Below are 57,671 nucleotides of genomic sequence, written 5' to 3' on the forward strand. Positions count from 1 at the left end.
ACCGTGCGGGCCAGGTACTCAAGGTTCACCTGGTGCACAATGCCCATCCCCGGGGGCACCACCTTGAAATCATCAAACGCGGTCTGGCCCCAGCGCAGGAACTGATACCGCTCCCCATTACGCTGATACTCGATCTCCATGTTGCGCTCCAGCGCCCCGGCATTGCCGAACACATCGATCTGCACCGAATGATCAATCACCATCTCCGCCGGCGCCAACGGATTCACCTTCTTCGGATCCCCGCCAAGCTCGGCCACCGCCTCACGCATCGTGGCCAGGTCCACCACGCACGGCACCCCGGTGAAGTCCTGCATGATCACCCTCGCCGGAGTGAACTGGATCTCCGTATCCGGCTCCGCCTCAGGATTCCACCCGGCCAGGGCCCGCACATGATCGGCGGTGATATTGGCCCCGTCCTCGGTCCGCAGCAGATTCTCCAACAACACCTTCAGGCTGAACGGCAGCCGCTCCGCACCCTCCACCGCCCCCAACCGGAAAATCTCATACGACGTACCGGCGACATCGAGCACACCCCTTGAACCAAAGCTGTTGGCAACGCCCATGGCCGAGTCCTTCCACCGCTGGAGGAGTCCGGGGCGGGGTCCGCGTCCGGAACCGATGCCTCAGATTCTAGCCTCGGGTTCTCACGACGCACCCCGTGGCGGGGAAAGCAGTGCGAATGATTCCATGTGGTGCGTGTGGGGGTACAGGTCGAAGACCCGCAGCGTGTCGAGGGTCCACCCGCGGGCCTGGAAGAGGCCGAGGTCGCGGGCGAAGGAGGCGGGGTCGCAGGAAACGTACCCGACCCGCCGCGGGGCGGCGTCGAGGATCTGCCCGACGACCTTCTTGCCGGCGCCGGCCCGCGGCGGGTCGAGGAGCACGACGTCGAGCGGGCCGTCGTGGGAGGAAAGCACCTTGTCCACGCGGCCCTGGACGATGCTCACCTGGTCCTGGCCGTGAAGGTTGCGGCGGGCGTCCCGGCTGGTGCCGGCCGAGCCTTCGACGGACAGCACCGACCCTTTGGCGCCGACGGCGGAGGCGAGCGGCACGGTGAACAGCCCGGCCCCGGCGTAGAGGTCGGCGGCGTGCTCGCCCTCGGCGACCTGCAGCCCCTCCAGCACGGCGCCGGTCAGGACCTCGGGCCCCTTGCGGTGGATCTGCCAGAACCCGGCCCCGGTGACGCGGTAGGCGTGCGGACCGACCTGCTCCTGCAGCCAGGTCCGGCCCTTGAGGCGGTGCACGGTCCCGGTCGCGGCGTCGAGGACCGCCACCGACGCCCCTGAAATCTGGGCCGCGATGGCCCCGGCCCGGCGCGGCGCCGTGCCCTCCGCCGGGATGAGCAGCACGAGGGGATCCCCGCCGCCGGAGCCGACGGCGACGTCGACGCGCTGCATCCCCGAAAAGTCCAGGTCCCACAGCCGCAGGGCGTTCACCGCGTCGACGGCCAGCGGCATCTCCGTGACCGGAACCAGCGCGTCCGAGCGGTGCACGTGCATGGCAAGCCGCCCGTTGCCGGTGACGGCGAAGGCCGCCCGGGTGCGCCAGCCGAGCCCGTCGGGGGTTTCCCCGGGCGCGGCCTCGACGGTGACGTCCCGCTCGGTGCGGGCGATCCGGGTCAGCTGCTCGGCGAAAATCTGCGCCTTGACCCGGCGCTGCTCCTCGAGCCGGATGTGGCCGAACTCGGCTCCCCCAACCGGCGCGGTGCCCTGTGCGGCGGCGGCCAGCGCGTCGGCCTGCGGCCACGGGTGGGTCACCCGGTGGGGTGAGGCCTCGAGGACCTCCACCGTGTCACCGCGCCAGAAGCTCGCGTCCGGCTCCTGCTCGGTGAGGCGGACCCGCACCCTCTCCCCCTGAAGGGCGTGCCGCACGAACACGACCCGCCCTTCATGCCGGGCGACGGTGTGCCCGCCGTGGGCCGGGCGCTCGATGGTCAGCTCGACGACTGTCGATTCGTTTGTCACTTGCTCACTTCAGATCTTGGTTTCTTGGTCGGCCCTGGCGGATGCCAGCTGCCAGGGGACGCTGGCCACCATCACCCCGGGGACGAAGTGGAGGCGGGCCTTGATGCGCAGGGCTGTCTGGTTGTGCACGAGCTGCTCCCACCACTTCCCCACCACATACTCCGGGATGTACACCACGATCAGGTCTCGGGGCGATTCGCTGCGGATGGTGGCGATGTAGTCGAGGATCGGGGTGATGGTGTCCCGGTACGGTGCGGCGAGCACGGTGATCGGGACGGGCAGCTCCAGTCTTTCCCAGTCCTCAAGCGTACGCCGGGTCTGCTCGGCGTCCACATCGACAATGATGGCCTCGAGCCGTGAGGGCCGCGATGCGCGGGCGAAGGCCAGCGCCCGCAGCACCGGCTTGCGCACGTGCGAGACGAGCAGGACGGCGTGGACCCGGGCCGGCAGGGCGCGCAGGTTGTCGGCGTCGTCAATGGCCAGCTCCGACGCCACGCTGTCGTAGTGGCTCTTGATGCTGCGCATGATCGCGAAGAGCACGGCCATGGCGAGGACTGCGATCCAGGCGCCGTATTCGAACTTGGTCACGAGGATCACCACGAGCACCGCCGCGGTCAGGATGAATCCGGCGGTGTTGATCGCCCGGGACTTGCGCATGCGCCACCGGGCCTGCCGGTCGGCGGTGCTGCGCAGCTCGCGGGTCCAGTGGGTGATCAGCCCGAGCTGGCTGGCGGTGAAGGAGACGAACACCCCGACGATGTAGAGCTGGACGAGCTGGGTGACGTCGGCGCCGAAGAGCAGGATCAGGGCGGCCGCGCCGAGGCCCAGCGCGAGGATGCCGTTGCTGTAGGTGAGCCGGTCCCCGCGGGTCCTCAGCTGGCGCGGCAGGTAGCCGTCGCCGGCGAGCCGGGAGGCGAGCAGGGGGAACCCGTTGAAGGCGGCGTGCCCGGCCAGCAGGAGCACAAGCACCGTGGCGCCCACGACAAGGAAGAACGGAAGCGTCGCATCGTTGAAGACCGCCGCTGCCAGCTGGCTGAGCACCGGACTCTGGAGGTAGTTCTCCCCGACCGGGAGGCCGTCGATGAGCAGCTGGTTCGCGGGATCAAGCACCACGCGGACCTTCGCGGCGTTGGCCAGGTAGATCACCCCGGCCATCATCAGGGACGCCACGGCCGCCAGGACCACCAGGGTGGTGGCGGCGTTGCGTGCCCGCGGCGCCTCAAAGCTGGGCACGTTGGCGGCCGGGGCCTCGATGCCGGTCAGCGCCGCCGCGCCGGCGGAGAACGCGCGCAGGATCAGCAGCGCGCCCCCAAGCCCCACCAGCCCGGCGTCGAAGGCGGCGTCGGGCACAATTTCAAAGCCTGCGCTCGGGGCCTCGCGGAGGGTCCCGGCCGCGCTCTGGAACACGCCCACGGCGCACATTCCGAGAACCACCGCGGTGAACAGATAGGTGGGAATGCCGGTGAGGCGTGCCCCGCGCGTCACGCCGCGCAGGTTCAGCAGGACCAGCCCGGCCACCCCGGCGACGGCGAGGCCGGTGCGCATCGGCGCCGCGCCGGGTGCCAGTTCGACGGCGTACTGGGCTGCCGCGGACACCGACACCGCCACGGTCAGCACGTAATCGACCATTAGGGCCGAGGCGACCAGGGCGCCTGCCTGCCCGCCGAAGTTCCGGCGGGCGATTTCATAGTCCCCGCCACCGGTGGGATAGGCGCGCAGGGCCTGGCGGTAGGAGGCGATGACCACCAGCAGGACGGCGATCACGGCGAGGCCCACCCAGGGGGCGAGCACGACGGCGGCCACTCCGGCGAGGGCCAGCGTCAGGATGATCTCATCGGGAGCGTAGGCCACCGAGGACAACGCGTTGGCTGAAAAGGTGGGCATGGCCCAACGCTGGGGCAGGGTCTGGCGCCTGCGCCTGTCACTGCGGAAAGGCTTGCCCACCAGCACCCGCTTGGCGGCCCCGAAGAAAGTCAGCACGGCCCCCAGACTAGCGCGTTTGTGCGCCGCGGAAGCCATTAGGCTGGAGACCTACGGCAGCCGGCGCTGCGGTCTGCGGCTGCGCAAGCCGCCGCCTAAGCACCGGCCGCCGAGCGCCTCCGGACGACGACCGGACACCGACCGGATTGAGCCGGTAAGCAGCCCGGAATGCCGCCGGGCGCAGCAGGAGACAGGGGTGCCCTCGATGGCTCATTTTGTGATCATGGGATGCGGCAGGGTGGGGGTCAGCCTCGCCCACACACTCGACGAGTCGGGCCACAGCGTGGCGATTATCGATCAGGACGACCGGGCGTTCCGCCGCCTGCGGTCCTCCTTCGGCGGCCGGAAGGTCACCGGGGTCGGGTTCGACCGGGACACCCTCAAGCACGCCGACATCGAGAACGCCTACGCCTTCGCGGCCGTCTCCAGCGGAGACAACTCGAACATCCTGGCAACCCGGGTGGCCCGGGAAACCTTCCACGTCCGTCATGTGGTGGCCCGGATCTACGACCCGGGCCGGGCCGAGATCTACCAGCGGCTCGGCATCCCCACGGTGGCGGCCGTCCGCTGGAGCGCCGACCAGGTGCTGCGGCGGATCCTGCCGGAGCAGAGCATCGACGGGGACTACCGCGAGACCTCCGGGCGCCTGATCCTGGGTGAACTCTCACTCAATGACGCCTGGCTGGGCCGTCCGCTCAAGGACATCGAGGCCGCCGGCGGGGTGCGCATCGCCTACCTGACGCGGTTCGGGGAGGGAATGCTGCCCACGGATGAGACCAGCTACCAGCAGGGCGACATCGTGCACGCCATGATGAAGACAACCGCGACCGATGAAATAGGGCGGATTCTCGCAAGTCCACCCAAGGAGAATGCCGAATGAGAGTTGTCATTGCCGGAGCAGGGAGCGTCGGGTCCTCGATCGCGCGCGAACTGCTGTCGAACAACCATGAGATCCTCCTGATCGACGAAAAGCCCGAGGTGATCGGGCGCAGCGGGCTCAAGGGCGCCAAGTGGCTCATCGGGGACGCCTGCGAGCTGACGACCCTCAAGGACGCACGGCTCGACGAGGCCGACGTCGTCGTCTCTGCCACCGGGGACGACAAGGTCAACCTCGTGGTGTCGCTGCTGGCCAAGAGCGAATTCGGTGTGGGGCGCACCGTGGGCCGGGTGAACAACCCGAAGAACGATTGGATGTTCGACGATTCGTGGGGTGTCGACGTTGCGGTGAATACGCCGCGCCTGATGACCGCGCTCGTCGAGGAGGCGGTCGAGATCGGCGACCTGGTGCGCCTGCTCACGCTGCAGACCGGGGTCTCCTCAATCCTCGAGTTCACGGTGCCCCAGGATTCTCCATTGGTCGGTCAGCCTCTGAGCTCGGTCGAGCTCCCGCTCGACTGTGCAGTGGTGGCGATCCTGCGCGACGACGTGCCCGTCACGCCGAGCGCTGACGACACCGTGGAGGAGGGCGACGAACTGTTCTTCCTGGCGGCTGTGGCGGCGGAGAACGACCTGCGGAGCGCTCTGGCGGCGCGCAGCCGGCCGGAGGCGGACTCGACCCCGGCCTGACGGGCGGCGCCGGCTCCCGACGTCGGACCTCCGGACGTCCGCCTAGCGGGCGGGCCCGGGCTCCGGGGCGGGGGTTTCGGGTGCGGCGGGCCGCGACACCAGCCACGCCAGCCACAGGCCCAGCGCGTACAGCGGCAGCCCCATCGCGACGCGCAGCGTCCCGAGGGCGGCCACATTGCCGGCCAGGTAAAGCGGCAGCTGGACGGCCAGCCGCAGCGCGAGCACGGAGATGATGATCCACGTCGCCAGCGAGTAGGCCCTCACGCGCAGGGGGTCCTTCCGCCATTCGGTGCCCTCGGACCGGATGAAGCCGAACAGGACGCCTGCGATCGGCCAGCGCACGGCGATGGAGAGGGCCATGGCGGCGATGTACGCGGCGTTGATGTAGAAGCCGGGCAGGAAGAAGTCCTCGGCGTTGCCGGTCCGCAGTGCGACGATGGCGCAGAACGCCACGCCGATGAGCCCCGAGAGGGCCTGGGTGAGGGGCCGGCGGGAGACCAGCCGAACCACCGAGAAGGCCGCGGCGGCGGCGAGGGCGGCCACCAGGGACACCGTCAGGTCCCGCGTGATCGTGAACAGCACGGTGAACACAAGTCCCGGCACGATGCTCTCGGAGAGTCCCTGCACCCCGCCGACGGAGGAGAGGACGTCGATGCTACCGTGGGCCGTGCGCTTCACGCCCGCCCGCGCCGCGTACTGGGACGCAAGGTCCTCCGGCCGTGGCCGGTCCTGTGCGTCGCCGTGCTGGTTTTGGGCGTCGCCGTGCTGGTTCTGCTTCGGGTTCTGGTTCACTCAGGGCTCCTCGGGCCGTCCAATAATTTCATAGCGCGGGTTGTACACGGTCAGCATGCCCTCGACCCGGCTGGCCATGCCTTCGAAGGCGAGTTCGACGCCGGCTTCGATGCCACGCACTTCACGCTGGCCCATCCACACGAGGCGCACGCGGGTCCCGGGCAGGGGCCCGGCGTCGACCCTCACGATGGCGGAGAATCGCGGTGAGGCGTTCTTTGGCTGGTAGGTGACGGAGTCGATCAGCCCGCGACCGCGCAGCCGCCCCCGGGATCCGCGGGCCGCCCCGCCCGCCGGGGGCAGGGACCGGCCGGTGTCAGCCAATCTCGGTGATCTCGGGGCCGCGCTGGGGCGCGGTGAGCCCGGGCCGGACCGGCGTCGACGGGTTCGGGTTGGCGGATGCATCCTTGGGCAGGCGCAGCGGCAGGAGTTCGCGCGGGGGAAGCGGGTGGTCCCCGCGGACGACGACGACGTTGCGGAAGAGCGCCTCCACCGGCGCGGCCGCGGCCGCGTTGAGCGCCGCCGGTCCGCCGAAGACGCCGCGCAGGAACCAGCGCGGCCCGTCCACGCCGACAAACCGGGCCACGCGGACGCCGGAGGTTCCGTCGGGCAGCGGGGCGGGCAGCTGGGCGATCAGTTCGGTGCCGAAGGTGCCCTTCCGTTCCTGCACCGTGCCGCCCTGGGACCCCACCGAGAGGCCGATCTGCTGGCGGATTTCATCCCAGACGCCCTCGGAGCGGGGTGCGGCGAAGGCCTGGAGCTGCAGGGTTGAGCCGCCGAGGTCGAGGGTGACGGCGATGACCCGTTTGGTGCGCTCCTCCACCTCGAGGCGCAGCTGCAGTCCTTCGGCGGCACCGATCTTCAGCGCCCCGAGATCGATGTAGCCCTCGGTTGAGTCCTTCTCGGCCGAATCGAAGGGACCGGATTCACGCCGCTGTGCCTCGAGGGTCGCCTCCGCCGGCTCCGGGGTCTCGGCGGCTTCCGCCTCGGTTCCGCCGGTGTCCGCGGCGTCGGTGCCCTGGGGCTCCGGCGAGCCGTCGTCCTGCTTTTTCTTCTTCAGGCGCCCAAAAACCATTTGTGGGTTCCTCTCCTCGATCTGTCGACGTGGTGTTCGGTTCCGGACGGCGAAGCGCCCGGTCTGCTGTGGGGGCGGCTCAGCCGCCGGTGGCGGGGTTGTGCGCCTCCGGCACGGGGGTGAAGCCACCGGTGGAGCCGAAGCCGCCTGCGCCGCGTACCGATTCGGGCAGTTCCTGGACCTGCACGAAGGACGCCTGCTCGACCCGCTGGATCACGAGCTGCGCCACCCGGTCGCCGCGCGCCAGGTGCACTGTTTCGGAGCGGTCGGTGTTCAGCAGGATGACCTGGACCTCACCGCGGTAGCCGGCATCGATGGTGCCGGGGGCGTTGACGACAGACAGGCCGTGCCGGGCCGCCAGTCCGGAGCGGGGGTGGACGAAGCCTGCGTAGCCGGCGGGCAGGGCAACGGACACCCCGGTGGGCACCAGCCGGCGTTCCCCCGGCGCGAGCGATACGTCGATGCGGCTGCGCAGGTCCGCGCCGGCGTCCCCCGGCTGGGCGTACGCGGGCGGTTCGAGGGCGTCGTCGAGCATCACGATCTGCACCTGCAGGTCCTGCTGCGGGTCTGGCACGGGTTTCTCCAACCTCTGGTGTGCACCGGCGCCGGCAACGCCGGAACCGGTGGGACGTTCGGTGAACTTGGGTGTTCGGTGGTCCTGAACTGATGGTGTTTCTATCGCTGCGGTGGTCCTGGCGGGGGTGCCGCGGGTGGACTCCGCGGCGGGCAGGGCGGGCCGCCATCCCCGCGCTGATCTTCCACCGCTGCTGCTGCCCCAGCACACCACTTTAGCGCCTCGGGCGCGGGGCGAGGGCCCGCTGCCGGGATGAAACCTCAAGGCAAAAGGTGTAAATGTTAGAGCATGTCGAAAGCCGCAGAAGGGTCCGTGGAGGACACTGTCATCTATTCCGAGCGGCTGTGGCCATCAACCTGGGTCTGGCTGCTGGTGCTTGGTGCCGCCGCAGCGTCGATCGTGACCTTTGCCCCCATCGATGTGTTCATCGGATTCGCGGCGGCGGTGGTGATCGCACTGGTCCTGGTGACCCTGCTTGTCCTTTCCACCCCGCGGATCGTGGTCACGCCCACCACCCTCACGGTCGGCCGGGCGACCATCGAGCGCCGCTACCTGGGCGCGGTGTCGGCCTACACCGGCGACGACGCGACCGAGCAGCGCGGTACGGCCCTCAACGGCCTGGCGTACCTCTGCATCCGGGGCTGGATCTCGCCCGTGGTCCGCATCGAAGTCACCGACCCCGAGGACCGCACCCCGTACTGGCTCGCGTCCACCCGCAGGCCCAAGCAGTTCACCGCCGCCCTCGCACGCTGAGCCGGCTCAGCCCTCGCACTCGCTGCAGAACAGCAGACCGTTCTTCTCGCGGGCAATCTGCGAGCGGTGGCGGACCAGGAAGCATGAGGAACAGGTGAACTCGTCGGCCTGCGCGGGCAGGATCTGGACCGTGAGTTCCTCACCCGAGAGGTCGGCCCCGGGAAGCTCGAAGGAATCGGCGGCCTCAACCTCGTCCTCGTCGACCACCGGCGACTGCACGGCGGCGGCCGTGGTGCGCAGCTCCTCGATCGGCTCGGCGGCTGTTGCTTCATCGGTGGTGCTCGACGCGTCGTAGTCGGTCGCCATGGTGGTTCCTTCACGCTCCGGTCTTAGGGGGCAGCGGCCGGGCCCGTCCGGAAAGCCCGGCCCGGCCCCGGTGTGTGGGACTTTTACCAGTGCATTCTGCCCCATCGGGGCCGACCCGGGCCGCTGCCCGGCTCCCGCCGTGTCGACCCGGGTGGCCGCAGTGTCGGCCGGAGCGCCTGCCGGGCAGGGCGGCTGCCGTCCGGCTCGCCGGCCGCCGCCGCCCAAGAAACCGCGCCACACCACGGGGTGTAGTAGGAATGACGGGCATTCAGTGGCAGAGTTTCGACTAGTAATTACTGTCGGCTGGAGGATTTTAATGCAGGAGCTGCGCCTGGTTGGTGTGGATGGCGATCATCTGCTGTTAAGCGGCGACGGAGGAGCCACGTTTCGTCTGCCGATCGACGAAGCTCTTCGAGCGGCAGCGTCCCGGCAGTCGACGCGGGTCGCTCCTGCCGCCCCGCCCTCCCCGACCGCCCGGACCGGCCCATCGGTCCACCTGACACCGCGGGACATCCAGGCCCGCATCCGCAGCGGCGCGACCGCGCAGGGGATCGCCGAGGAATCGGGGCTCGAGCTCTCCCACATCCTGCGGTACGAGGGACCTGTGCGCGCCGAGCGCGACTACATGGCCTACCTCGCCCAGCGCGTCGAGGTGGCAGCCCCCCTTCCCTCCCACGACGGCTACCGCTCCGCCTTCGGCGACAACCCGGCCCAGCTCGGCGAAATGGTTGCGTTCCGGCTCGAGGCCTACGGGGTCGACGCCGCGAACATCGAATGGGATTCCTGGCGGCGCTCCGACGGTGCCTGGACAGTTGTGGCCCGCTTCGACCTTCCCGAAAGCTCGGCCGTGAACGTCGGCGAGGAGCCGCCCGCGCAGTGGACGTTCAACCCCTCCCGCAAGACCGTCGTGAACGCCAACCGGTGGGCGCAGCTGTTGAGCGAACTCGAGCCGCTCGACGGGCCGCTTCCCAACCGCCGGCTTAGCGCCGTCGCCGACCGGGTCTTCGACTTCGAGGCCGAAAAGGCCGAGGAGCCCCCCGTCGAGACGCACGACGACGCGGACGGCCTGCTCGATGTCCTGCGCTCGCGCCGCGGCCAGCGGCTCGGGGCCGATGAGGACAGCGATGACAACCTCGCCGAACTGCTGACCAAGGGAAGCATTCCCGCGGCGCATCCCCGCGACGGCTTTGAAGCCGAGGACGGCTCGCTGCCCCCGGGACTGAGCCTCGCTCCCCCGCCCCGGGAGGGCGGTGAGGACCCCGACCTCCACGCGGACGGCTCGCCCCGGCTTTACCACGGGGTCAGCACCGAGACCCGCGAAATCAGCATTTTCGCCGTGCCGGTCCGCGCCGCCGAGGACGGCGGAGCACCCGCGGACGGCTCCCGGGGCAAGGACCCCGACGCTTCCGGGACACCCGCAGAGGCCGGTCCGGGCGACCGCCGCGAGCAGTCCGGAGACAAGGGCAGGGACACCGGTGCCGAAGCCAAGACCGAGGAACCAGCAGACCGGCGCATCAAGCCCAAGCGCTCAAGCGTGCCCAGCTGGGACCAGATCGTCTTCGGCACCAAGGGCGACTAGCAGTACCCGGCCCGCCTACACCGGCGGGCCGCAAGGGTTAGAGGTTCCCTGGGAGCCCGGAACCACCGGTTCCCCGAGCCTGCGGTTCGCCCGGATCCCCTTGGCTCCTCGGGCCCGCGGTTTCGCAGGGTCCCCCGCTTCCAGAGCCGGCTGATGCGGAGATCCCGCCGGCCTCAGAGCGTCGCCGGCTCCGCCTCCGGGGCCGGCTCGAACGGCAGCGGCAGTTCGTTGCCCACCAGCGCGTTCGAGGCACGCGAAGTCTGCCGGCGCATATGGTGCCTGCGGCACAGCGTCTCGTACTCGGTGACCGGCTCCGCCGCACCGGCGGACCGGGGCGCCTCCCCGGCGCTATCTGGATCGGCCGCCGCCTCGACATCCCCAACCACCATCTGGTCCCCCTCGACGACCATGGTCCCGTCCACGATCCGGGCATTGTGGGTGGCGCGCTTGCCGCACCAGCACAGGGCCTCGACCTGGAGCACCTGGATGCGGTCCGCAAGCTCCACGAGCCGCTGGGAACCAGGAAAGAGCCTCGTGCGGAAATCCGAGGTGATGCCGAAGGCGAAGACGTCGATGTCCATGTCGTCGGCGATGCGTGCCAGCTGGTCAATCTGGCCCGCGGTGTAGAACTGCGCTTCGTCGCAGATGAGGTAGTCAACCCGGGCGCCCTGCGTGAGCCGGCCGGTCACCTCGCTCCAAAAATCGGTGTCGGGGTGCACCTCGACGGCGCGGGTCCGCAGCCCCAGGCGGCTTGAGATCATCGACTCGCCGGCCCGGTCATGGGAGCTGAACAGCACGCCCTTCCGGCCGCGGGCGCGGTGGTTGTGCTCCATTTGCAGGGCCAGTGTCGATTTTCCGGAGTCCATCGTGCCGCAGAAAAAGAGAAGTTCAGCCATGGTTCGGCCTTTCGGGGGTGGGCTTCGTCCCGCGCCGTGCGGGGACCTTCCGGGCGGGTTCGGGCCGGCGCAGCGTCAGCAGCGGCACCTCGCGCTCGACCCGCGTCATTGACCCGTGCTGGCCGATCACCTCGAGGGCGGAGGCGGAGGTGCGCCGGGTGTCGAAGAGGGCGATCGGCTCGCGGGCGGCCACCAGCAGGTCTCCGATCCGCGGCAGCACCGAGGGATCGACCGTGGGTCCGAACAGGCCGGCCTGCACGGCCTCCCCGCGGGTCAGGATCCAGGCCTGGCGCCCGAAGGCCTCCTGCCACGCCGACCGCAGCCGCTCCCGGCCGGCGGCGTCAAGCCCCGGTTCGAAGTAGAGGTGGACCATCCGCGGCTCCCCGGCGGTGTGGGCGATCCCGTCCACGAGGGCGGGCCGGGCCGAGTAGTCGAAGCGCTGGCCCTCGGCGACGTCGACCATCCCGTGGTCGGCGGTCAGCAGCAGCAGGGTGTCCGCCGGCATCTGCCGGGCGAGGGACTTCATGGCCGAGTCGAGGTCCTCAAGCCGGTCCGTCCAGTCCGTCGAGGCGCAGCCGTGGCGGTGGCCGGCCTTGTCCAGGTCGTTGAGGTAGAAGTACATGAGCATGGTGTCGGCGCCGGAGAGCTGCTCGGCGGCGGCGCGCACCCGTGCCTGCAGCGTACCGGCGCCAACGAAGCTCCCGCCGCGCAGCGCCGCGCGGGTCATCGGGGAATCGGCGAACCTGGACTGGCTGACCGTGACGACCGGAATCTCGCGGGCGGCGCGTTCAAACACCGTGGGATGGGGCTGCCAGGTGACCGGGTCGACGCCGCCGTCCCAGTTGCCGAGCATGTTGACCACCTTGTCCTGCGCGGGGTCAAGCACGTCGTAGCCCACCATGCCGTGCAGCCCGGGCGGCAGGCCGGTGCCCAGGCTCGCCAGGGAGGCTGCGGTGGTCGAGGGGAACGCCGACCCGAGGGTGCGGGCACCCTCAAGGTGCGCGCGCAGGAACGGGGCGTGGCCTCCGCGCTTCTTCAGCAGGGACAGCCCCAGACCGTCGACCATCACCACGCAGATCCGCCGGACGGGCGGCAGCCCGAGGGCGTTGCCGAACCCGCCGAGCCCGAGGGCCGCGGCGGCGCTGGTCAGGACTTCCCCGACGGTGCCGGCGCCGTAGGCCGGCGGTGCGGGCAGGGGTTCGAGGTGCGTCGAAAGGCTCGTCACGGACCCTCTACCGCCCGTGGGGAGCCCGGGTGAACCGTCCGGCGAAGCCGGGCTGGCGGCGTCCACCGCCGTCGGAGGTCAGCACGGCGCCGCCTCCCACGGAGCTGGCGGTGTTCACCTTGCGCAGCGCGCGGGCGAAGGACTTGGCATTCTGGACCGCCTGGACGCCGTCGGCCTCGGCGCTGACGCGCAGCACGATGTCCTCCTGGGCGATCGTGCCGGTGTAGCCGTGGTCGGCGTCGCACTGCGGATCCCCGCAGGAGGCCGGACCCATGTCCAGGCGCTGCCCGCCGGACCAGGCAATGGCCAGAGTCATCTCCCGCGCCGGGTCGGAGGGCTTGTAGTCCTGGGGCTGGGCGTAGAGGTAGCTGAGGACGACGGAGCGGATCTGGCTCACGGGAACGGATTCGGTGGAGATCTGGGCGGTGACCTGCTCACCGGCATCGTCGAGCTGCTGGTCATCGACGTGCGTGATGACCAGCATGTCCTCGGTGAGGACGAGCACGGTGATGTGGCGGTGCACCTCGGTGCGCTCGAAGTGGGTTTCAAGGTGCACAACATGGGAGAGCGGCTCCCGGCCGTCGAGCGCATCGTGGACGACGTCGGCGACCAGCCGTGGGTAGAAGCCCGCGCGCTCAAGTGAGGAATCGAGGTCACGACGCTGCGGGGAGAGCGAAAGGGTCATGGTCCCAGTTTCCCCTACCCGCGTCCGCTCTGCCTAACCGCCGGCGGGCGGCGGGTGCATCGGGTCAGTCCCTCATCGCCCGGCGGGCGCTGTCGGTGCGGTGCCGCGGGTTGCCGACGTCGATGGTGGCGCTGAGGATCGCCAGGCCCGAGGTGGCCACCAGCACGGGGTTGAATTCGAGCAGGGCGATCTCGGGGTGGTTGTCCTTGAGCAGGGCCACCCTCGCCACGAGGTCCTCGACGGCGGCGATGTCGGCCGGGGGCAGGCCCTGGTAGCCGAACAGCTTCCGCGACGCCCGCGGTGCCCGGACCAGGTCGGCCACATCGACGGTGGTCAGGGGCGGAACGCCGTGGGCCCAGTCGTCGAGCACGTTCACGGCGTCCCCGGCCAGCCCGAAGGACAGCACGGGGCCCAGCAGCGGGTCCTCGATCGCGCGCAGGGTGCACGCCTGCCCCGAGGGCGCCATCGACTGCACCTCCATGCCGAAGCTTCCGAAGGGGGCGAGCGCCTTCTCCATCGCGACGATATTGGCCCGCAGCGCCTCGGCGTCCTCGATGCCCAGGCGCACCCCGCCTAGGTCGAGGCGGTGTCTCAGGTGCTCGTCGGTGGTCTTCAGCGCCACCGGCCAGCCGAGCCGGTCGGCGGCCTTCACGGCCTCGTCGGCGGAGTCGAACGACGCCGAGGCCAGCACGTCGATCCCGTAGTGGCCGAGGAGCGCCGCACCCTCCTCGGCGCTCAGGCGCGTCAGACCGACGCCGCTGACCCGGCCGAGGATCCCCTCGAGCTGCTCGGCGGCCGCGTCGTCGTCCGTTCCGGGAAGTTCGGCGAACTCGCCGTGGTCCCGGGCGCGCCAGCGGGTGTAGGCGACGACGGCGCCGAGGGCCGCCACCGCGGCCCCCGGGCTGGCGAAGGCCGGAAGCCCGCGCTGCAGCCCAGCTCCCGCCCGTGCCTCATCCGCCGCCGCAATCACCGGGGCTGCCGGGGAGGCGTCCACGAGGCCGTCGAGCTGCGGCTGCGGGTCGAGCACGCCGGCGAAGGATGCGACCACTGGCTTGCCGGCGGCCTCCCCGCAGGCCTGAAGGGCCGCGGAGATGGCCTCTGCGGGCAGGCCCCGGGCCGGAAGCGTGGTGACGATCGCCGCGTGCACGTCCTCCCGCGCCAGCGCCCCGGCCACAGCGGCCTCGAGGGCCGGCAGGGCGGCCGACTGGCCCGCGTCGAGGTCCAGGTCCGCCACGACGGCGGCCACCGCCATGCCCTGGGCGGCCACGGCGTCGGCGAGCACCTTGCCCAGGGCCGCGGAATTCGAAAAGACGGCGATCCCGGGCCCGGCCGGCAGCGGCTGGGAGGCAACGATCGAGGCGACGTCCATGAGCTGCTCGGTGGTTTCCACCCGGATCACCCCGGACTGGCGCAGCATCGCGTCGAGGGCGGCCGGCGGGGCCTGCGTAGTGCGCACCGCGTGACCGGGCGGCAGCTGCAGGCCCGTCACGGGCGACTTCGCGACGATCACCGGCTTGGTCTGCGCGAGCCGCCGGGCGATGCGGGAGAACTTGCGCGGATTGCCGATCGTCTCGAGGTAGAGCGCCACGGCCGACGTGGCGCCGTCGTCCTCCCAGTACTGCATGGCGTCATTGCCGGACACGTCGGCCCGGTTGCCTGCGGAGATGATCGAGGAGACCCCGAGTCCGCGGCGGGCCGCGGCCGAGTACAGCAGCACCCCGAGCCCGGCGGACTGGCTGAACAGGGCGAGGCCCCCGCGCCGGGGCAGGGCCGGCGCCATCGAGGCGTTCAGGCGCACCCCCGGGTCGGTGTTGACGATCCCCAGCGAGGCCGGGCCCACCACCCGCATGCCCTGCGCCCGGGCCCGGGCCACCAGGGCGCGCTGTCGGGCCAGGCCCTCTGCGCCGTCCTCGGCGTACCCGGAGGTGACCACCAGCAGGCCGCGGACGCCGGCGGCGGCGCATTCATCCACCACTCGATCCACCTGGTCCTTCGGCACGGCGATGACGGCCAGGTCCACCGGGCCGGGGACCTCGCGCACCGAGGCGTAGGAGACTCCGCCGCCGAGCTCGAAGGCCTCGGGGTTCACCGCGTACACGGTGCCGGCGAACCCGCCCTCGGTGATGTGCTCAAGGAGGGCGTGGCCGACGCTCCCCCACCGGCGGCTGGCGCCGATCAACGCGACCGAGGTTGGGCTCATCAGTCCCGCCACGCTGCGGGCCTCCGCCCGGTGTTCCCGTGCCTCCATCACGGCGCGGGACTTCCGCGTCGCGTCGATGTCGAAGCGAAGCTCGACGACGCCGTCGTCGAAGTGGCGCTCGACCTCGTAGCCGGCCTCGGCGAAGACGGTGATCATCTTGCGGTTCTCCGGGAGCACCTCGGCCGAGAAGCGCCGGATGCCGTTCTCCCGGGCGGCCGCGGCGAGGTGCTCGAGCAGGATCGAGCCGACCCCGCGGCCCTGGTAGGCGTCCGAAACGTTGAACGCGACCTCCGCCTCGGTGGGGTCGTCCAGCCGGTCGTAGCGGCCGATCCCGATGATGTCCGCGCCCCGGGTGATGACGAAGGCCACCCGGTCGTGGTGGTCCACCTCGGTGAAGCGCTTGAGTTCCTTGGCGCTCAGCGTGGCCTTATAGGTGAAGAACCTCAGGTAGATCGAGTTCTCCGACTGCCGGCTGTGGAAGGCCTGGACGGCGTCCGCATCCGAGGGCGCAATGGGCCGCAGGTGGCCCGTCCCGCCGTCACGCAGCACGACATCGGCTTCCCAATATTCGGGGTAATGTCCGTCGGCCACCATAGACTCAGCGTAGTGGGCAACGTCGGCGCGCGTCTGTAGCGCGTCCGGGCCCGCCAACGAAATGCCCGCAGATCCAAGTTGAGGAACCCCCACCGCTATGGCCAGGCGCCAAAAAACAGCTCCGCCCGAAGACTTCACCGAGAACATCATCGACATCGATGTCGAGTCCGAAATGCAGGACTCGTTCCTCGAGTACGCCTATTCGGTGATCTACTCGCGCGCGCTCCCCGACGCCCGAGACGGCCTGAAGCCGGTGCAGCGGCGCATCCTGTACATGATGACCGACATGGGCCTGCGCCCGGACCGCGGCCACGTGAAATCCGCCCGCGTCGTCGGGGAGGTCATGGGCAAGCTGCACCCGCACGGCGACGCCGCCATCTACGACGCGATGGTCCGCATGGCCCAGGACTTCTCCCTGCGCCTTCCCCTGATCGACGGCCACGGCAACTTCGGCTCCCTCGACGACGGCCCCGCCGCCCCCCGGTACACCGAGGCCCGGCTCGCCGCCCCGGCCCTGAGCCTCACCGACCACCTCGACGAGGACGTCGTCGACTTCGTGCCGAACTACGACAACCAGCTGATGCAGCCGGAGGTCCTGCCGGCGGCGTTCCCGAACCTGCTCGTCAACGGCGCCAGCGGCATCGCCGTCGGCATGGCCACCAACATGGCCCCGCACAACCTCGGCGAGGTCATCGCCGCGGCCCGCCACCTGATCGCCCACCCCGACGCCGGGCTCGACGACGTGATGCGCTTCATCCCCGGGCCCGACCTGCCCAGCGGCGGCAAGATCGTGGGCCTGGCGGGGGTCCGCGACGCGTACGCCACCGGGCGGGGTTCCTTCAAGACGCGGGCGAAGGTGGAGATCGAGCAGCTCTCGGCCCGCCGCACCGGCCTGGTCGTCACCGAACTGCCCTACACCGTGGGCCCGGAGAAGGTCATCGAGCGGATCAAGGACGCGGTAACGTCCAAGAAGCTCCAGGGCATTTCCGACATCGTCGACCTGACCGACCGGATGCACGGGCTGCGCCTGGTCATTGAACTGAAGAACGGCTTCAACCCCAACGCCGTCCTCGCCCAGCTCTACCGGCACACGCCGATGGAGGATTCCTTCGGGATCAACAATGTGGCTCTGGTGGACGGCCAGCCCCGCACCCTGGGGCTGCTCGAACTCCTCCAGGTGTATGTCGACCACCGGATCCTCGTCGTCCGCCGGCGCACCGCCTACCGGCTGGGCCGCAAGAAGGACAGCCTGCACCTGGTCGAGGGCCTGCTGATCGCGATCGTCGACATCGACGAGGTCATCCAGATCATCCGGTCCTCCGACGAGGCCGCCGCCGCGCGCGAGCGCCTGATGTCGATCTACGACCTCTCCGAGATCCAGGCGAACCACATCCTCGAACTGCGGCTGCGCCAGCTCACCAAGTACTCGCGCATCGAACTGGAGAAGGAGCAGGACCAGCTGCGCCGCGAAATCGAGGAACTCGAGCGGATCCTTGGCTCCGAGGAGCTCCTGCGCACCCTCGTCTCCGACGAGCTCGGCACCATCTCCGAGAAGTTCGCCACCCCGCGGCGCACCGTCCTGCTGGAGTCGGAGGCGGCGGCCCCCCTGAAGGGCTCGGCGCTGCCCGAAACTGCGGGCAAGGGCGCGAAGGCGGTGCTGCCGCTGGAGATCTCCGACGATCCGGTCTGGGCGGTGCTCTCGGCGTCGGGCCAGATCGCCCGGACCGCCGACCGTGAACCGCTCGTGGACGGTCAGCGGATCAAGCACGACGCCTTCCGCTCCATCGTGCCTACGACGGCGCGGGCCGAGATCGCCGCGGTCACCTCCAGCGGACGCATGATCCGGCTGCAGGTCATGGACATGCCGGCCCTGCCGCCCAGCGCAGGAGTGCCCAACCTTGCCGGCGGCGTGCCCGCGAAGGAGTTCATCACCCTGGAGCGCGGTGAGACCCTCGTCGGTCTGGCGCCGCTGAACACCGTGCTGGCGCTCGGCACGGCCCAGGGTGTGGTGAAGCGGGTGAGCCCCGAGTACCCGCTGAACCGGGACGACTGGGAGATCATCGCACTGAAACCGAAGGACGCCGTGGTGGGCATCGCCCCCGCCGGCGACGACGACCAGCTGGTCTTCATCACCCGGCAGGCCCAGCTGCTGCGCTTTGCGGGCTCCGCGGTGCGCCCGCAGGGCAGGACCGCCGGCGGCATGAGCGGCATCAAGCTCGCCGCGGGTGACTCCGTGCTGTCCTTCAGCGTGGTCGCTGCGGCCGACCCGACCGCCGTCGTGGTCACCGTCGCCATCTCCAGCGGCGCCCTCCCCGGCACCTCCCCCGGATCGGTCAAGGTGACCGACTTCGCCGAGTACCCCGCGAAGGGCCGGTCGACCGGCGGCGTGCGGGCCCACCGCTTCCTCAGCGGCGAGGACGGCCTGGCGCTGGCGTGGGCCGGGCACGGACCGGCGAAGGCTGCGTCCTCCACGGGTGTGGCCCGGGCCCTGCCGACCGAGCACGGCCGGCGTGATGGGTCGGGGATCGCCCTGACCCAGCAGATCGACGTCGTCGGTCCGGCGCTGTCCTGGCCGGCGGCGGAGGACGGCGGGCCGGCCGCTCCGGCTTAGCCCTGCCGGGGTGCCGGCCAGCGGCAGGGCTGCTCCTGCAGCGGCCAGCGGGCCCGTTAGCGACGAACGCACTCAAGAGCGACAAACGCACCCGAGCTTTCGGGTGCGTTTGTCGTTTCCGGGTGCAGCGCGGACCAGGATGCGACTAGCGCACCCAAATGCGACCGCCGAACCGGAAATATCAGGCGCGCCAGTCGTTTCCGGGGGCGTCTGTCGTGATTGGGTGCGGTGCCCTAACGAAGCCCTCGGTGGCGTGGACGCGGCACTCATCGGCTGCGGGCGAACCAGAATGCGACCAGCGCCCCCGAAAGCGACCACCGATCCGGAAATATCAGGCGAGCCAGTCGTTTTCGGGGGCGCCAGTCGTTTTCGGGGGCACCGGCCGCCGCAAAAGGCACGATCCGGAGCCCTGCGCCCGACAGCGGGCAGGCCACGGTGAGCGACGCCGGCCGGCGCTGGTCAGGTCACGGTGAGGTCGAACGCCAGTGAGCGCTGCGTAGGCACATACCCCATCCGCTCATACAGGCCGAGGGCGCCCGAGGGGTTCTCCGTATCGACGCCCAGCCCGGCGCTGTCCATTCCGCCCGCACGGAAGCGCCGCATGGCCTCCGCCAGCAGTGCCGGGGCCAGGCCGCGGCCCCGCCAGGCCCGGCGGACCCCCAGCAGGTCCGTGTACCCCTCGGCCCGGCCGAGAAGTTCCCGGGAGTCGGGATCGAAGCTGGCCATCTGGTAGGCAGCCACCGATCCTGTCTGCTTCTCCACGAGGGCCAGGCTCCAGTCGGCGCGGAACTCGGGATGGGCGGTGACGAAGCCCCAGGATTCCTCGTCGCGCGGCTCGCTGCCCCAGTGGTCCGCGAATGCGTCGTTGTGCGCGAGCCGGACGCCGTCGGAAATCGCCTCATGAAAGATCACGAGGTCAAGCTCCGCCGGCAAGGCGAGATCGGGGATCGGCTCCGAGAGTGGGCGGGTCATCTCGGTGAAGTACCGCACGACGGTGCTCCCGGTGAGTTCGAGCAGCGCCACATGGGAGTGGTTCCGCTCCTCGACGTACGTCCTCAGCACCCCGCCGCCGACGCCGGCACCGGCCAGACGCTCCCGAGCCCGGCGCTCCTGCCAGGCGAAGACCGCCCGCCCGATCCCGCGCCGCCGCCACGCCGGGTCGACGCCGCCGGCGCTGTGGGCCGTCACCGAGTCAGGGTTCAACATGATCCGGCCGAAGGCGCGTGCGGTGCCGTCGGCGTCGAGGCCGAGCACGGTGTCTTTGCGCGGGTCGTTCTTCGACGACGCCAGCGCCTGCTCCAGGTCGGCGCGGTCCTCGATCCAGTCGGGCTTGTCCTCGGCCGCCATCCGCAGGATCAGCCCGTGCCACTGGTCGACGTCCTCCACGGTGATGGGACGCCAGGTGAGGAAAGCGGGCAGGGCGGAAGGCTCAGACGGGCTCATAGGCCCAGCGTAGGTCACCCCCGCCGGGGAGGACATCCCGGCCGGCGTGCCGCCCGATCCGCACCTCCTCCTCGCACAGCTCCGCCTCGTGGGAGTCGTGGGTCACGAGCAGCACGGCCTTGTCGGTCAACCCCAGGCGCAGGTCGCGCAGGAGGTCACGGGCGCCGGCCGGGTCGAGGTGTGCGGTGGGCTCGTCGAGCAGCAGGACATCGGCATCGGTCAGCAGGGCCCGCGCGACGGCGAGCCGCTGCCGCTGTCCTCCACTGAGCCGGGTGCCGCCGGCACCGACCCGCGCGTCGAGCCCCTCCCCGAGCCCGTCGAGGAAGGGGCCGAGGCCGACGGCGTGCAGGACCCGGATGAGCTCCGCCTCGGGGATGGGGGCGCCGTCGTTGCGGGCGAGCTGCAGGTTGGCCCGCAGCGTCGAGTTGAACAGGTGGCTCTCCTGGGGGCACCAGGCGATCCTGCGCAGCACCGAATCCCCCGCGGCCACTCCCCCGCCGTTCACCAAAAGGCTTCCGGACCTCAGCGGCAGGAATCCGAGCAGAGCGCCGATCAAGGTCGACTTGCCGCTGCCCGACGGCCCCGTCAGTGCCGTCCAGCGGCCAGGCTCCAGGGTGAGTGAGACGCCGGAGACCACCGGTTCGCCAGGGCCGTACGCGACCGCCGCGTCCTGCAGGGCCAGGGACCGGATGGGTCCGGCGGGCCAAGCAGGTCCGGCGGCGGCAGGCTGCCCTGGGTCGAGCGTGCCGGCACCGCGGCGGGCTCCGGAGGAACGCCGGCGCCCGCGGGTGGCAGTGTTGCTCCCGGCGTGCCCCGGCCGGGCTCCGGAGGGCGCGGGGACGTCCTTCCCGTCGGGATCCGGTGGGAGGACCGGATGGAGCCGAGCGGCCACGGCGCGCAGCGGCCCCCAGTGCTGCACGGCGGCGGCGCCGGCCCCGAAGGGCTCGATCAGCGCCAGCTGCATCAGGGCAATGACAGCCGCGGTTTCGGCCGGAACGCCGGCCGAAACCGTCAGCACGCCGATCGCACCGGCGGTGCAGGCGAGCACGACAAGGCCCTGGCCGGTGCCGGCCGCCCACGCCACCCGCCGCAGCCCCCGGGCGGCACTGCGGTCCAGCGCCTTCCAGCGGCTCAGCGCCCGGCCGGCGGCGTCGTTCACCGCAAGGTCCGGGGCCGCGCGCAGCAGGCGCGCCGTGTGCTCGAGCGACTCGGCCCGCCGCACCACGTTGGCGGCACCGGCGGCCCGGTCGGCCAGGACTGCCGCGGCCGGCGCCGCCACCAGCGCCGCGGCGGTGACCGCCAGCTGCCAGCCGAGAGCTGCGGGGAGCAGCAAGGCCGTCGTCAGGATCGCCGCGGCCCCGGTCAGGAGCGCCGTCAGGGGCGGCAGGACCGCCCGGGGGGTCAGGTCGCGCAGTTCGTCGACATCTCCCACCAGGCTTTCGATGCCGCCGGAGCCGCGGGCGAGCGTCCGCCAGGATTCGGACCGCCCCAGCAGGCCCTCCCACACGCGCAGGCGCACCCGGTCAGCCCGGGCGAAGACGGCGCGGTGCAGGGCGAGCCGTTCGCTGTAGCGCAGCAAGGAGCGGCCGATGCCGAAGAACCTCACCCCCACAATGGCCGTGAGCAGGTACAGAATGGGCGGCTGCTCGGCCGCCCGCACAATCAGCCAGCCGGAGACGGCGGTCAGGGCGACGGCGAAGAGGGAGGAACCCAGGCCGAGGCCGGCGGCGCCAAGGAACCGCGGCTCCCACGGCCGGACCAGGGCCAGCACCGCCCGCAAACCCGCGGCGGGGACCTCCGGGGCGGCGGACGGTTCCGCGGCGCGGACGGAAACAGGACGCCCTGGACGGTCGGCACCGGCCCCGGAGGACCCGGCGTCGTCGGCCGTTGTGCCCGCCCCTGTGCCACCCGGCTGCTCGGAAGCAACCGGCCGCACGGAGGCAGCCGGTTTCACGGCAGCGGCCAGCGCGCCGGGCACGGCAGCGAAGGGGACGCCGTCCGGTGCGGCGGCGGGTCCGCCGAGGACGAGGGTGGCATCGGCGAGCGCGGCGGTGTGCTCGTCGTGGGCGATCAGCAGCACCGTGAGGCTTCCGCGGAGCCGGTGCAGGACGCCGCGGATGGCTTCGGTGGAGGCCGCGTCAACGTGGGCAGTCGGTTCATCGAGCAGCAGCAGGCGCACCCCGGGCTGGTGCCGGGCGCGCAGCAGGGCGCGGGCGACGGCGACCCGGCGCGCCTCACCGGGGCTCAGCTCGCCGGTCCGGCGGCCGAGCAGTCCCTTCCCGCCGACCGCGGCGAGACCGTCGGCGAGCGCCGGGTCGCCTGCGGGCAGCCCGGCGTACAGGGCGAGTTCCTCGCCGACCGTGTCGGAGAGGAACTCCGGGTGCTGGGGCACCCAGGCCACCGAGCCCGGGACGGCACCGGACACCGTGCCCGTGATGTCCAGGCCGGGCACTGGGGGCGTGCCCGCGAGCAGTGCCATCAGGGTGGATTTGCCGCTGCCGCTCGGCCCGGTCAGGGCCGTGATGCGTCCCTCGGCAAGGCGAAAGGTGAGCCCGGTGAACAGCGGTCCACCGGCTCCCGCGAAGCGTGCGGTGAGGTCGTGGACCGCGACGCCGTCCCGGTCCGTCCGCGCCCGGCGCCGGGGCCGCGGAGCCTCGAGGATGGCGCGGACACGCCCGCCGGCCTCCCTGCCGTCCTCGCTGGCGTGGTGGGCGGCCCCCACCTCGCGAAGCGGGGTGTAGCACTCGGGGGCCAGCATCAGGGCGAGGAGGGCGGTTTCCAGCCCGAGGTCACCGTGGATCAGCCGCACCCCGGCGAAGACTGCCACGACCGCCACCGAGATGGTGCTGATGAGTTCGAGGGCCAGTGAGGACAGGAACGCGGTGCGCAGGGTGGCCATGGTGCGCGCGGAGGAGCGGTCGGCGATGGCTGCCAGGGCCCGGGTCTGCTGAGCCGCCCGGCCCAGGCCCACGAGCACCGGCAGGCCCCGGGCCAGTTCCACCAGGTGGTCCGACAGCCGTGCGAGGGCGGCCGCGGCGTCCCGGGTGCGCTCCTCGGTGTGGAGCCCGATGAGGATCATGAAGACCGGCACCAGCGGGACGGTCAGCAGGATCACGACGGCGCTGATCCAGTCCGCGGCGAGAATCCTCACCCCGACCAGCAGTGGGACAACGGCGCAGGTGACCAGCGCGGGCAGGTACTGGGTGTAGTACTTGTCGAGCCCGTCAAGGCCGCGGGTCAGCAGCACGCTCAGCGCCCCGGTCCCGGCGGCCGCCGGGGTGCCGGGACCGGCGTCCCCGCCGGTGCCAGCCGGCAGGACGGCGCTGCCGCCGTCCCCGACGACGCGCTCCAGGGCGGCGTGACGCACCCGTTCCTTCACCCCCACAACAAGCCGCGCGGCCGTGACGTCCTGGCCCCAGGCAGCGAGGGTGCGCAGCACGACGCCGGCGGCACCCAGGATCAGCAGCGGTCCGGACTCGAGCCCCCCGTCAGCGAGGGAGGCGAGCCCCGCGGCGAGGGCCGAGGCCACCAGCACCAGGCCGGCGGCCTTCGCCGCCGCCAGGACCCCGAGCAGGTACACCGCCGGCGTCGACCCGACCGGACCGGCCGGGGACTCCGGCCCCCTCCGCCGGCGTCCATCCGTGGCGTGCCCTCCGGGGGCACTCACAGCGGGGTCACGGCATGGGCCGCAGGAATGCTCCGCTCGGAGATCCGGCGCCGGAACACCCAGTAGGTCCAGCCCTGGTAGGCCAGGATGAGCGGAAGCCCAAACGCCGCCACAATGCTCATCAGACCCAGCGTGTACGGGGAGGACGACGCGCTGTCCACGGTCAGGTCGAACAGCGGATCCAGGGTCGAAGGAAGCACCACGGGGAAGGCGGCGGCGAAGATCGAGCCCACCATCAGCACCATCGCCGCCCCCAGCGCCGCGAAGGCGCGGCCGTCGCGGTTCCCGCGCGCCGAGCGCCAGGACGCGGCGGCGCAGCCGGCGGCAAGGACCAGTGCCAGGGCGGTGAGCATCGTGCCGCCCTGGACCTGCACGGTGAGCGCCCAGGCGAGCATCGGCAGCAGCGCGAAGGGCAGGAACCGCCGGACCACCCGCAGCGCCGTGCCCCGCACGCCGCCCTCCGTCTTTAGGGCCAGGAACGCGGCGGCGTGGACAAGGCAGAAGAGCACCACGGCCGCGGCGCCGAGCAGCGCGTAACCGTTGAACCAGGCGAAGGGGCCGCCTTCACGGTCGCCGTTGGCGTTGATCGGCAGGCCGGTGGTGGTCAGGGCCAGCGCCGCGCCGATGCCGGCGGCTGCTGTCAGGGACCCCAGGGCGATGGCCCAGTCCCAGCGGTTCCGCCACGCGGGGCTGTCGACCTTGCCACGCCACTCGAAGGCCACGGCCCGGAAGATCAGTCCGAGCAGGACGGCGGTGAAGGGCAGGTAGAGCGATGACAGCAGGGACGCGTACCACGCGGGGAACGCGGCGAAGGTGGCGCCGATGGCGGTGATCAGCCACACCTCGTTGCCATCCCAGACCGGCCCCACGGTGTTGAGCAGCACCCGGCGCTGGGAGTCGGTGCGGTAGACAAGCTTCATCAGCATGCCCACCCCAAGGTCAAAGCCCTCGAGGAAGAGGTAGCCGGCCCAGAGGACGGCGATGAGGACGAACCAGAGGGTGGGAAGAGCCTCGGACATGCGGGGGTACCTTTTTCTGTCTCGGCCGCGGAGAGCGGCCCTTAATACGCGAAGGAGAGGACGTCGGCGTCGTCGGCCCGGTGACCGGAACCGCCGTCGGAGTCCGCCGGGGTGTGAGCGAGTTCGGGCATGGCCGAGGCCACTCCGCCGCGGACGTAGGTGAAGAGCAGGCGGACCTCGATAACCAGCAGCACCGCGTACACCGAGGCGAGGGCAACCAGGGAGGTGAGCAGTTCGGCGGCCGTGACCCCCGGCGAGACGGCGGCGGCGGTGAACATGAACACGCTGTCGATGCCGGCGAACTCCGGGTTCGGTGCGACGACGAAGGGCTGGCGGCCCATCTCGGTGAAGATCCAGCCTGCGGCGTTCGCGCCGAAGGGGGCGAGGATGCCGAAGACCGCAAGGCGCATGAGCCACCGCGACTCGGGGACGGTGCCCTTGCGCAGCACCCAGAACGCGATGCCGGCGGCGAGGGCGGCGATCGCACCGAAGCCGATCATGATGCGGAAGCCCCAGTAGGTGACCTCGAGGACGGGCAGGTACTCGATCTCGGTGCCGGCGCGGTCGCCGTAGATGGGGTTGTCGGGGAGGTGCGTCCCGTACTTCTCCTGGTATTCGGGAACCAGGGTGTTCACACCCTTGACCTCGGTGGTGAAGTCGCCGTTGGCCAGGAAGGAGAGGACGCCCGGGACCTCGACGAGGGCCACGATGTCGTCGCAGCTCTGGGAGCCGAGGTTGCCGACGGAGAGCACGGAGAATCCGGTGCCGTCGTGGCAGGCGGCCTCCGCGGCGGCCATCTTGATGGGCTGCTGCTCGAACATGAGCTTGCCCTGGAGGTCGCCGGAGACGGCGGTGCCGGCGAAGGCGATCATGGCGACGACGGCGCCGAGCCGGGCGGAGCGCAGCCAGACCCGGTGGTCGGTGGCGTCCCGCGACGGAGCGGCGGCGGTGCCGACCTCGACCCGGCCGGACGCATCGACGGTGTCGATCCCGTCACGGCGGCGCTTCCAGAGGTGGTACCAGCTGATGCCGAGCAGGAACGCCCCGGCGACGGCGAGGGCCCCGAAGACCGTGTGGGGGAAGGCCACCAGCGCGGTGTTGTTGGTCAGCACCGCCCAGATGTCATTCAGCACCGGCCGGCCGTCGACAACCTCGTACCCGACCGGGTGCTGCATCCAGGAATTGGCCACGAGGATGAAGTAGGCGGAGAGGACCGAGGCCAGCACCGCGGCCCACAGGCAGAGCAGGTGGACCAGCCTGGGCAGGCGCTGCCACCCGAAGATCCACAGGCCGAGGAAGGTCGACTCCACGAAGAAGGCCAGCAGGGCCTCCAGCGCCAGGGGGGCGCCGAAGATGTCGCCGACGAACCGGCTGTACTCGCTCCAGGCCAGGCCGAACTGGAACTCCTGCACCAGCCCGGTGGCCACGCCCATAATGAAGTTGATCAGGAAGAGCTTGCCCCAGAATCGCGTCATCCGCAGATACGCCGCCTCGCCCGTGCGGTACCAAAGGGTCTGCATCACTGCGACCAGCAGGCCGAGGCCGATGGTCAGCGGGACCATCAGGAAGTGGTAGACGGTGGTGATTCCAAACTGCCACCGGGCAATTTCCAAGGCTTCCATGAAACCCTTTCGCATACACCGCGGGCTGCGCGGCCGTTTTTCTACGTCGTGTAGAAAAGTTCTTCTACATAGCGTAGAACAAATTTCGGCAGGCTTCTACATGGCGTAGAAACCGGCGGCCAAAAGCGGTATCCTTTAATCCGTAGAGCTGTATCCTGTACCTGCCTCACTGGCAGGTACGCACCAAAAGCACCATCGGATTTCGCAGAAGGAAGATCATGGCAACCCTCGGAGACCTCGAACGCACAGTGATGGACCTGCTGTGGTCAACACCCGGGGCACTTACGGCCAATGAGCTGCGCGATTCGATCGCCGTCGTCCCGGCCGGCGCCGAGACCGGGCGCGAGCTCGCCGTGACCACTGTGCTGACCGTCTTGTCCCGACTGGAGAAGAAGGGCCTGGTGCAGCGCGAGCGTGACAGCCGGCCCCACCGCTACAAGGCGGTCACCAGCCGCGCCGACCACACCGCCGAGCTGATGCACGAAGTGTTCGCCAAGGCGCCCGACCGGGAGGCGGTGCTTGCGCGTTTCATTGGCAGCGTCTCGGAGTCGGAGGCGCAGACCCTGCGCAGGCTGCTCGGCGCCTAGGCCCCGGTGCTCTGGGCGTCATACTTTCTGGCGGCCCTCGCGGTGTTCCTCGCGTGGCCGGCGCCCATCGCGCTCTCCCGCGCCCGCTGGCCGGCGCGCTCCCCCTTCACGGCCATGGTCCTCTGGCAGTCGATCGCCCTCGCCGGCGGGCTCTCCATGATCGGGGCCATGCTCGTCTGGGGCCTGGCTCCGCTTGGCGATAACCTCGTGACGGCCTCCATCGGGCTGTGGAACGTACTGATGGAGCAGAAGCCGGCCGAGACCCTCGGAATCATCCACGTCTTCGCCCTGAGCGCTGCGAGCCTGCTGGGCGTCCATCTTGTCTTCACGCTGATGCTGACCTTCATCCGCATCCAGCGCCAGCGCCGGCGCCACCGCAGCATGCTGCGGCTGCTCAGCTCGCCGGTGAAGGACTCCCCCGCGACCCTGGTGATCAATCACCCCACGCCTGTGGCCTACTGCCTGCCCGGCGGGGCACGCTCGGTGACCGTCCTGTCCGATGGACTCCTCGAGATGCTCAGCCAGGAGGAACTCAACGCCGTCCTGACCCATGAGAACGCCCACCTCCAGCAGCGCCACCACCTGCTCCTGTGGGCATTCGCCGCCTGGCGTTCCGCCCTGCCCTGGCTGCCCACCTCGCAGCTGGCGCAGGTCGCCGTGACGGAGCTGATCGAGATGCTGGCCGACGACCAGGCCCTCAAGCACGTCGACGAAGGCACCCTTGTGCGGGCCATCGCGATCGTCGCTGCCGGGTCACCGGCCGTGGCGGACACCGCCCCGTCGGCGGAGACCCGGCTGGAGCTGCCGGCGCCGGACCGCGGAACCATGGCCGAGGACTGGAGCACCTCGGTCCAGCGCCTGCGCCGGCTGCTGACCCCCCTGCGGCCCCTGACCGCCCTTCAGCGCGCCGTCGCCCTGGGCTCGGCCGGACTGCTGCTGGTGTTCCCTCCCCTGCTGCTGATCGCCCCCGCCCTGCCGGGGTAAGGCTGCCCGTCGGGGCTGCCCTGGGTGTCGCGGCCGGGCCAATTCGCGACACACCCGTCCGAAAGCGACATGCGTACCGGATATATGCGGCGCGAAGGACGTTTTCTGGCGCGCCCGCCGCATTTGGGGCGCAGAATCCGGCCTCCGGTCCGCGACATCGAGCGGCGGGAGTGAGCGCCAGCGGGCGGCTCCGATGACGCCGGTTACGCCGATTACGACGTCTGCACGCAGAAACGACGTCCGCTCCGGAAAAATCCGGTGCGGACGTCGCTTTCGGGTGCGTCGGTCGGGCGCTACGCGTCGATGCGGTCCCGGTCCAGCGTGGCAGCGCCGGCGACGATGAAGTCCTTCCGGGGCGCGACATCGCTGCCCATCAAAAGGTCGAAGACCCGCTCAGCCGACTCGGCCTCGGAGATCCGAACCCGGCGCAGCGTCCGGTGGCGCGGATCCATCGTGGTCTCGGCGAGCTGGGCGGCGTCCATCTCCCCCAGGCCCTTGTAGCGCTGGATTGGCTCCTTGAAGCGCTTGCCGGACTTCTCCATGGCAGCCAGGAGCCGGTGCAGCTCGTTCTCCGAGTACGTGTACACCATCTCGTTCGGCTTGGAGCCGGGGTTGATCACCTCCACCCGGTGCAGCGGCGGTACCGCGGCGTACACCCTGCCGGCCTCCACGAGCGGGCGCATGTAGCGGAAGAACAGGGTCAGCAGCAGGGTGCGGATGTGAGCGCCGTCGACGTCGGCGTCCGTCATCAGAATGATCTTGCCGTAGCGCCGCGCATCGAGCTGGAAGCTGCGCCCGGAGCCGGCCCCGACGACCTGGATCAGCGCCGCGCATTCGGCATTGGAGAGCATGTCGCCCACCGAGGCCTTTTGCACGTTGAGGATCTTGCCCCGGATGGGCAGCAGGGCCTGGTAGTCCGAGGAGCGGGCGAGCTTGGCCGTGCCGAGGGCGCTGTCGCCCTCGACGATGAACAGTTCGGACCGCTCGGGGTCGTCGATTCGGCAGTCGGCGAGCTTGCTGGGCATGGAGGAGGTCTCCAGGGCGTTCTTGCGGCGCTGGGTCTCCTTGTGCACGCGTGCCGAGATGCGCGACTTCATCTCCGCGACGACCTTCTCCAGCAGCAGCGCGGACTGCGCCTTATCGGCGCGTGCGGTGGAGTTCAGCCGGGCGGTGATCTCCTTCTCCACGACCTTCGCCACGATCGCCTTCACCGCGGAGGTGCCGAGAATCTCCTTGGTCTGGCCCTCGAACTGCGGCTCGGCCAGGCGGACGGTGAGGACGGCGGTGAGGCCGGCGAACACGTCGTCCTTCTCGATCTTGTCGTTGCCGGCCTTGAGCTTGCGGGCGTTGGCCTCAATCACCTTGCGGAAGGTCTTCAGCAGGGCCTGCTCGAACCCGCTCTGGTGCGTGCCGCCCTTTGGGGTGGCGATGATGTTGACGTAGCTGCGCATGGTGGTCTCGTAGCCGATGCCCCAGCGCAGCGCGATGTCGACCTCGCAGTCCCGTTCGACCTCCGCCATCTGGCTGTGGCCGCGCTCGTCCAGGACGGGAACGGATTCCTTGAACCGGCCCGAGCCGTGGATGCGCCAGACGTCGGTCACGGCGGCGTCGACGGCGAGGAACTCGGCGAACTCGGAGATGCCGCCGTCGTGCTGGAAGACCTGCTCGACCGGTCCGGCCTCGCCGGGGGTGCCGGGGATGCGGCGCTCGTCGCGCAGGGTGATCCGCAGGCCCGGGACCAGGAAGGAGGTCTGCCGGGCGCGGGTCTCAAGCTCCTCGTAGGAGAACTTCGCGTCCGGGGTGAAGATCTGCCGGTCGGCCCAGTATCGGATCCGGGTGCCGGTGACCCCGCGCTTGGTGGTGCCGACGACGTCGAGCCGCGAGCTGTCGAGGAAGGGCTCAAACTCGGCGGTGGGCGAGATCGTCTTCCCGTCCAGGAAGCGGCCGGGCTCGCCGCGGCGGAAGGACATCTTGTAGGTCTTGCTTCCGCGGTCAACGTAGACGTCGAGCCGGGCCGAGAGGGCGTTGACCACGCTGGCGCCGACGCCGTGGAGCCCGCCGGAGGCGGTGTAGGAGCCGCCGCCGAACTTGCCGCCGGCGTGGAGCTTGGTGAAGACCACCTCGACGCCGCTGAGACCGGTCTTCGGTTCGGCGTCCACCGGGATGCCGCGGCCGTCGTCGTGGATCTCGACCGACCCGTCGGCGTGGAGGATCACGGTGATGCTCTGGCCGAACCCGGCCAGGGCCTCGTCGACCGAGTTGTCGATAATCTCCCACAGGCAGTGCATCAGCCCGCGGGAGTCCGTCGAGCCGATGTACATCCCCGGCCGCTTGCGGACGGCCTCAAGGCCCTCGAGGACCGAGAGATGGCGTGCGGTGTAGTCGGAACTAAGTGGGGTCACGTTGGGGTGATCTCCTTGACGCGTGGCTGGAGTGAGGGACCCAACGCCCGGAAACGGCCGCTGGACACCAGGATCAAGCTTATTACCCGGCGCCGACATCGCCGTGCAGGCCCGGCCGGATCCGCGGCTCCGGCTGTGATCCCGCGCACCTCCGGCGGTGTCAAGGCAGGCCCTCCGTACGCCGGGAGCGAAAGAAAACCCACCCTGCGAAGAAACGGCAACGAATAATGGTTATATGAATACACGATCCACATGAGGAGGCATTCATGAGTACTGCAGTTGCAACCCGAGAACTTACCGCCCAGCACCGCTGCGACCGCTGCGGAGCCCAGGCCTACGTGCGCGCAGTCCTTTCAACCTCCGGTGGAGAGCTTCTCTTCTGCGGACACCATGCACGGTCCGTCGAAGCGAACCTGCGGCCGCTCACTTCCGAGTGGCAGGACGAGACCGAGCGGCTCCGCGAGAAGCCGGTCGTTTCCGAAGACTGATGTGCTCGCGGCCCGTCCGCCGCGTGAAGTGGAACCGGTACGCCGGTCACCGGTCGTTATAAGTTCAGTCTCGATAAGCACATAGGAAAGGCCCCCTCTTCGGAGGGGGCCTTTCCTATGTCTGCTGTTACCTCTGGCATGCGGCGGGCCGGGGAGGGCCCGCCGCCCGGGTGCTAGTCGAGGTAGTCCCGCAGCACCTGTGAGCGTGACGGGTGCCGCAGTTTGGACATCGTCTTCGATTCGATCTGGCGGATCCGCTCGCGGGTCACACCGTAGACCTTGCCGATTTCGTCTAAAGTCTTCGGCTGCCCGTCAGTGAGGCCGAACCGCATGGCGACGACGCCGGCCTCGCGCTCGGAGAGCGTGTCGAGCACCGAGTGGAGCTGTTCCTGAAGCAGCGTGAAGCTGACCGCGTCGGCGGGAACCACGGCCTCGGAGTCCTCGATGAGGTCGCCGAACTCCGAGTCGCCGTCCTCGCCCAGCGGGGTGTGGAGCGAGATGGGCTCACGGCCGTACTTCTGGACCTCGACGACCTTCTCAGGGGTCATATCGAGCTCGAGTGCCAGCTCCTCGGGGGTAGGCTCGCGGCCCAGGTCCTGGAGCATCTGGCGCTGCACGCGGGCGAGCTTGTTGATGACCTCGACCATGTGGACCGGGATGCGGATGGTGCGGGCCTGGTCGGCCATGGCGCGGGTGATCGCCTGGCGGATCCACCAGGTGGCGTAGGTGGAGAACTTGAAGCCCTTGGTGTAGTCGAACTTTTCGACGGCACGGATCAGGCCCAGGTTCCCTTCCTGGATGAGGTCGAGGAAGAGCATTCCGCGGCCCGTGTAGCGCTTGGCCAGGGAGACGACGAGACGGAGGTTGGCCTCGAGCAAGTGGTTCTTGGCGCGCTTTCCGTCGTGGATGACCCATTCGAGTTCGCGGCGCAGCTTCGGATCCATGTCCGGGTCCGCGGCGATCTTCTCCTCGGCGAACAGTCCGGCCTCGATCCGCAGCGCGAGGTCGACTTCCTGCTCGGCGTTGAGCAGGGCGACCTTGCCGATCTGCTTGAGGTAGTCCTTGACCGGGTCCGCAGTCGCGCCGGCGGACACCACCTGCTGGGCGGGGGCGTCGTCGTCGTCGGCATCGGAGTAGACGAAACCGGTGCTCGTTCCGACCTCCGCCTCGGCGGGGTCGGGCTTGATTTCGTCGGCGTCCGGTTCCACCGCGGCATCCACGATTGACTCCACGGGCTCATCGATCGGGTCGACGACCACTGCGGTATCCGTTGATGCTTTCGCCGGAGTCTTGGCTGCTGCAGCCTTGGTGGCAGCCTTTTTGGGTGCGGCTCTGCGCTTGGTGGTGGTGGTGCCGGCTTCCGCTGAAACCGGGGCTGCTGTCTTCTTAACCGACACAGAGAACCTTTCATACGCGGTTTGCGGTGCCATCAAGGGGACAACACCACTATGACCCTGTCAAGTCCACGCCTTGGTTCAGACGAAGACCGAGGATCAGCTCCTAATAGGAACTTCCTCCGGGTGCGGGACTATTCCGGGCCTGCCCTGTTCGGCAGGCACCGGAGCCTCGCAGGCCTCCATGTGATGCGCGGACCCCACCGGGTCTCGTCGTTCATTGTCTCACGCTTTGGTGTTCGCGTGAATTTCCGGGCCCTGCGGACCGTGTCCGGTCACGCCGGCCGCCCACGCCGGGCACTCCACGCGGTCTCCGGGCTGCACGCCCAATCCGGGAGTCCGCCGCGGAGGATGAGTTGTTTAAGGAGCCCAGCCAGCCGGTAGCCGGGGCAGGCGCGTTCGGCGCGCTCGAGATACACACAGGCGAGGGATCCACGGCCGCGGGCGAACTCGATCCACCCAAGCATCGAGTGCACCGCCGCCTGGGATTCGCCCGCGGATACGGCGGCGAGTCGGAGGAGGAGATCGTGCGCGGCGTCGAGCGTGTCCCACCGCGGCGCCTCGGATGAACGCCCCACCAGGAAGTCGGTGTAGCGCCGGCAGGCTCCGGCCCGCTCTCCGGCCGGAAGCAGCCCACCGCCAAGGGCATCGATCGATTCACGGTACGGGATGCCGGCCGGGTTGAAGCCTCGACGAGCGTCGGGACCGCCATCCGGGCCACCGCTCGCGCCGCCGTCGGGACCGCCATCCGCGCCGCCGTCCTGACCGCCGCCCGCGCCGCCGTCCTGACCGCCGCCCGCGCTGCCACCCTTTTCACCTCCCCGCGGTGCCTCCAGTGCCAGGGACCGTCCGGCGGCGGCAAGGGGCACCACCGGCTCCACCCTTGGATGGCCCGGACCGCCCACCACTCCGCAGGCGCGTGCTCCCTGTTCGGCTGCCTCCAGGCCACACCCAGCGAGCACCAGCACTGAATCGCGGATGGCCCTGCACGAGAGGCCCGCCAGGAGGAAGGCCGCCGTCTCGTGCTCCTGCCGGCCCAGCGGTGGCCGTCGGCCGCTGAGCAGTTGGTCCCAGACGAGCAGGGTGGCCCGGAACTGGGAGGCGGTGGTCCAGATGCGGGCGCACCGGCGGCGGTAGGAGGCCGTGAGCGCCTCGACCGACGGCTCCCCCGCCACCGTCGACCCCGGCGGCAGCGCCGCGGCCGTCTCCACCGACGGCGAGAAGGAGCTTCCCCGCAGCACCAGTTCGGCGCTGGCGGTGCTGTCGCTGATCTCCGCAAGGGGCCGCCCCGGCCAGGGGCAGCACCGGGTGTCGGCACAGAAGTATTCGCGCCAGGCCGTTCCGGAGACCACCCAGCCGTCCCGCAGCGGGGTTCCCGCCGCCCGCAGCGTCCGCTCGAGCTGGCGGACCATCCGGCCGTAGGGTGGCCGCTCCGGTTCGGACCACCGGGCATCCGTGTAGAGGATCATCACCGCCCCGTCGGCCGCGGTGTCGGACGCCAGGATGGCCGCCACTCCCTCGGCATAACTGCCTGCCCCGGCGCCGGCGCCCGGCAGGTCGACCCGCAGGGTGGCGCCGACCCGGCCGCCCGACAGCGTCAGCACCACAAGGCTCTCGACGGGAAGGAATCCAATGGCATGCGGGACGTAGGACAGGAGGTCGGCTGCGGTGCCGAGGTGCAGCCGTTCCGGGTCGCTGGTCATGGTGCCAGCCTGCGCCGGCCTCTTGCTGCCCGTCCGCGCGGGTCCGGTTAAGTGGACAACCACCGGCGCGGTTTCCGCCCTGCCCAGCAGCCCGGGCCCCGTCATCTCCCGGAGGAAAAAGCCGTGGCCTGTTCACCTGAGGGAAAGGGGTGGTCCGGTGGTATTACTGGGTGGGTGAACAGGAAGATCTCCCACCGGCGACAACGGCGTCCGGGGTCAGGCGGCACCGCAGCGGAACCGGCAGCGGGCACCGCCGCGGACCAGGCAGGCGGCACCGCAGCGGAGCCGGCAGGCAGCGCCGATGCCCGTGACCAGCGCCGGGTGGTGCAGGTGCTGGCCGGTGCCCAGATTCTCGGCGGCATCGGCATGGGTGCCACGCTGTCCCTCGGTGCGCTGCTGGCCGCCGAGCTTTCCGGGTCAAGCTCCTGGTCCGGGATGGCGGCGACCATGAGCACCCTCGGCGCGGCGGTCCTCGCCGTTCCCCTGGCCCGGCTCGCCCAGCGGTCCGGCCGCAGGATCTCCCTCTCGACCGGCGCCCTGATCGCGGGAGCCGGAGCGGTGCTGGCCATCACTGCCGCGGCGGTATCCCAGTTCCCCCTGCTCTTGCTCGCCCTGCTGCTGCTGGGCGCGGGCTCCGCGACGAACCTCCAGGCGCGGTTCGCCGCGACGGACCTCGCCTCCGAGGCCACCCGCGGCCGCGACCTCTCCCTCGTCGTATGGTTCACCACCATCGGCGCGGTCCTGGGCCCCAACCTGTTCGAACCCGGCGAAGCGCTCGGCGCCGTTCTCGGCCTGCCTCCGCTCTCCGGAGCCTTCGTGTTCTCCGCGGTCGCCCAGGCGGCCGCCGCCGCCGTCTATGCGGTCTGCCTCCGCCCGGACCCGCTGCTGCGCGCCCTCACCCTGCGCGGCACGGCGCCGGGTCCGGAGCGCCGCAGGGGTGGCCTTGCCGCTCTCCGCGGCAACCCCCTGGCCCGCTACGCCGTCCTCGCCATCGCCTGCAGCCACGCCGCGATGGTGGCCCTGATGTCAATGACCCCGGTGCACCTTCGCGACCACGGGGCGAGCCTGGCTGTTGTGGGACTGACCATCAGCCTCCATGTGGCCGGGATGTTCGCCTTCTCCCCCGTGTTCGGCTGGCTGGCCGACCGCGCCGGGAGGATCGCCGGAATCCTTGTGGGCCAGGCCCTGCTGCTCGGCGCCCTGATCCTCGCCTGGACCGGCGCTGAATCCGCGGCCGCGGTCACGGTCAGCCTCATCCTGCTCGGCCTGGGCTGGTCGGCCTCCGTGGTCTCGGGGTCGGCCCTCGTCGCCGAGTCGGTGATCGTCCCGGACCGGGCCGCCGTCCAGGGGGTCTCGGATCTTTCGATGAATGCTGCCGGAGCGCTGGGTGGGGCGCTCGCAGGCCCCCTCCTGACCGCGCTTGGCTATTCAGGCCTCGGGCTCACCGTGACCGGGCTGGTGGGCGTGGTGGTCGTCTGGACCGCCGTCCGGGCCTTCACTGGGCGGGCGCCGGCGGGACGCCCCCTCGAAGCGGCCGACGCGCCCCGGGCCGGCGGGTCCTGACGCGGCGGAGCCACCCCGCGCCGAGCAGTTACCCGTCGGCACCGTCGAGTACCACGGGCAGCCCGAGGAACCGCGAGTAGCGGTCCGCCGCGGCCCGCAGGGCCGCTTCCCCGCCCGTGCCGGCGGGGGCCTCCCCGGGGAACGGCGCAACTGCGAGGCAGACGGAGCCGCCGCGGATTTCCTGCTCCCAGGTTCCGCGAATCCTGCCCGAAACCGCCAGGGCCGGGCGGAACAGCCCGTTCACCGCAGGGCCGACGGCGCTGCGGTGGCGCTCCTCAAGCACGAGGGTCCAGTCCGCATACCCGATGGTGTATTCATCGAAGCCGGGAAGCAGGTGCGCCGGCACCGGCCCTCCGGACCGGGCGTCGAGGACCTCGGGGTCGACATAGGACGGCTCCCCGTCGGCCGGCAGGACCGCCAGGTCCGGTTCGGCCAGGTGGAGGGCGAGCCGGGAGTCGGTTAGGGTCAGTCCGCTCCACCAGGCGAGGTCGCGGGCCGTGGCGGGCCCGTGGCCGGAGATATAGCGGAACGCCAGCCGGGCCAGCGCCTCCTCCCGCCCGGGCGGCTCCACCGCCGGGATCCGGTCCCGGAACAACGCGAAGGTCTGGGTGCGGCCCTGCGGCGGACCGATGATGACCACCTGTGTCTCGGCGAGGTAGCGCAGGATGTGTGAACCGCGCTGGCCGCCCGTCGGGATGCCGGCGTCCTCGAGCAGGCGCAGGACAGTGGTACGCGGCAGCGCCGCTCCCTCGAGTGCGGCACCGAGCACGTCCGCGGCCTTCGCGAACACCGCCCCGGTGAGGCCCGCGTCCCGCCAGAGCTTCCCCCGGCCGCTCCAGGCGCGCGGACCGAGCAGGGACAGCAGCCACGGCGCGTCCGCCGGTGCGGTGAGGTGGAGGGTTCCGCGCATCGTCCAGGTCTGCACGATCGTCCCCCCGTGCAGTGCGTCGGCGAGCGCCGCGTCGGTGAGGCCCGGGGTGCGCAGGCCCAGGCTCCACCGGGCCCCTGGGAGGTTCTGTGCCTGGACGGCGAGCATCCGGCGCACGGTCTCAACCGGACCCCGCGAAGGGCTTTCAGCGAGCCAGTGCGAGCGCAACCGGAGCTGCCGGAGATCATCCTGCGTTCGGGCCGCCACGGAGGTTCCCGTCAGGCGTGCTGGACCAGGCGCTGGCGCACGGCCATATCCCGGTACAGCGCGCTGCTCTGAACGAGGGTCGCGTGGGTGCCCGAGGCCACCACCCGCCCGCGGTCCATCACCAGGATCCGGTCGAAGTCGGCGATGGTCGAGAGGCGGTGGGCGACGACGACGACGGTCCGGCTCCGCGCGGCCTCGCTGAGGGTCCGCTGCAGCAGCTGTTCCGTGCGCGAGTCCACGGCGGAGGTGGGTTCATCCATCAGCAGGACCGGCCGGTCCGCCAGGAGCACCCGCGCCCAGGCGAGGCGCTGGCGCTGTCCACCGGAGAGCCGGACGCCGTCCTCTCCCAGGTTGAGCCCCAGGCCCGACTCCGAGCGCTCCACCAGATCGCCCAGTCCCACCGACTGCAGCGCCGAGACCATCCGGGCCGAGGTGGCGTCGGGGGCGCTGATCCGCAGGTTGTCGGCGAGCGTGCCGCTGAGCACGGGCGCTTCCTGCTCGACGAGGCCGAGGCGGGAGCGCAGTTCGCTGCGCGGGATGGCCGCCAGGGGCACACCGTCATAGGTGATCGTTCCCCCGGTGGGCTCGTAGAAGCGCTCGAGGAGCCCGAGCACGGTCGACTTTCCAGCACCCGACGGTCCGACGATCGCAGTCCGGCTGCCGGCGGGGACCGAGAAGCTGAGGTCCGCGAGGACAGGTTCGCCGCCGTCGTCGTCGTACCCGAAGGACACCGAGTCGAACCGGACCTCCGGCGCCGTGGACGCGGTGCGACCGGGCGTGAGTCCGTCTTCGTCGCCGGCTTCGGGCTCCAGCCGGGTGACCTCCTGGATCCGGTCGAGGGCCGCCAGGCCCGCCTGGATCTGGACGAAGGCGCCAAGGGCGGATCCGATCGGCAGCACCAGGAGGAACAGGTAGAGGATGAACGCCAGGAGGTCGCCAAGCGCCAGAGACCCGTCGGCCACCCGGACGCCGCCCACCGTGAGGACCACGATGAACGCGCCCTGGATGCAGATCGACATGATCGGCTCGACGACGGCCTGCAGTTTCGCGGCCGCAACCCCGGCACGGTAGGCGCCTACCGCCTCCCGGTCGATCAGGGCCGCCTCGCGGTCCTCGGCCACCGCGGCCTTGATGGTGCGGATGCCGGAGAGGCCGCGCTCCACGGCGGCCGCCATGGCGCCGACCGCCTCCTGCACCTGACGGCTCCGCCTGCGGATCAGCGATCCCAGCATTACGACGCACGCGGCGCCGCCGAGCACCGCGGTGACGGTGATGCCGAAGAGCAGGGGGTCGAGAAGGATCATCAGCACCACCGCGGCGGCGAACATGAGCACCGAGGAGACGATCTCGAAGAGGCCCGAGGTGATGACGCTGCGCAGGAGCGTTGTGTCCGATCCGACCCGGGACATCAGGTCCCCCACGCGCCGTGCGTCGAATTCGCGGACCGGCAGGCGCAGCAGCTGGCCGACGAGGGAGCGGCGGACGCCGAGCACGACGGATTCGGCGGTGCGCTGCAGGAGGTAGGACTGGCCGGCGCTGAAGACCGCCTGGCCGAGGGTGATCGCCACGAGCAGCCACACGAAGGTGGTCCAGTCGGTGCCGGCGCCGACGGCGTTGATGAGCTGCTGGACCATGAGCGGCTGCAGCAGGGCAAGGGCGGTGGCGACCAGGGAAACCGCTCCGGCGGCCACGAGCAGGCTCACGTGTCCGCGCAGGTAGGGCAGGAACTCGGCGAAGGAGGCCCGCCGCTCCGGGATTTCGGTGCTCACTTCCGGCGTCCCAGCAGCCCCCGCCCGCCGTACTTTCGGTGCACGGCCTGCCGGGTCACGCCGAGGGGGCCGGCGATCTGTTCCCAGGTCAGCCCTCGGGCCCGGGCGCGCCGGACCTGGACTGCCTCGACGCGTTCGAGTTCCTGCCGAAGCCGTGCCGCGGCTGCGAGGCCCGATCTCGGATCGTCATCCGCCGCGGCGGTCCTCACAAGGTCCATCATGTCCTCCACTCTCATCGTGTCAACATAGGTTGACCGACGGCACTCTGTCAAGGGACGTTGACATGCGAAGAGGTATCCGATGGGACAGCGGAGCCGCCGGGATCAGGGGCGCCCGGCGCCAGCAGTCCACGAAGCGTAGGTGGAGCCGAGCACCAGCGGCTCGGCCGGAATATTGATTCCCTGCCGGAAGGCCTTTCCCGCGGCCCCGGGGAGCGGCAGCGGGAGCCGGAGGCCCCGGCGGCCGGAAACCCGCAGGTAGTCGGCGGCGTACTCGCGTGCCGTGCGGACCTCGGGGCCTGCCACCTCACGCGCGTGTCCGGTCGTGTCCGCCGGGACGAGTTCGACGAGCCGGCGGGCGACGGCGTCGGGATCGATGGTCTGGAAGCGGGCGCCGGAGAAGTATGGACAGAGCCCCACCCGCCGCAGGGAGGAGTGAAGGGCCTCGACGAAGGTATGGAACTGGGTGGCACGCAGGATGCAGGTGTCCGGTCCCGCGCCGAGGTAGGCCTGTTCCTGGGCGAGCTTGGCCTGATAGTAGGCCAGCGGGGACCTGTCGATCCCGACGATCGAGAGCAGGACCGCCCGGCCCACCCCTTCGGCGGCGGCGGCCTCCATCAGTCTCGCCGCGCCGCCGACGAAAGTTCCCTGCTGGGCGGCGCGGAGCTTTGCATTCGTCACGTCGATCAGCGCCTCACACCCGCGCAGCGCCTCCTGCAGGCCCTCCCCTGTCGACACATCGGCAGCGCGGTACTGCGGCCCCTCCGGAGAGTCCGGCCGCCTGCCGGAACGGGAGAGCACAACGACCTCCTGCCCTTCCTGAAGCAGGTACCGCGTGACCAGGGAACCGACAGCTCCCGTTCCACCCACAACCGCTACCCTGCGCACCGCGCCCCCTTGCCGCTTGGAAGTCCGGGCCCCTGCCGGCCGGATGACGCCACTCTAGACGCCGGTGCGGGCAGAACACAGGACCGGGCCACAGCGTTGCCCCAGCGGAGAGTTAACGCAGAGGGCACCGGGTCCTTCCGGACCCGGCGCCCTGACGCGGTGCGAAATGGCCTGCTCAGCCGGTCAGCGCTGGCCGAACGGATCGGTGGCATCCCCCGGGTCCTCGTCGCGGTCCAGCGCACCGCCGAGCAGCAGGCTTGACTCCTCTTCGGCCTGCGGGCTGGCCAGGTAGGCCTCGACCTCGGCGCCGAGCTCCTCGGCGCTTGCCAGCTCGCTGTTCTCCTTCACCAACAGTGAGCGCCGCTCAACGCTGGCGGTGCGTTCGTCGTAGTTTTCCTCGAGGGAGCTCACCACCGACTGCACCTCGGCCGAACCGCTCACCTGGCGGGCGATCTGCCGTTCGACGACCCGGCCGGTCTCCCGCAGCCGGTCGGTGGGGAGCATAAGTTCCGCCGTAGCGCCCAGGTGTTCGAGTGCGGCGACGGCAGCGGGCGGGTATTCGGCCTCGGCAAGGTAGTGCGGCACGTGCACCACGAGCCCGACGACGTCGACGCCGGCCTCCATCAGCCGCATTTCCGTCAGGGAGCCCACCGAGGCGTCGACCTGCACCGTGGGCCGCCAGGCGTTCATGCCGGCGGTGAGGTCGGGGCGGTTCCCGTGCGCGGTCACGCCGATGGGCCGGGTATGGGGCACCGCCATGGGGGCCGAGTGGATCCAGGCGACGAGCGAGACGTCGAAATCCTTGATCAGGAGCTTCACGGCGCTGACGAAGCGTTCCCACTGCAGGTCCGGCTCGAGTCCCGCCAGCAGCAGGAACGGCTCGCCCAGCCCGTCATGAAGAAGGTGCAGTTCAAGCCGCGGAGCCTGATAGGCGGTGAAGTGGTCCTCCTCGAAGAGGATCCGGGGACGCCGGCTGCGGTAATCGATGAGCTGGTCGGTGTCGAACACGGCGACGAGTTCCGAATCGAGGGTCTCCAGGAGCTCCTCGCTGACCTGCGAGATGACCTGGCCGGCGTCGAGGAAGCCGCTCAGGCCCGCCAGCAGGGGCAGACCCTGCAGCCGCTCGGGGTCGACAGTGGTACTGAGGCTGAACAGTGTCCGTGGATCAAGCATCATTTCCTCCTGCATTTCCCGAGGCAGCCGGCGCGGGCGCGCCATCGGGGTTCCAACTACTCTGCTGATTCTCTCAACACCGAGGGCGCATCCAACATTCCGCACCACCGGCAAGCGGAAATCCGGCGGGCTCCGGTGAGGGCCCGGACGGGCCCCGGCCGGCGGACGGCCATCGGCGGGCTTCGGCCGCCCCGGTCCCGGTGCGCGGGTACCGAGGGGATACGATCGAAGGACGGACACCGGCCTGCCCGCGGCCCGGCGCCGGGTGCTGCACAGGCGGCCCGGAGCCCGATTCCCCATCTCGGAAAGAGGAAACACCTTAGTGATGAAGCCAAGCGAGCCCACTCTGACAGCGGTTGCCAAAGAGCTGAAAAAAATCCCAAGTGACGCCCTGGTGATCGGCGTAGGCAAGGGCCAGGACGGCCCGGTCCTGCTCGACAGTCCCCTGCCGGCGAAGGCCGCCCGCGCCCTGGGCGATTCGCTCCAGGTCCTCGGCGTGACCGGCGCCGCCGACGACGTCCGCCGGCTGGCCGCACTGCCGGACACCGGCTCGGAGTCCCTCGTGCTGGTCGGCGTGGGCCCGGTGACCCCGGGAACCGCGGTGCCGGCCGAGACCCTGCGGCGCGCCGCCGGAGCAGCGGTCCGCCAGCTCAAGGGCCTCGAGACCGTGGTGCTCGCCCTGCCGGCACCGGGCGTGGCCGACGCCACGGCGGTCGCCGAGGGCGCCGCCCTGGGCGCCTACGCGTACGACGGCTACCGGTCGGGCCTCGGCGCCGACGGCAGGCCCGCCCCGCGCAAGGATGACGGACCGGTGCGCACGATCCTGGTCCACACCGCCGCCGCACAGGACGGCGCACAGGACGCCGCGCTGACGGCCGGGCTGGCCCGCGCCGCCGTCCTGGCGAAGAACGTGAACGCGACCCGCACCCTGGTCAACCAGCCGCCGAGCCACCTCTACCCCGAGAGCTTCGCGCAGGCAGCGCGGGACCTCGCAAAGGGCCTTCCCGTCAAGGTGACGGTGATGGATGAAAAGAAGCTCGAGCGCGACGGCTACGGCGGCATCCTCGGGGTCGGCAAGGGCTCCTCCCGGCCGCCGCGCCTGGTGAAGGTCGAATACGCGCCCGCGAAATCGAAGGTGCACCTGGCCCTCGTCGGCAAGGGCATCACCTTCGACTCCGGCGGCCTGTCCCTGAAGCCCGCCGCCAGCATGCAGACCATGAAGCTGGACATGGCCGGCGCCGCCGTCGTGCTGAACACCGTCCTCGCCGTGGCCGAGCTGGGCCTGGCCGCCAAGGTGACCGCCTGGCTGTGCCTTGCGGAGAACATGCCCTCGGGCACCGCCCAACGTCCCGAGGACGTCCTGACCACCTACGGCGGGCGCACCGTCGAGGTCCTCAACACCGACGCCGAGGGCCGTCTGGTGCTCGCCGACGGCCTCGCCGCCGCCAGCGAGGAGCACCCCGACGCCATCATCGACATCGCCACCCTCACCGGTGCCCAGATGATCGCCCTGGGCAACCGCACCTCCGGCGTGATGGGCGACGACGGCGTGCGCGACGCGGTCAAGGCCGCAGCCGACCGCGCCGGTGAGTCGTTCTGGCCCATGCCCCTGCCCGAGGAACTGCGTCCGAGCCTCGACTCCCAGGTGGCCGACATCGCCAACATCGGCGAGCGGTTCGGCGGCATGATGACGGCGGCCGTCTTCCTGCGGGAGTTCGTCGGCTCGACCGACGGGGAGAAGATCCCATGGGCGCACCTCGACATCGCCGGTCCGGCCTTCAACGAAGGCTCCCCCTACGGGTACACGCCCAAGGCAGGCACCGGCGTCGGCGTCCGCACGCTCCTGGCCTACGTCGAGGACGTGCTCGGGCGGGCCTCCTAGGTCAGCACGAAGGCCCGCCCGGCACACCGCCCGGCGGGCCTTCGTGAGACTGCCCACACGTGCCCGGAATGGGGGGTTCCCATGTGGCCGCGGGCAGCATGGAGCGATAGGGTAAAGCCTGATCACCAAGCAATTTGGCACAATCAATCACCGACGCGTCTCGGCGCGTCATTGCTTACGCGAGGGAGCGTCAAAGTGGCCGATACGGCAGCTGCGCAAGAATTCGACATCCTGATCCTCGGCGCGGGAAGCGGTGGCTATGCCGCCGCCCTCCGGGCCGTTCAGCTGGGTTTGACCGTAGGCCTCGTGGAGAAGGGCAAGCTGGGCGGCACCTGCCTCCACAACGGCTGCATCCCCACCAAGGCGCTCCTGCACACGGCGGAGGTCGCGGACAGCGCCCGCTCGGCAGGCAAGTACGGCGTGAACGCCACCTTCGAGTCGATCGACATGGGCGCGGTGAACGCCTACAAGGAAGGCATCATCGCCAGCAAGTTCAAGGGGCTGACGGGCCTGATCAAGTCCCGCGGGATCACCGTGATCGAAGGCGCCGGCCGGCTGACGTCCCAGAACACGGTCGAGGTCGACGGGACCTCCTACACGGGCAAGAACATCGTTCTCGCCACCGGTTCCTACTCGCGGACCCTGCCCGGCCTTGAGATCGGCGGCAGGGTCATCACCTCCGACCAGGCCCTGCAGATGGACAGCGTCCCCAAGAGCGCCATCATCCTCGGCGGCGGCGTCATCGGCTGCGAGTTCGCCTCCGTCTGGGAGTCCTTCGGCGTCGACGTCACCATCATCGAAGCCCTCCCCTCCCTCGTGCCCAACGAGGACGCCACCATCGTCAAGGCCTTCGAGCGTGCGTTCAAGAAGCGCGGCATCAAGTTCAACACCGGCACCCGCTTCCAGGGCGTCGAGCAGAACGACGAGGGCGTCACCGCCACCCTCGAGGACGGGAAGACCTTCAAGGCCGACCTCATGCTCGTGGCCGTCGGCCGCGGACCGGTCACCGCGGACCTCGGCTTCGAGGAGGCGGGCCTCACGATGGACCGCGGCTTCGTCATCACCAATGAGCGCCTCCACACCGGCGTCGGCAACATCTACGCCGTCGGCGACATCGTCCCCGGCCTGCAGCTGGCCCACCGCGGCTTCCAGCAGGGCATCTTCGTCGCCGAAGAGATCGCCGGCCTCAAGCCCGTCGTCGTCGAGGACCTCAACATCCCCAAAGTCACCTACAGCGAGCCCGAGATCGCCTCGGTCGGTTACACCGAGAAGGCCGCCAAGGAGAAGCTGGGCGAGGACAAGGTCCTGACCCAGGAGTACAACCTGGCCGGCAACGGCAAGAGCTCCATCATCGGCACCGGCGGGCTGGTGAAGCTCGTTCGGGAGAAGGACGGCCCCATCATCGGTGTCCACATGATCGGCAGCCGCATGGGCGAGCAGATCGGCGAGGCGCAGCTGATCGTCAATTGGGAGGCCTACCCCGAGGACGTCGCCCAACTGGTTCACGCCCACCCGACGCAGAACGAATCCCTCGGCGAGGCCGCCCTGGCCTTCGCAGGCAAGCCCCTGCACAGCTGAGCTCCGCCCGCACCCCCAAGTGCGGGCCCGGTGCACCCCAAACGGGGTGCACTAAGCTCGCAATAAGCCATCCAAGCATTTCCGGCTGACCCCGCACCACCGGGGGCCCGGCCGCCAGGAACGAACCAACAAGGAGAAACGGGGACACTATGTCTGAATCCGTGAACTTACCCGCTCTCGGTGAAAGCGTCACCGAGGGCACCGTCACCCGCTGGCTGAAGCAGGTAGGCGACCGAGTCGAAGTTGACGAGCCGCTCCTTGAGGTCTCGACCGATAAGGTCGACACCGAGATTCCCTCGCCGATCGCGGGCGTCATCGAAGAGATCCTCGTCGCCGAGGACGAGACGGCCGACGTCGGCGCCCCCCTGGTGCGCATCGGCGACGGCTCGGGAGGCGGCTCGGCCGACTCCAACGGCAGCGCGGCTCCCGCCGCCGAGCCGGCCGCCGAAGCCGCCCCGGAACCGGCAGCCGAAGAAGCACCCGAACCGGCGCAGGAAGCCGCCCCCGCGCCCGCCGCTGAGGAGGCTGCCGCACCGGCCGCCTCCGGTGGATCGGACAGCGGTTCGGACAGCGGATCCGGCGAAGGCACGGAGGTCACCCTGCCGGCCCTCGGCGAAAGCGTCACCGAAGGCACGATCACCCGCTGGCTCAAGGCCGTCGGTGACGAGGTCGCCGTCGACGAACCGCTCCTCGAGGTCTCGACCGACAAGGTCGACACCGAGATCCCCTCCCCCGTGGCCGGAACCCTCCAGGAGATCCGCGTCAGCGAGGACGAAACGGCCGAGGTCGGGGCCGTCCTCGCGGTCATCGGGACTGGCGCCGGCGCACCGGCCAAGGCCGAGGCGCCCCAGGGCGAGCCGCTCGCCGCCGGCGAGGCGGAGAGCCGCGAAGCCCCGGTGGCGGCACCCAAGGCCGAAGAGGCTCCGAAGCCCGCCGAGAAGACCTCTGAGCCCGAGCAGGAACCAGCGCCCGCCCCGGCACCGCAGGAAGCGCCCGCTCCGGCCCCCGCGGCCGAGCAGGAGGCTCCCGCGGAGTCCCAGCCGGCCGGTGACGCCTACGTGACCCCGCTGGTGCGCCGCCTGGCCAACCAGAACGGCGTCGACCTCGCCTCCCTCCGGGGCACCGGCGTCGGCGGTCGGATCCGCAAGCAGGACGTCCTCGAGGCAGCGGAGGCGGCCAAGGCCGCCGCTCCGGCTCCCGCCGCGGCACCGGCGTCCGCGCCGGCCCGCGCTGCCGCTCCCGCCGTGGAGCCCTCGAAGCTGCGCGGCACGGTCGAGAAGGCCCCACGGATCCGCCAGACCATCGCGAAGCGGATGCGGGAGTCCCTCCAGGTCTCCGCCCAGCTCACCCAGGTCATCGAGGTCGACATGAGCCGCATCGCGCGGCTGCGGAACACCGCGAAGAACAGCTTCCAGGCCCAGAACGGCGCCAAGCTGACCTTCCTGCCCTTCATTTCGAAGGCCGTGATCGAAGCGCTGAAGCAGCACCCGAAGCTCAACGCGTCCTTCGACGAGGAAAAGAAGGAGATCACCTACCACGACGCCGAGCACCTGGCGATCGCGGTGGACACCGAGAAGGGCCTGCTGGTTCCGGTCATCCGCGATGCGGGCAACCTGAACCTGGGCGGCCTGGCGAAGAAGATCGCCGACGTCGGAGCGCGCACGAAGAACAACAAGATCGGACCGGACGAACTCGCGGGCGGAACGTTCACGATCACCAACTTCGGCTCGGTCGGGGCCCTGTTCGACACCCCGATCATCAACCAGCCCCAGGTGGCCATCCTCGGCACCGGGACGATCGTCAAGCGCCCGATCGTCGTCACGGACGCCGACGGCGAGGACACCATCGCCATCCGTTCGATGATGTATCTCAGCCTGACCTACGATCACCGCCTGGTCGACGGCGCGGATGCCGGCCGGTTCCTGCAGACCCTCAAGGCACGCCTCGAGGATGGAGCCTTCGAAGCCGAGCTCGGCCTCTAGGTTCTCCGCTTCACCACAAAGGGCGGCGTTCCCCTCGGGGAACGCCGCCCTTTGCTATTGTCTGCCGGTTACCGTCAGCCACTTGACGCCGCCGGTCCGGCACCCAGCGGGAATCCGGCCGCCGGCCCGGGAGCCGGGCGGCCGGGACCGGTCAGCCGCCCGGGCGTGCCGGCAGCGGCGCCGGGCGCAGGGAACGGTATCCCTCGCGCGCCGGGGGGAGGTCCGTGGGCAGCTCGGTGAGCATCTCCTTGAGGGTGGCCACACCGTGCTCGAGCTGCGGGTCCTCCCCCGCGGCGTAGGCGTGTGGAGGGAAGGGCACGTCGATGTCGGGGTCGACGCCGTAGTTCTCAACGCCCCAGCCGGGCCCGCCGGTCATCCAGAAGGAATACCTCGGCTGGGTGACGCCGGTGCCGTCGGCGAGGCGGAACCTTCCGTCGATACCCACCACGCCGCCCCAGGTCCGCGTCCCGATGACCGGGCCGATCCCGCGCAGCTTCGCGACCTGCGTGATGATGTCTCCGTCGGAGCCGGCGAACTCGTCGGCGAGGATGACGACCGGCCCGCGCGGGGCGTGCGCCGGGTAGGTTCCGGGCTGCTCGCCGCGGGGGAAGGCCCAGGCCGTGACCTTCCGGCCGATCAGCTCCGCCACCAGCTGCGAGGTGTGGCCGCCGCGGTTGCGCCGCACGTCGACGATCAGGGCGTCGCGGCCCGTTTCGCGGTCCAGGTCGCGGTGCAGCTGGGCCCAGCCGTTGGCCACCATGTCCGGGATGTGGAGGTAGCCGAAGCGCCCGGCGGAGGCCGCGTGCACGATGGAGCGGTTGGCGTTCACCCAGTTCTGGTAGCGCAGCCGTTCCTCGCTGCGCAGGGGCACAACGGCCACACGCCGGGTGGCCGCCGCGCCGCCGCCGTCCCGGCGGGTCACGGTCAGCTCGACGGTCCGGCCGGCCGAACCGGTGAGCAGGACCGACGGCCCGAACCCGGAAGGGACCGGCACGCCGTCGACGGCGTCGATGGTGTCCCCCTCGGCGACGGCCACCCCGGGGGCGCTCAGCGGGGAGGATGCCTGCGGATCGGATGATTCACCGGCGAAGATCCGCTTCACCGTCCAGCCGGCTTCCGTCGGCTCAAGCTCGGCGCCCAGGAAGCCCTGCGCACCGCCCGGTTCCGCGTTCAGGGCCGGGGTGACGTAGGCGTGGGAGGTTCCCAGTTCGCCGTGGAGCTCCCAGAGGACGTCGATCAGGTCGTCGTGCGAGCCGATCCGGTCAAGGAGCGGGCGGTACTTCGCGCCGACCGCCTCCCAGTCGATTCCGCCGAGGTCGGGCGTCCAGAAGAAGTCACGCTGGAGCCGCCAGGTCTCCTGGTAGGCCTGCTTCCATACGGCGACCGGGTCGAGCAGCACCCGCACGCGCTCGAGCCCCACTTCGATCCGCTCGGGCGACTCCGGCTCGACCTTGCCTGAGGTGGGGACCGCGGTGACGGTGCCCTGGCGGACGAGCACGGCGGTCGAACCATCCCCGCTGACCCGGTAGGAGTCCGCCTCGGCGGCGAGGACCTCGACGGTGCGCCGCTTCAGGTCGAACCGTTCCAGCCGGCGCGCCGGCTCCTGGTCGGCGGGAGTGGCCCGGCCGTCGCCGGTCAGTCCCCCGGCCTCCCCTGCGGTCCACAACAGGGCGCCGTCGACCGCGGAGAGGGACTCGTAGCGGCCCTGGGCGACGGGTACGGCGATGATCCGTTCCCCGATGCGGTCGGCGTCAACGCTGACCGCATCGGGCGCCTCTTCAGCGCCCCCGTCCTTCCCCGCGCCGTCCGGGCGGGCGGAGTGCGCGGCCGGGCCGAAGGGCGAGGGCGTATCGGCGGCGAGCGCCACCAGGAAGGGCTTGGTTGAGGCGGGGAAGCTCAGGTCGAAGCGGTGCGTGTCGTACACCGGATCGAAGCTGCGGTCCGAAAGGAACGCCAGGTACTTGCCGTCGCGGGTGAAGACGGGCGTGGAGTCGCGGAAACGCCCGTCGGTGAGGTCGTGGACTTCTGCCCCCTTTTCGGCCAGTGCGATGCGGATCCGGGTCCGGGCACCCTCGGTCGTCACCGGCTCCGCCCAGGTGACCCAGCGCGAGTCCCCCGAGAAGGCGATGTCGTTGATGGCGCCGTGTTCGGGCGCGGCAAGCGGGAAGAACGACCCCGAGGCCACCTCGAGCACCAGCAGCCCGCCGAGTTCACCGGCGACGGCGACGCGTGCCCCATCCGGGCTCACCGCGAGTTCGCTCGCGCGGAACGGGCCGTCGAAGGCGAAGGTGCGCAGCAGCCGCGCCTCCGGCGCGTCCTGGGCGGCGAGCGCGGTGGAGCCCGGGTCGCCGGCCCCGCCGTCGTCTCCGCCGTCGTCTCCGGCCGGGGCCTGTACCGCAGGAGCGCCCTGAAGCGCCGGCACCGGGGCCGGCAGGGCGGGGCCGCCGCTGTGCCGCTCCGGGTCCGGGGAGGTGCCCGGCTGCGGTGCGGTGCCGGCCGGCCTGGCAGCACCGAAGACATCACGGATGTAGAGGGATTCTTCGCCGCCGTGGTCGGCAACGTAGACGACGCCGTCCGCCCCAAGGGGCCGTCCCAACCGGGCCCGCACGCCGGCGGTGCCCTCGATCACGCGTGAGGGGCCGTCCCGGTGGGTCAGCCAGTGGAGGGTTCCGTGGGTTTCGACCACGCTGGCATCACCTGCGGGAACCGGAACGGCGGCCGCGAGGTGGCGGGCGGCGTCGAGCAGAACCGGCCGCCGCGCGGTTGAGGCCGACCCGAGCTCGATGTCCAGCCGTTCCGGCGCCGTCTCCGGGTCGAGCGAGCCCAGCAGCCACAGCTGTCCCGCCGATTCGTAGACGATCCGCTCCCCGTCGGTCGAGGCGTGGCGCACGTAGAAGTCTTCGTTGTCGGTGTGCCGGCGCAGGTCCGAGCCCTGCCGGTCCACGGAGTACAGGTTGCCGTAGCCCTCGTGGTCCGAAAGGAACGCCACGCGCCCTCCCACCCACATGGGATCGGTGAGGTTTCCGTCGAGCTCGGGCACGAACCGGGAGAAGCTGCCCCCGCCGTCGGTGTCGATCCACAGTTTTCCGGCCGTTCCGCCGCGGTAGCGTTTCCACCACGCCTGCTCGCGCGTCATCACGCTGCCGATGATCACCGGGCGCTCGTCGCCGAGCGCTTCCCCGTGCACGATGGTGTCGACCGGGCCGTACGGGAGCACCGTCTGGGCGGAACCGTCGAGGGGTACCCGGTAGGCCCAGGCCAGCCGGGGGTCCTCATGCCGGTAGGCGCTCGTGGCGATGACGTCGCCCTGTTCGGTAAACCCCTTGACCCGGGTGCTCTGGTGCCCCCAGAAGGTCAGGCGCCGGTAACCGCCGCCGTCGGCGTTCGCCGCCACCACCTCGGGCGCACCGGCCTGCACCACGGTCCAGGCGATGACCTTTCCGTCCGGGGAGAACCGGGGGTTGCGGGCGGGCAGCTGCATCGCCGAAATGCGCCACGCCCTTCCACCCGAAACCGGCGCCACCCAGACGTCGTTTTCGGCGACGAACGTGACGGAATCTCCGGAGAGATGCGGAAAGCGTAAGTAGTCTGAGGAACCCATTGCCCGATTCTAGCCACAGCCTCCGCCGCAACCGCTGAGGCCGCCGTGTTCCCCCGCGACGTCGTGGATGGTTCGATGGGGGCATGCATATTCTCATCGCCGGCGCTTCCGGCCTGATCGGCAAGGCTCTCTCGAACCGGCTGCGGGACAACCACACGGTCACCCGGCTTGTCCGGCGTGCTCCCGCAGGCCCCGATGAAGTGGCGTGGGATCCGGCCCGGGGCGAGCTCGACCCGTCGGTGATGGACCAGGCCGACGCCGTCATCAACCTTTCGGGCACGTCAATTGCCGGCGGCCTGTGGACCCGCAGCCACAAGGAGTCCCTTTACTCCTCGCGCATCCGCTCCACCCGCACCCTGGTCGAGGCGATGCGGCGGGCCGGCAGTCCGCCGGCCGTGTTCCTCAGCCAGTCCGCCTCCGGGTACTACGGGAATCGGGACGATGAGGTGCTCACCGAGGCCTCGGGCTCCGGTGACCTCTTCCTGTCCGACGTGTGCCGCCGCTGGGAGGCCGAGGCGGTGAGGGCCCCCGAGGGTGTACGCACCGTGCTGACCCGCACGGGCATCGTCATGAGCCGGAAGGGGGGCGCCCTGCCGAAGCTGCTCCTGCCGATGCGCCTCTACGCCGGCGGCCCCCTGGGAAGCGGCCAGCAGTGGTGGCCGTGGATCACCATGACCGACGAGGTCCGCGCCATGGAACACCTGCTCACCGCGGAGGTGGAGGGGCCGGTGAACCTCTGCGCGCCGCAGCCGGAGAGGCTGCAGACGCTCCTCCAGGAGCTCGGCAGGGCGTTGCACCGCCCCACCCGCTTCCGCGTCCCGCAGAAGGTCCTGACTGTGGCGATGGGCCAGCTCGCGGACGAGCTCCTGCTGGTGAGCGCACGGATGGATCCGAAGGTCCTCACCTCCTCGGGCTTCCGGTTCGACGCCGTAACCGCCGCCGATCTCGCCGAGCAGGTCCGGGATCGGCGCGTCTGACTCAAGGGCCCGGCACGGCCGCATACACCGAGTGGATCCTCCAGCCGCCTTCGTCCTGTAGGACGAAGACGAGTTCCTGCCGGCGCGGAGGGACCTCCGTCGAGACGGCGGCTCCCGAGCTGTCGAGTTCGGTGTGGGCCGAGACCTCCACCGTGGCGGCGACCGCCGCGGTCCGGGGTGCGCTGCCTTCGGAGGGGGTGCCCGACCCCGGGGGGAGTGCGGCAGGGGGTAGTGAGCCTGCGGGTTCGACGGCCCGGGCCTCGATCACGGTCAGCCGCAGCCCGGCCAGGCGCCGGCCGGTTTCCGCCAGCGCGGTGACTTCCCGGTGGTCCGCGGCCATCGCCGGCGACCCCGGCGCGTTGACCTCGCAGAGCACGGCGGGATCCGCCGTGGCGAAGGCGGCGGCTCGCTGCTGCGCCAGCTGAGGCAGTGCCTCAAGCGGGTCAACCTTTGAAACCGGTTCGGGCGCCGGAGCCTCCGACGGCTCCAGGGTGTCGGGCGTCGATCGAGGCCCCGAAGCATCCGGGGTGCCCGATGGAGGATGGGACTCCGCATGGCCTGGTGCACCTGCGGACTCGGGGGCCTCCGGTGATTCCGGAACGTCCAGGGGAGCCGGTTCCTGCCGGGGAGCCGGTTCCTGCCCGGGAGCCGGTTCCTCCCCGGGAGCCGGTTCCTCCCCGGGATCGGGTTCCGGGCCCCTCGCCGGCGGCAGCTGATCCGGCCCGGGTCCGGGCAGATCCGGCCCCCGGTCCGCTACGGCCTCCGGCGGGCGCTCAGGCAGGCGGGGGTGCCCGCCCTCCCCCTGTGCCCAGACCGCGCCGGCCGCAAGCAGGACCGCGAGGGCGGCCGCCGCAATCCATCCCGGAATCGAGTCCGGAACCCGACCGGGTCCCCACCGTGCGGCCGACCGCCGACCCCTTCCCGCCGCCGCAGCGCGCCGGCGCGGTTCCGCGGGCCGGGAATCCGTCCTGCTCCCCCGGGCCCGGACCCGCGGCCCGGAGCTCCCCCTCCCGCCCCCGAACGCTGATCCCGCGCCGGACCCACCGGACCTCCCTCCGCCCGGACCGAAGCGGCCCAGGGGACCCCGAAGCCTGGCGTCTGGTGCCGCGTCGCGCCGCGTAAGTAGGCGCGGGCGGACATCCTCCCCCACCGCCTCGACGAGCCCGACCGGCACTGCCGTACCCGCCCGCAGGGTCCCCCGCGCAAAGGAGACGGCATCAGGGCGCTGCGCCGGATCCCCGGACAGGGCCTCCTCGATCAGGCCAAGGAACCGGGGCGGAATCTCGGGTACCAGCAGAGACAGGGGCGGGCGCTGCGCTGACGGCCCGGGCACCCGGCCGGTCAGGGCAAACCACGCCACCGCACCGAGGGCGAAGACGTCGGCCTCGGTGTTGAGGCACTCCGGCTCCGAGGGGCGGGGATCCGTGAAGCCCGGCGTTCCGGCCGTGAGCCGCCGCCCCTCGCCGAGGCGCCGCCCCAGTTCGAAGTCGCTCAACAGCGGCTTGCCTTCCTCGGTGAAGAGGATGTTCGAGGGAGTGACGTCACCGTGGGACACCCCCTGCCCGTGGAGGTAGGCGAGCGCCTGCGCAATGGGCACCAGGACCGTGACCACCTCGCCGACCGGCAACGGACCCCGCACCGCCACCAGGTTCTGGAGGGAACCTCCGGGGGCGTAGTCCAGAAGCGCACCGGGGCCGCGGTCCGTCGCCACGATCCCGTGGACATTCACGAGGTGTTCGTGGCGCAGCCCGCCCGTCACGTCCACCTCCCGGTGGACCATTCCGACCACGATGCCGGGATCCCTTGCGTCCTGAGCAGCGCCGGAGTATCCCTCGGAGCCGACCTTCAGCGCGAAGACTGCGCCTCCGTCGTTTGCGGTGACGAGCCAGACAGAGGAACTGCCGCCCGTTCCGAGCAGGCGTCCCGTCTCGAACCCCTCGACCGAGGGCGGGGATCCGGCACCATATCCACCGTTCGGCACAGGGGCAACGCCGCCGTCAGGCTCAGGGGCAATGCCGCCGTCGTGGATCCCGGGACGCCTGGAGAAGGCGCCTCCCCCGGCATCGACGTCGCTGCTCCGGCGCCCGGTGCGACCGGGGAAACGGTGTCCGTCGCCGGCGGAGGTGTCCATCCTTAAGTTGTAGTCCCCGAAATCCCACCCGAGGCTCTTATCCACAGGGCAGGCGTACCTCTTTCGTGTGCGGATTTCTCCGCGCCTTTTTGCGGGTGGCGGGCATTACCCTTAACCCATGACTCTCGAGTTCGCCAGGATCGGCCTCTCTCCCGAATACGTCGACTACACGAGGGCCTGGGACCTCCAGCGCAGCCTGCACGACGCAGTCGCCGAGGGGCGCTCGCCGAGCACCGTGCTCCTGCTTGAGCACCAGGCCGTCTATACGGCGGGAAAACGTACCGAGGACCACGAGCGGCCCTTCGACGGCACGCCGGTGGTGGCGGTGGACCGGGGCGGGAAACTGACCTGGCACGGTCCCGGCCAGCTCGTCGGGTACCCGATCCTCGCCCTGCCCGAACCCACGCGGGTGACCGACTACGTGGCGATCCTCGAGGACGTCATCATCGCCGCGCTCAAGGACTACGACGTCGAGGGCATCCGCATCGACGGGCGGTCGGGGGTGTGGATCGCCGCCGGAGGAGGACTCCCGGACCGGAAGATCGCCGCCATCGGAATCCGCATCAACCGGCGGGTGACCATGCACGGATTCGCAGTGAACTGCAGCAACAGCCTGGCACCCTTCGAGCAGATCGTTCCCTGCGGCATCACGGACGCGGGCGTCACCAGCATCTCCGCCGAGACCGGCCGCACCGTTCCACCATCGGACATCGTGTCGCGCATCGAGGAAGAACTGCGCAAGAATGAGTCTGCATTGGTACTCGACGACGCGGCCACAACGCTTCCCGACGGACCGACCGACGATGCTGGCGCCGACCAGCCCAAAGGAGCTTTACTGTGAGCCTGGCCCCCGAAGGACGCCGCATGCTGCGCATCGAAGCGCGCAACGCCGAGACGCCCGTGGAGCGCAAGCCGGACTGGATGAAGGCCAAGGTCAATATCGGCCCCGAGTTCGTCTCCATGAAGAACCTGGTCAAGAAGGAAGGCCTTCACACGGTCTGCGAGGAGGCCGGCTGCCCCAACATCTTCGAATGCTGGGAGGACCGCGAGGCGACCTTCCTCATCGGCGGATCCGAGTGCACCCGCCGCTGCGACTTCTGCCAGATCGACACCGGCAAGCCCCAGCCGCTGGACCGCAGCGAGCCCTTCAAGGTGGCCCAGTCGGTCCAGTCGATGAACCTCCGCTACGCCACCGTGACCGGCGTCGCCCGTGATGACCTGCCCGACGAAGGTGTCTGGCTCTATGCCGAGACGATCCGTCAGATCCACAGCAAAAACCCCGGCACCGGCGTCGAAATCCTCATCCCCGACTTTTCCGGGCGGCCCGAGCACATCGCGGCCATCTGCGACGCGGCACCGGAGGTGTTCGCGCACAACGTCGAAACCGTCCCACGCATCTTCAAGCGGATCCGGCCCGCCTTCCGGTACGAGCGGTCCCTCGATGTGATCTCCCAGGGCCGGGCGCGCGGCATGGTGACCAAGTCAAACCTGATCCTCGGGATGGGCGAGACGCGGGAGGAAATTTCCGAAGCGCTCCGCGACCTTCACTCCGCCGGGTGCGACCTGATCACCATCACCCAGTACCTCCGACCGAGCGAACGGCACCTGCCGGTGGACCGGTGGGTCAAGCCCGGCGAGTTCATCGAACTCCGCGAGGAGGCCGAGGAGATCGGGTTCCTTGGGGTCATGAGCGGACCGCTGGTGCGTTCCTCCTACCGGGCCGGCCGGCTGTGGGCGCGCGCGATGCGGCGGAAGGGGCTCGAACTCCCGCCGGAGCTTGCGCACCTCGACGACTCCGGCCCCTCACTCCGGGAAGCCTCCGATCTGAAGGCCGGTTGACGGCCTGCAGGCACCTCAGCACTTCCGGCTTCAATAGGCCGCCTCGGCGCGCCCTGAGCGGCCGCCATCACGTAGAATTGAGCCACTATGTCGCACAGCATCAATCCTGAGGGATCCCCCGCGCCCAAACGGCGCCTTTTCTCCCGCAAGCCCAAGGCTGCCAAGCCGGCGAAGAAGACCGGCAGGACCAAGCAGATCCTCGAAGTCTTCAAGATGACGAGGCGCAACGACCCGAACGTGGTCTGGGTGATGCTCCTTGCCTTCCTGGGCATCATTGCTGTGGGGCTGATCATCGGTCTGCTCATCCAGAACGTCGTGACGCTGATGCTGATCTCGGTGCCGCTGGCCTTCCTGGCCGCGGTGTTCATCCTGTCGCGCCGCGCCGAACGGGCCGCCTTCTCGCAGATCGAGGGCAAGCCGGGCGCCGCCGGCGCCGCACTGAGCGTGCTGCGCAGGGGCTGGATCCTCGAGGAGCAGCCCGTGGCCATGAACCCGCGCTCCCAGGACGCCGTGTTCCGCGCCATCGGCCGCCCCGGCATCGTGCTGGTCACCGAGGGCCCGTCCGGGCGCGTGAAGCGCCTCGTCGACGACGAGCGCCGGAAGATGGCCCGCATCGTGCCGAACGTGCCTGTCCACGTGATCCAGGCCGGCCGCGGCGAGGGCCAGGTGCCCCTGGCGAAGGTGGCCAAGACCGCCCAGAAGCTCAAGAAGTCCCTCACCAAGCAGGAGGTGCACGCCGTCGACAAGAGGCTGCGCGCACTCGGCACCCGCCTGCCGATCCCAAAGGGCGTCGATCCGTACAAGGCCCGCCCGGACCGCAAGGCCATGAAGGGCCGCTAGGCCCGCGGACTTCTCTGTGGCAGGAAATTCCCGTGAATCCGGGGTTTCCTGCCACAGTTCGTTAAGGGGCCAGTGCGTTAAGGGGCAGTGGTTTGAGTATCAGTGCTTTGAGTACCAGTGCCCCGAGGGGCCGGTGCTCCCGGGGCCGGACTAAATCCGGACGAGGACGGTGCCGCGGACTCGGTCGTGGAGGCCGCGCTGGTCGGGGTCGAAGATGAGTGCGGGAATCACCAGGCAGATCAGCACGGAGCGGATTGCGGCGGTGAGGAACCCGGCCGGACGTCCATCGAGGGTCTGCACCTGCATGCTCAGCACCCGGTGGCCGATGCTGTAGCCGAAGAAGCCGACGAAGAGGATCTGTTCCAGGAGGAACAGGTACGTCGTGGCAAACGCGTCCCAGCCGAAGAAAGCCTGCGAGATGAGGGTGCACAGCGCCCAATCGATCAGCAGCGCCACCACCCGGGGCCCGACCCGCGCGATGGAGCCGGGGCCGCTCTTCGGACGTCCCAGCCGCTGTCCGGGCCAGTCCTGCGCTCCGGAGGGAGGAGGTCCGTTGAGCCAGGATCCGACGTCGTTTCGATTCACCACAGGCTCAGTTTACCGGCGGACGCCCGCCGGTCTTTCCCGTCCGGCGCAGACCGCCGTCCCGTCCGATGGCGCTGGCTCGGCCCTTCGCTCCCCGGACGGCACGCTAGGCTGAAAGCACTGCCCATTAAGTAACGTGCCGGAAACAATGGTGACACCAGAGGGAAACTGCGCGCTTCTACAGTTGTAACTTGTCGGCTGCAGCAAGGCACTGCCCGTGTGTCCGCTTTCTGTTGACGCGGACACCCGATGACGCCGGGCCGTTACCCAAGCTATGCGTAAGGAGCATCAATCCATGTTCAAGAATGCGGACGAAGTCCTCAAGTACATCGCTGACGAAGGGGTGAAGTTCGTCGACGTCCGGTTCACCGACCTGCCCGGAGTGCAGCAGCACTTCAACGTGCCGGCGAAATCGGTGGACGCCGATTTCTTCATCCACGGCCAGCTGTTCGACGGCTCGTCCATCCGCGGCTTCCAGGGCATCGCGGAATCGGACATGCAGCTGATCCCCGACGTCACCACCGCCTTCATCGACCCCTTCCGGGTCGAAAAGACGCTGGCGCTGAACTTCTCGATCGTGAACCCCCGCACAGGCGACCCGTACCACCGCGACCCGCGCGGCGTCGCCGAGCGTGCCGAGGCCTACCTCGCCTCCACCGGTATCGCCGACACTGCGTTCTTCGCACCGGAGGCGGAGTTCTTCATCTTCGACAACGTCCAGTACGAGTCCTCCCCGCAGGGAAGCTTCTATAAGGTCGACTCCATCGAGGCCCCGTGGAACAGCGGCCGCGAGGAGGTCGGGGGAAACCTCGGCAACAAGACCCCGTTCAAGGGTGGCTACTTCCCCGTCTCCCCCGTCGACAAGCAGGCCGATCTCCGCGACGCCATCTGCGTCGAGCTGGACCGGGCCGGCCTTGAGGTCGAGCGGTCCCACCACGAGGTCGGCGGCGCCGGACAGGCCGAGATCAACTACAAGTTCACAACGATGACCCACGCTGCGGATGACCTGCAGAAGTTCAAGTACATCGTCAAGAACGTCTCCAACGCCTGGGGCAAGTCGGCAACGTTCATGCCCAAGCCGGTCTTCAACGACAACGGGTCGGGCATGCACTGCCACCAGTCACTGTGGAACGGCAGCGAGCCGCTCTTCTACGACGAGCGCGGCTACGCTGGGCTGTCCGACATGGCCCGCTGGTACATCGGCGGCCTGCTCAAGCACGCTTCCGCCGTCCTGGCCTTCACCAACCCGACGGTGAACTCCTACCGCCGCCTGGTGAAGGGCTTCGAGGCCCCGGTCAACATGGTGTACTCGCAGGGCAACCGCTCGGCCGGCATCCGGATCCCCATCACGGGCTCCAACCCGAAGGCCAAGCGCATCGAGTTCCGCGCTCCGGACCCCTCGTCCAA

Annotated in this window: 44 protein-coding genes (1 of these 44 running past the window's edge); 17 read left to right on the plus strand and 27 right to left on the minus strand. The window is 70.4% G+C overall.

Annotated features, from left to right (window positions below):
- The 3 genes from GVV77_RS12620 to GVV77_RS12630 all read right to left on the minus strand — a co-directional run.
- Positions 1-563, minus strand: a 563-nt coding sequence (locus tag GVV77_RS12620) for an aconitase family protein (RefSeq protein WP_246199799.1), incomplete at its 3' end; no start/stop codon positions are given.
- An 81-nt stretch (positions 564-644) separates the two neighbouring features.
- Positions 645-1,961: a class I SAM-dependent RNA methyltransferase gene (locus GVV77_RS12625; RefSeq protein WP_159618901.1), complete on the minus strand. Its 1,317-nt coding sequence runs from the start codon at positions 1,959-1,961 to the stop codon at positions 645-647.
- 9 nt (positions 1,962-1,970) lie between these two features.
- Complete coding sequence (locus GVV77_RS12630; RefSeq protein ID WP_246199800.1) at positions 1,971-3,941, minus strand: APC family permease; 1,971 nt, start codon at positions 3,939-3,941, stop codon at positions 1,971-1,973.
- Between the two features lie 205 nt (positions 3,942-4,146).
- On the opposite strand from GVV77_RS12630, the gene GVV77_RS12635 reads away from it, so the two are divergent.
- Both GVV77_RS12635 and GVV77_RS12640 read left to right on the plus strand, forming a co-directional pair.
- Positions 4,147-4,821 carry a potassium channel family protein gene (locus GVV77_RS12635; protein WP_159618904.1) on the plus strand — a complete coding sequence of 225 codons (675 nt, stop codon included), beginning with the start codon at positions 4,147-4,149 and terminating at the stop codon, positions 4,819-4,821.
- Complete coding sequence (locus GVV77_RS12640) at positions 4,818-5,507, plus strand: potassium channel family protein (protein WP_159618906.1); 690 nt, start codon at positions 4,818-4,820, stop codon at positions 5,505-5,507. The genes GVV77_RS12635 and GVV77_RS12640 overlap by 4 nt, the downstream gene beginning before the upstream one ends.
- 42 nt (positions 5,508-5,549) lie before the next feature.
- Here GVV77_RS12640 and GVV77_RS12645 read toward each other — a convergent pair whose 3' ends face one another.
- The 4 genes from GVV77_RS12645 to dut all read right to left on the minus strand — a co-directional run bounded on the left by GVV77_RS12645 (position 5,550) and on the right by dut (position 7,945).
- Positions 5,550-6,299, minus strand: coding sequence for a DUF3159 domain-containing protein (locus GVV77_RS12645; RefSeq protein WP_159618908.1), 750 nt, complete (start codon positions 6,297-6,299; stop codon positions 5,550-5,552).
- Complete coding sequence (locus tag GVV77_RS12650) at positions 6,300-6,620, minus strand: single stranded DNA-binding domain-containing protein (protein ID WP_159618910.1); 321 nt, start codon at positions 6,618-6,620, stop codon at positions 6,300-6,302.
- Entirely contained in the window at positions 6,613-7,371 is a 759-nt protein-coding gene (locus tag GVV77_RS12655; protein ID WP_159618912.1) for a DUF3710 domain-containing protein, read from the minus strand. Before GVV77_RS12655 ends, GVV77_RS12650 begins: the two co-directional genes overlap by 8 nt.
- Positions 7,372-7,450: 79 nt before the next feature.
- The gene (dut, locus tag GVV77_RS12660; protein WP_281350592.1) at positions 7,451-7,945 is read right to left on the minus strand and encodes a dUTP diphosphatase; all 495 of its coding nucleotides are present in this window, start codon (positions 7,943-7,945) and stop codon (positions 7,451-7,453) included.
- Between the two features lie 288 nt (positions 7,946-8,233).
- On the opposite strand from dut, the gene GVV77_RS12665 reads away from it, so the two are divergent.
- Positions 8,234-8,698 carry a DUF3093 domain-containing protein gene (locus tag GVV77_RS12665; protein ID WP_159618914.1) on the plus strand — a complete coding sequence of 155 codons (465 nt, stop codon included), beginning with the start codon at positions 8,234-8,236 and terminating at the stop codon, positions 8,696-8,698.
- A gap of 6 nt (positions 8,699-8,704) precedes the next feature.
- Here GVV77_RS12665 and GVV77_RS12670 read toward each other — a convergent pair whose 3' ends face one another.
- On the minus strand, positions 8,705-9,004 hold the full coding sequence (locus GVV77_RS12670) for a DUF4193 domain-containing protein (protein ID WP_159618916.1): 300 nt from the start codon (positions 9,002-9,004) through the stop codon (positions 8,705-8,707).
- 316 nt (positions 9,005-9,320) lie between these two features.
- On the opposite strand from GVV77_RS12670, the gene sepH reads away from it, so the two are divergent.
- Positions 9,321-10,583 (plus strand): septation protein SepH, encoded by a 1,263-nt coding sequence (gene sepH / locus GVV77_RS12675; RefSeq protein ID WP_159618918.1) that lies wholly within the window; start codon positions 9,321-9,323, stop codon positions 10,581-10,583.
- Between the two features lie 173 nt (positions 10,584-10,756).
- Here sepH and GVV77_RS12680 read toward each other — a convergent pair whose 3' ends face one another.
- The 4 genes from GVV77_RS12680 to GVV77_RS12695 all read right to left on the minus strand — a co-directional run bounded on the left by GVV77_RS12680 (position 10,757) and on the right by GVV77_RS12695 (position 16,183).
- Positions 10,757-11,479, minus strand: coding sequence for a thymidine kinase (locus GVV77_RS12680; protein ID WP_159618920.1), 723 nt, complete (start codon positions 11,477-11,479; stop codon positions 10,757-10,759).
- Entirely contained in the window at positions 11,472-12,704 is a 1,233-nt protein-coding gene (locus GVV77_RS12685; protein WP_159618922.1) for an alkaline phosphatase family protein, read from the minus strand. The genes GVV77_RS12680 and GVV77_RS12685 overlap by 8 nt, the downstream gene beginning before the upstream one ends.
- A 7-nt stretch (positions 12,705-12,711) precedes the next feature.
- Positions 12,712-13,389, minus strand: coding sequence for a DUF5998 family protein (locus GVV77_RS12690; protein ID WP_159618924.1), 678 nt, complete (start codon positions 13,387-13,389; stop codon positions 12,712-12,714).
- Between the two features lie 64 nt (positions 13,390-13,453).
- Positions 13,454-16,183: a bifunctional acetate--CoA ligase family protein/GNAT family N-acetyltransferase gene (locus GVV77_RS12695; RefSeq protein WP_159618926.1), complete on the minus strand. Its 2,730-nt coding sequence runs from the start codon at positions 16,181-16,183 to the stop codon at positions 13,454-13,456.
- A 97-nt stretch (positions 16,184-16,280) separates the two neighbouring features.
- On the opposite strand from GVV77_RS12695, the gene GVV77_RS12700 reads away from it, so the two are divergent.
- Entirely contained in the window at positions 16,281-18,794 is a 2,514-nt protein-coding gene (locus GVV77_RS12700; protein WP_159618928.1) for a DNA gyrase/topoisomerase IV subunit A, read from the plus strand.
- A gap of 459 nt (positions 18,795-19,253) precedes the next feature.
- Here GVV77_RS12700 and GVV77_RS12705 read toward each other — a convergent pair whose 3' ends face one another.
- From GVV77_RS12705 to GVV77_RS12720, 4 genes are read right to left on the minus strand one after another with little or no spacing between them, the layout of a single operon-like run.
- Positions 19,254-20,237, minus strand: coding sequence for a GNAT family N-acetyltransferase (locus GVV77_RS12705; RefSeq protein WP_246199801.1), 984 nt, complete (start codon positions 20,235-20,237; stop codon positions 19,254-19,256).
- On the minus strand, positions 20,224-23,904 hold the full coding sequence (gene cydC / locus GVV77_RS12710) for a thiol reductant ABC exporter subunit CydC (RefSeq protein WP_159618930.1): 3,681 nt from the start codon (positions 23,902-23,904) through the stop codon (positions 20,224-20,226). The genes GVV77_RS12705 and cydC overlap by 14 nt, the downstream gene beginning before the upstream one ends.
- Complete coding sequence (cydB, locus tag GVV77_RS12715) at positions 23,901-24,923, minus strand: cytochrome d ubiquinol oxidase subunit II (protein WP_159618932.1); 1,023 nt, start codon at positions 24,921-24,923, stop codon at positions 23,901-23,903. Before cydB ends, cydC begins: the two co-directional genes overlap by 4 nt.
- A gap of 41 nt (positions 24,924-24,964) precedes the next feature.
- Positions 24,965-26,545, minus strand: coding sequence for a cytochrome ubiquinol oxidase subunit I (locus tag GVV77_RS12720; protein WP_159618934.1), 1,581 nt, complete (start codon positions 26,543-26,545; stop codon positions 24,965-24,967).
- A gap of 218 nt (positions 26,546-26,763) precedes the next feature.
- Between GVV77_RS12720 and GVV77_RS12725 the strand changes: the two genes are divergently transcribed.
- Together GVV77_RS12725 and GVV77_RS12730 are read left to right on the plus strand one after the other, a co-directional pair.
- Positions 26,764-27,132: a BlaI/MecI/CopY family transcriptional regulator gene (locus GVV77_RS12725; protein WP_120169614.1), complete on the plus strand. Its 369-nt coding sequence runs from the start codon at positions 26,764-26,766 to the stop codon at positions 27,130-27,132.
- 6 nt (positions 27,133-27,138) lie between these two features.
- Positions 27,139-28,116 (plus strand): M56 family metallopeptidase, encoded by a 978-nt coding sequence (locus tag GVV77_RS12730; protein ID WP_159618936.1) that lies wholly within the window; start codon positions 27,139-27,141, stop codon positions 28,114-28,116.
- 293 nt (positions 28,117-28,409) lie between these two features.
- Here the strand turns inward: GVV77_RS12730 and GVV77_RS12735 are convergent, their stop codons facing one another.
- Positions 28,410-30,518 carry a DNA gyrase/topoisomerase IV subunit B gene (locus GVV77_RS12735; protein ID WP_159618937.1) on the minus strand — a complete coding sequence of 703 codons (2,109 nt, stop codon included), beginning with the start codon at positions 30,516-30,518 and terminating at the stop codon, positions 28,410-28,412.
- Positions 30,519-30,784: 266 nt separating this feature from the next.
- Here GVV77_RS12735 and GVV77_RS12740 point away from each other — a divergent pair, with 266 nt between their 5' ends.
- Complete coding sequence (locus GVV77_RS12740; protein WP_120169620.1) at positions 30,785-31,006, plus strand: DUF7455 domain-containing protein; 222 nt, start codon at positions 30,785-30,787, stop codon at positions 31,004-31,006.
- A gap of 173 nt (positions 31,007-31,179) precedes the next feature.
- On the opposite strand, the gene GVV77_RS12745 is transcribed toward GVV77_RS12740, so the two are convergent.
- Positions 31,180-32,436, minus strand: coding sequence for an RNA polymerase sigma factor (locus tag GVV77_RS12745; RefSeq protein ID WP_425483364.1), 1,257 nt, complete (start codon positions 32,434-32,436; stop codon positions 31,180-31,182).
- Positions 32,437-32,675: 239 nt separating this feature from the next.
- Positions 32,676-34,103 carry a DUF4192 domain-containing protein gene (locus GVV77_RS18500; RefSeq protein ID WP_159618939.1) on the minus strand — a complete coding sequence of 476 codons (1,428 nt, stop codon included), beginning with the start codon at positions 34,101-34,103 and terminating at the stop codon, positions 32,676-32,678.
- 321 nt (positions 34,104-34,424) lie between these two features.
- Between GVV77_RS18500 and GVV77_RS12755 the strand changes: the two genes are divergently transcribed.
- Entirely contained in the window at positions 34,425-35,666 is a 1,242-nt protein-coding gene (locus GVV77_RS12755) for an MFS transporter (RefSeq protein WP_246199810.1), read from the plus strand.
- A gap of 28 nt (positions 35,667-35,694) precedes the next feature.
- On the opposite strand, the gene GVV77_RS12760 is transcribed toward GVV77_RS12755, so the two are convergent.
- The 5 genes from GVV77_RS12760 to GVV77_RS12780 all read right to left on the minus strand — a co-directional run bounded on the left by GVV77_RS12760 (position 35,695) and on the right by GVV77_RS12780 (position 40,849).
- The gene (locus tag GVV77_RS12760; RefSeq protein ID WP_159618940.1) at positions 35,695-36,801 is read right to left on the minus strand and encodes a winged helix DNA-binding domain-containing protein; all 1,107 of its coding nucleotides are present in this window, start codon (positions 36,799-36,801) and stop codon (positions 35,695-35,697) included.
- Between the two features lie 11 nt (positions 36,802-36,812).
- The gene (locus tag GVV77_RS12765) at positions 36,813-38,570 is read right to left on the minus strand and encodes an ABC transporter ATP-binding protein (RefSeq protein WP_159618941.1); all 1,758 of its coding nucleotides are present in this window, start codon (positions 38,568-38,570) and stop codon (positions 36,813-36,815) included.
- Positions 38,567-38,806: a hypothetical protein gene (locus GVV77_RS12770; RefSeq protein WP_159618942.1), complete on the minus strand. Its 240-nt coding sequence runs from the start codon at positions 38,804-38,806 to the stop codon at positions 38,567-38,569. The genes GVV77_RS12765 and GVV77_RS12770 overlap by 4 nt, the downstream gene beginning before the upstream one ends.
- Positions 38,807-38,893: 87 nt before the next feature.
- Positions 38,894-39,658: an SDR family oxidoreductase gene (locus GVV77_RS12775; protein ID WP_159618943.1), complete on the minus strand. Its 765-nt coding sequence runs from the start codon at positions 39,656-39,658 to the stop codon at positions 38,894-38,896.
- 201 nt (positions 39,659-39,859) lie between these two features.
- Positions 39,860-40,849: a proteasome assembly chaperone family protein gene (locus GVV77_RS12780; protein WP_425483368.1), complete on the minus strand. Its 990-nt coding sequence runs from the start codon at positions 40,847-40,849 to the stop codon at positions 39,860-39,862.
- A 322-nt stretch (positions 40,850-41,171) separates the two neighbouring features.
- Here GVV77_RS12780 and GVV77_RS12785 point away from each other — a divergent pair, with 322 nt between their 5' ends.
- The 3 genes from GVV77_RS12785 to sucB all read left to right on the plus strand — a co-directional run bounded on the left by GVV77_RS12785 (position 41,172) and on the right by sucB (position 46,291).
- Positions 41,172-42,731 (plus strand): leucyl aminopeptidase, encoded by a 1,560-nt coding sequence (locus GVV77_RS12785; protein WP_159618945.1) that lies wholly within the window; start codon positions 41,172-41,174, stop codon positions 42,729-42,731.
- 195 nt (positions 42,732-42,926) lie between these two features.
- On the plus strand, positions 42,927-44,309 hold the full coding sequence (gene lpdA / locus GVV77_RS12790; RefSeq protein WP_159618947.1) for a dihydrolipoyl dehydrogenase: 1,383 nt from the start codon (positions 42,927-42,929) through the stop codon (positions 44,307-44,309).
- A 149-nt stretch (positions 44,310-44,458) separates the two neighbouring features.
- The gene (sucB, locus tag GVV77_RS12795; RefSeq protein WP_159618949.1) at positions 44,459-46,291 is read left to right on the plus strand and encodes a 2-oxoglutarate dehydrogenase, E2 component, dihydrolipoamide succinyltransferase; all 1,833 of its coding nucleotides are present in this window, start codon (positions 44,459-44,461) and stop codon (positions 46,289-46,291) included.
- A 151-nt stretch (positions 46,292-46,442) separates the two neighbouring features.
- Here sucB and GVV77_RS12800 read toward each other — a convergent pair whose 3' ends face one another.
- Complete coding sequence (locus GVV77_RS12800; protein ID WP_159618951.1) at positions 46,443-49,892, minus strand: S41 family peptidase; 3,450 nt, start codon at positions 49,890-49,892, stop codon at positions 46,443-46,445.
- Between the two features lie 83 nt (positions 49,893-49,975).
- Between GVV77_RS12800 and GVV77_RS12805 the strand changes: the two genes are divergently transcribed.
- Positions 49,976-50,869 carry a TIGR01777 family oxidoreductase gene (locus tag GVV77_RS12805; RefSeq protein ID WP_159618953.1) on the plus strand — a complete coding sequence of 298 codons (894 nt, stop codon included), beginning with the start codon at positions 49,976-49,978 and terminating at the stop codon, positions 50,867-50,869.
- A gap of 1 nt (position 50,870) precedes the next feature.
- Here GVV77_RS12805 and GVV77_RS12810 read toward each other — a convergent pair whose 3' ends face one another.
- The gene (locus GVV77_RS12810; RefSeq protein WP_159618955.1) at positions 50,871-53,045 is read right to left on the minus strand and encodes a serine/threonine-protein kinase; all 2,175 of its coding nucleotides are present in this window, start codon (positions 53,043-53,045) and stop codon (positions 50,871-50,873) included.
- A gap of 73 nt (positions 53,046-53,118) precedes the next feature.
- Here GVV77_RS12810 and lipB point away from each other — a divergent pair, with 73 nt between their 5' ends.
- The 3 genes from lipB (at position 53,119) to GVV77_RS12825 (ending at position 55,679) form a co-directional block, all read left to right on the plus strand.
- Positions 53,119-53,841 carry a lipoyl(octanoyl) transferase LipB gene (lipB, locus tag GVV77_RS12815; RefSeq protein ID WP_159618957.1) on the plus strand — a complete coding sequence of 241 codons (723 nt, stop codon included), beginning with the start codon at positions 53,119-53,121 and terminating at the stop codon, positions 53,839-53,841.
- Positions 53,838-54,839 (plus strand): lipoyl synthase, encoded by a 1,002-nt coding sequence (gene lipA, locus GVV77_RS12820; RefSeq protein ID WP_159618959.1) that lies wholly within the window; start codon positions 53,838-53,840, stop codon positions 54,837-54,839. Before lipB ends, lipA begins: the two co-directional genes overlap by 4 nt.
- Positions 54,840-54,926: 87 nt before the next feature.
- The gene (locus GVV77_RS12825) at positions 54,927-55,679 is read left to right on the plus strand and encodes a DUF4191 domain-containing protein (RefSeq protein WP_159618961.1); all 753 of its coding nucleotides are present in this window, start codon (positions 54,927-54,929) and stop codon (positions 55,677-55,679) included.
- A 150-nt stretch (positions 55,680-55,829) separates the two neighbouring features.
- On the opposite strand, the gene GVV77_RS12830 is transcribed toward GVV77_RS12825, so the two are convergent.
- Positions 55,830-56,267, minus strand: coding sequence for an RDD family protein (locus GVV77_RS12830; protein WP_159618963.1), 438 nt, complete (start codon positions 56,265-56,267; stop codon positions 55,830-55,832).
- A gap of 292 nt (positions 56,268-56,559) precedes the next feature.
- On the opposite strand from GVV77_RS12830, the gene glnA reads away from it, so the two are divergent.
- A protein-coding gene (gene glnA / locus GVV77_RS12835) for a type I glutamate--ammonia ligase (RefSeq protein ID WP_159618965.1) crosses the window boundary here: on the plus strand, positions 56,560-57,671 show its 5' portion. Its footprint extends 313 nt past the window's final position; the window shows 1,112 of its 1,425 coding nt (coding positions 1-1,112); the start codon lies at positions 56,560-56,562; the stop codon falls past the right edge of the window.

The organism is Arthrobacter zhaoguopingii (assembly GCF_009828605.1).
In the GTDB taxonomy this organism is placed as follows: Bacteria; Actinomycetota; Actinomycetes; order Actinomycetales; family Micrococcaceae; genus Arthrobacter_D; species Arthrobacter_D zhaoguopingii.

Coding starts and splice junctions, on each gene's coding strand:
- sucB (WP_159618949.1), top strand. CDS start 44,459: ATGTCTGAATCCGTGAACTTACCCGCTCTCGGTGAAAGCGTCACCGAG.
- GVV77_RS12725 (WP_120169614.1), top strand. CDS start 26,764: ATGGCAACCCTCGGAGACCTCGAACGCACAGTGATGGACCTGCTGTGG.
- GVV77_RS12705 (WP_246199801.1), bottom strand. CDS start 20,237: ATGAGCCCGTCTGAGCCTTCCGCCCTGCCCGCTTTCCTCACCTGGCGT.
- GVV77_RS12740 (WP_120169620.1), top strand. CDS start 30,785: ATGAGTACTGCAGTTGCAACCCGAGAACTTACCGCCCAGCACCGCTGC.
- GVV77_RS12695 (WP_159618926.1), bottom strand. CDS start 16,183: ATGGTGGCCGACGGACATTACCCCGAATATTGGGAAGCCGATGTCGTG.
- GVV77_RS12665 (WP_159618914.1), top strand. CDS start 8,234: ATGTCGAAAGCCGCAGAAGGGTCCGTGGAGGACACTGTCATCTATTCC.
- GVV77_RS12800 (WP_159618951.1), bottom strand. CDS start 49,892: ATGGGTTCCTCAGACTACTTACGCTTTCCGCATCTCTCCGGAGATTCC.
- GVV77_RS12635 (WP_159618904.1), top strand. CDS start 4,147: ATGGCTCATTTTGTGATCATGGGATGCGGCAGGGTGGGGGTCAGCCTC.
- cydB (WP_159618932.1), bottom strand. CDS start 24,923: ATGTCCGAGGCTCTTCCCACCCTCTGGTTCGTCCTCATCGCCGTCCTC.
- GVV77_RS12640 (WP_159618906.1), top strand. CDS start 4,818: ATGAGAGTTGTCATTGCCGGAGCAGGGAGCGTCGGGTCCTCGATCGCG.
- GVV77_RS12670 (WP_159618916.1), bottom strand. CDS start 9,004: ATGGCGACCGACTACGACGCGTCGAGCACCACCGATGAAGCAACAGCC.
- GVV77_RS18500 (WP_159618939.1), bottom strand. CDS start 34,103: ATGACCAGCGACCCGGAACGGCTGCACCTCGGCACCGCAGCCGACCTC.
- GVV77_RS12680 (WP_159618920.1), bottom strand. CDS start 11,479: ATGGCTGAACTTCTCTTTTTCTGCGGCACGATGGACTCCGGAAAATCG.
- GVV77_RS12655 (WP_159618912.1), bottom strand. CDS start 7,371: ATGGTTTTTGGGCGCCTGAAGAAGAAAAAGCAGGACGACGGCTCGCCG.
- GVV77_RS12780 (WP_425483368.1), bottom strand. CDS start 40,849: ATGCTTGATCCACGGACACTGTTCAGCCTCAGTACCACTGTCGACCCC.
- GVV77_RS12690 (WP_159618924.1), bottom strand. CDS start 13,389: ATGACCCTTTCGCTCTCCCCGCAGCGTCGTGACCTCGATTCCTCACTT.
- GVV77_RS12745 (WP_425483364.1), bottom strand. CDS start 32,436: ATGGCACCGCAAACCGCGTATGAAAGGTTCTCTGTGTCGGTTAAGAAG.
- GVV77_RS12720 (WP_159618934.1), bottom strand. CDS start 26,545: ATGGAAGCCTTGGAAATTGCCCGGTGGCAGTTTGGAATCACCACCGTC.
- GVV77_RS12805 (WP_159618953.1), top strand. CDS start 49,976: ATGCATATTCTCATCGCCGGCGCTTCCGGCCTGATCGGCAAGGCTCTC.
- GVV77_RS12770 (WP_159618942.1), bottom strand. CDS start 38,806: ATGAGAGTGGAGGACATGATGGACCTTGTGAGGACCGCCGCGGCGGAT.
- lipB (WP_159618957.1), top strand. CDS start 53,119: ATGACTCTCGAGTTCGCCAGGATCGGCCTCTCTCCCGAATACGTCGAC.
- sepH (WP_159618918.1), top strand. CDS start 9,321: ATGCAGGAGCTGCGCCTGGTTGGTGTGGATGGCGATCATCTGCTGTTA.
- GVV77_RS12825 (WP_159618961.1), top strand. CDS start 54,927: ATGTCGCACAGCATCAATCCTGAGGGATCCCCCGCGCCCAAACGGCGC.
- GVV77_RS12700 (WP_159618928.1), top strand. CDS start 16,281: ATGGCCAGGCGCCAAAAAACAGCTCCGCCCGAAGACTTCACCGAGAAC.